This is a genomic window from Myxococcales bacterium (assembly GCA_016703425.1).
Taxonomy (GTDB): Bacteria; Myxococcota_A; Polyangia; order Polyangiales; family Polyangiaceae; genus JADJCA01.
The window spans coordinates 1-57,671 of record JADJCA010000007.1 but is presented as its reverse complement, the minus strand read 5'-3'; the positions used below and the strand labels follow the sequence as shown (position 1 = coordinate 57,671).

The window sequence follows — 57,671 nt, the reverse complement described above, 5'->3', positions numbered from 1 at the left end:
GCCGATGCCGGCGAAGGTGGCGGCGACGTACGCTTCATCGAAGTGCTGCGTGAGATCGGAGCCGTAGTGGCTCCTGAACCAGGCTTCGTTGTAGCCCAGGACAAATGGAGCGCCGCCGTCGGCCGCTGCGCGACTCGCTGCTGGGCTCTCGAGCGGCGCGGGGGCCATCGCCGCCGGTGCGGTCGGTGGCCAAACGCCTGCGTGCGCCGGAGTGGGGGCTTCGCGCGCGCAGGCAGCGGCCGCCAGCGCCGTCATCGCGACGATGCGCGGCGTCGCCGCGTGTCGGCGGGCGTCGCGGCTCACGGCGCCGTCGCACCGGCGGGGATGAGAGCGCGCGCCTCTTCTGAACGCGCGATGGGCAGGAGCCGCGCCAACGCCACCTCTGCGTCGTGCGACGAGAGCCCCTTCGAGGCGGCCTCCTCGGCCGCGAGCGAGCCCAGCGCCAGGCCGAAGAACAGATCCTTCGAACGGCCCGCGTCGGCGACGAGAACCTGCCAATCGTGCGGAGATGCGTCGACGGCGTAAGCCAAGAGCAGGTCTTGGAGGACATCGACGGCGATGGCCACAGCACGAAAGGCCTCACCGAGGAGGAGCAAACGCGTCGCGCGCCCGACGGCCCGGAGGACCGCGTCGGTGCGCTGCGCCCGCAGGCTGCGGACCACGAGGCGCCGGCCGAACTCCGTCGACGCGAGGCCGAGCGATTCGCGCGACCACTTGAAGTCCGGCGCCCCTCGCGTGAGGGTCGCGAGGTCGGTGAGCGGCGACGACCGCAACATCTGCTCCAGGAGCTCGAGCCAGCGCTCCTTGTCGACGTGTCCGCCGTGCTCAGGCAGCGCCGCGAGCTCGCGCTCGAAGGTCTCGCTCGTGACGCGCCGCACCGACGGCCAGGCGAGCAGACGCTCCGGCGGCTTCGTGCCGAGAAACACGCGCGAGCCAGCCCAGAAGGAGACGCGCACGTCCTTCCGGTGCAGCTCAAAGAGCCGCGACAGGTAGGTGTGGCGCGAGAGCGCCGCGAGGACGTCTTTGGGGGGCGCCACGAGCGCGAGCGCCGCAGCCATCATCTCGAGGAGCCGCTCCGCGGGGCGCCTCGGATAGAGCGTGGTGAGCTCGGGGCTCGCGGCGGCGAGCCAATCGTGAACGCAGCCGAAGAGGCTCCAATCACCGGCCGACGCCTCCGGGAGCAGGTCGATGGGCACGAGCGAGCGCGCCACCTGGACTCGGCCGAGGTCGGTTCTCGATCGCAGGTCGGCGTCGACGGCGTCAGCCTGCAAAAAGAGCCGCGCGATGGCGTCGCCGCCGAGAGGACGGCCGGGACGAACGACGCCGCCGAGAACCAACGGAGAGACGATGTCGCGGTAGACGCGCGCGGCGACCGGCGCGCTCACTCGTCCTCGGCCGCGCCTGCGCGCTCGGGGAGCGCCGGCGGCGCGCTCGCGACCGGCTTGGTGCCGCGGAGCGGCAGCGCCCCGATGGGATCGATGGCGAGCTCAATGGCCGAGAGCTCGAGGGTGCGGGCGACGGCGTTGGCCGTCAGCGGCTCGAAGCCAGCCCCGTCGAGGAGCGTATCTTCAAGCGGTCCGAAGGCTTCGATGGGCACACCCAACGCGTTGCCGTCGCCAGTGAGCAAGACGCGGGTGCCCGGCGGCACGCCCATGGCGCGGACAAGCACTTCGGGCGCGACCTGCGGGACAACGTCGAACCCCGCGGCGACGAAGAGGTTCGGGTGAAGCTCCGAGAAGAAGGTACCGACGGGAATGTTCTCCACGCCGCCCTCGGTGTGAAGGAACGCGCCCTTGTTCGTGTGCGCGATGCGCGTCGCCGCGACGACGCTTCGCGGCAGCGCGTAGGCCACGCGCCGCAAGAGCGCCATGTCGGCGGGCGCGACCCAGGTCACCGTGACGCGCCGCCAGGGCGCCAGCGAGGGCAACACACGCAGCGGAACCCGGACCACGTCGGGCGTCGTGCTGCGCTCCGCCATTTGAGCGAGCGCGCCGTCGTTCGCGTCGCGCAGCGTGATGCGCGCGAAGGCGCGGAGGTCGCCCATGACGGGGACGCGCGGAAGGGCCCACGGCTCTTCGCCGCGGCCCCGCATCAAGACGAGCCCCCCGGCGTCGAAGACGGGGCAGGCGCGAAGCTCGATGGGATGGCGAAAGCCCGCTTCCACAAAGACGCCCGGCGCCGCGGGCAGGAACGTGGACAGGCCCGGCGTGTGACCGAGCAAGGGCAACATGCGCGGCGGCAGGTCTGGCACGCGCACGACGATGCGGCGGGTGGGGCCATCATCAAACGCCGACGCCGGGGGCCACTCGCAGGCGGCGACCTCGCCTTCGACACGTGAACGGACCAAGTAGTGGATGAGCGCGGCGCTCAAGCCGTGCTCGGCGACGATGATGCGGAGGCCCGGTTGTGCGAGCGAGGGGGGATCGCGTTCGAGATGGAGCCGCATGAGCAGCGCCTTGAGATCGAGATCGCGCTCGACCTCGTACTCCTGCGTGAAACGGTCGTGGTAGAGGACGAGCGGCATGTTCGACGCCATGAGCTCGTGCGCGTCGTAGCCAAAGGGCGCGGCCGCGTCGCGGTACTGGACGAAGTGGCGACTCGTGCCGGTGAACGCGAAGCCTTGGACCAAGCGAGCCGCCTCGGCGACGCGATCCATGCGGTCGCTCGATTCGGCGGCCATCTCGAGGACGATCTCGCGGGTGCCGAGCTTCGAGCGAACAACGCGCAGCGCGACCGACGGGAGGATCGCCTCCAGCGACTGTTCGCGCGTGTAGATGGCCAGGAGCGCGACGAGTCGGTCCACCGTCGGCAGGAGCACGAGACCTTTGGTGCCGAGCGCCACGCCGCGCGCGTCCACGCCGAGGCCCGGCGCGCGGAGGCGAGTCTGGTGAAGCGCGATGCGCTCGAGCACGGAGACGGAGCCTACCACACGGCGCCAAGGCGAATGCGGCGCCACATCGCCGCGAGCTCTCCCGGCGTCGTGATTCAGTCTCGCGCGAGCACGCGAACGGCGCCCAAGATGGCTGCCGCGACGGTCTCCGTTCGCAAGACGAAGGGACCAATCGCGCGCCTTTGGAAGCCGTGTTGCTCGAAGAGCTGGAGCTCGCCCTCGTCGAGGCCGCCTTCGGGCCCGGCGGCGAGGGCGATGCCGCTGTCGGGCGCGCCCTCTGACAGGATGCGCGAGAGGTCGCCGCCGAGGCGGCGCGGGGCGGCCGGATCGAGCACGAAGCGCGCGCTGCCCTCGGTCAAGGCCTCGAGCGCGTCGCCGAGGCCCCCGTGCAACTCGACGCGCGGTGCGTCGCCGCGGGTCGCTTGGCGAGCCGCCTCGATGGCGATCCGCCGCCACCGGTCGAGGCGCGCCTTGCTGCGGGCGTCATCGGGCTTCGCGACGCTGCGCGCGGTGACGACGAAGCGAACTTCGCTCGCGCCAAGTTCCGCCGCGTCTCGCACGATGGCGTCGCACTTATCGCCCTTGGCGAGGCCCTGCACGAGCACCAGCGGCACTCGCCCTCGGACGGCGGCGGGCCGAAGCGCGCCCACCACGAGCCAGGCCTCTCGCCCGTCGGCTGCGAGCGTGGCGTCGGCCTCGACGGCGCGCGCAGGATCGAAGACCGTGAACACGGCCTCCGGTCTCGTCCGGTGCACGTCCTTGACGTAGCGCAGCAGCTCCGGCGTCGGTCGCGAACGCCCCTCGGCGAGGCCGACGACGGGGACGCGCAGGGTCATTTCTTTCGAAACGCGAGGGCCGTCCACTCGCCCTTGACCGGGCCCTCTTCGAGCGTGAGCGACGGGAACGCCGCGCGCACACGGTCGGCTTGCGGAACGAGGATGCCCGACAAGACGAGCAGACCACCGCTCGCCGTCACGCGCAGCAGCGCCGGCGCGAGGCGAATGAGCACGTCGGCTTCGATGTTGGCGACGACCACGGGGTAAAGTTCATGAATGGCTTCGACGGACGTCGTGTCGGCGGTGAGCTTGTCGGAGAGGCCGTTGCGCTCAGCGTTCTCTTTCGCCACGGGGATCACGTCGGGATCGTTGTCGATGGCCCTCGCGCTCTTGGCGCCAAAGACGAGCCCCACGATGGCGAGGATTCCGCTACCGCACCCGACGTCGAGGAGCGGGTGGCCGGAGACCTCGGCGCGCCGCTTGGCGAGGATCGTGGCCACGAGCGACGTCGTCTCGTGAAGGCCGGTGCCGAAGGCGCGGCCCGGCTCGAGCTCAAGGACGTGCGGGACGTGCGGACCCTCGTAAGCCTCCCACGGCGGCCTGACCACCACGTCGTCACACAGCGCGAACGGCTTGAAGTGCTTCTTCCACTCGTCGCGCCACTCGTCGCCAACGATCTCCTCGATGCGTGGGTTCAGCGACTCGTCGATGGCGGCCAACGCGAGGTCGGCGGCCGCGCGGTCGCCGAAGCTTGCGACGAGCGTCGTCGTGTCCGCCGCGGCGCCCTTGACGAGCGTCGAAGCGTCGCGCTCTTCGACGCCGAGCGCACCGAGCTCGAAGAGCAGCGCGCTCGCCTCGTCGGCGGCGGCGGCGTCGACGTCGATGTGAAGGAAGGGGAAGACGGGGCGGGCGCTCGGGCCGGTCATGGGTTACTCGCGGATGGTGACGCTCACGACAGCGTCGCGGGAGGGAGGCGAGGGCGCGCCGAACGGCGACTTTTTGAAGACGCCCGCGAGAGCGAGCCCGCCGAAGAGAGCGCCGATGGCCAAGACGCCGCCGCCGATGGCGACCGGGAGGACCCACCCCTTGCTGGCCTCGGGGACGACGACGCGCAGCGGACCCGTCTCGTCGCCGCGTGTCGCCACCGGTTTGCCTTCGGCGTCGAGGGCCGTGACGAAGTAGTCGAGCGACGGCGGCTGCACGGCGGGGCCCGGGACGAGCGCCCGCGCGGTCTTGCCGCGGAGCTCGGCCGTGAGCTCTTGAAAGCCTCCCGTGGCGCCGGTCCGGTAGTAGACGCGGACCTCCTTGACGCGTTCGCCGTCGTCTTCGATGCGAATGGTCACTGGCAAGAGCGTGCCCGCCTCGACCTCGGAGCGCGGCGTGTGGTGCAAGCTGATGGGCGTTGGCGTCGGCGCGTCGGTTGGGAGGCCGGGCCGGCCCTCCGCTTCCCATGCCGCGCGAACGGCGGTGAAGACGTCACGAAAGCGCGGCGACTCCTTCTTGGGGAGCGCGTAGGTGGGGTCGACGACCAGGAGGCCGCGAATGGCGCTCTCCGCCTCGTCTTTGCGGCCGAGGGTGATGTAGTTGAACGCGAGCAGGCGATGGATCTCAATCTGCGTGTCGCGGTCGTTGCCGGGTCGCACCAACGCGCCCGACAGCACCTGAATCGACTCTTCGTACTTCTGATCGTCGAAGAGCGTGCGTCCGCGAGTGACCAGATCGCCCGAGGCTGCGGGGGCGGCCGCAGCGCCCGCCTTCTGCGGCGCCGCCAAGGCGACGTTCGGCAGAAGGAGGCCCGGCGACGTGCCCACGAGGACCGCGAAGGTGATGACGCGAAGGGAGCGCACGAAGGAGCCGGAGCTTATCACGACAGGTGCGTCACGTCGTCGTAGCGGACGAGCCGGAGGCCCCCGCCTTCGCGGCGCTCAAGCACGGTGATCGAGGCGTTTTGCGGCCGAAAGCTGCGCGCCGTCTCGAGCGTTCCGTGAATCAACTGCGCGAGCAGCAGGGACGAAATGGCGCCGTGGGAGACGACGACGACGCTCGCGCCTTCCACCGACTCCTGGGTCAGCGTCGCGGCCACCGGTTCAACGCGCGCCCAGGCGTCGGCGAGCGACTCGCCGCCCGGTGGCCGTACCAACGACGCCGCCACGCCGCGGTCTCTTGCTTCGGCGTCGAGCCTTCGGCGCAGCTCGGCCAAGGGCTGCCCCTCCCAGTCGCCGAAACAACGTTCGCGCAGCGCCGGAAAGACGCGGAGCGGGAGCGAGCCGCTGCGAGCCACGGCCGATGCCGTCGCGTGGCTGCGCGAAAGATCGCTGCTCCAAACCGACGTGGCACCGGCGGTGCCGAGCGCCTCCGCCACGCGTTCGGCTTGCCTCGTGCCCGTCTCGTCGAGCGGGATGTCGGTGTGACCCTGCGCGCGGCCCTCGGCGTTCCAGGAGGTCTGGCCGTGGCGAACGAGGTAGATGCGCGACGGAGCTCGGCTCAACCCAAGAGGTCCCGGAACTGGAGCGGCATCGCCACGTTCTTCACGGAGGCCGACTGCACGTCGCCGAAGGCGAACTCGCCGCCAGGCTTCGCTGCGTCGCCGAGCCGCGCGACGGCGTCGTTCATGACCAGGATCTGATCGCGCTTCGCGCAGCCTTGGAGCCGCGCGGTGTTGTTCATCCCGCTGGAGAAGCCCGTGAAGTTGGCGTTGGGACCAAAGGCGCCGACGAAGAGCGGCGCGAGGTTCACGCCCGTCGACACCGCCACGCCTTGCTCCTTGAGGTGCGCGAAGGCGGGGCGATCGGGGAGCTTCTGCGTCATGGCGCGGATGTCTTTGGCGCAGCGAAGCGCCGCCGCCAACCGCTCCTCAGGGGTCGCGTCATAGAACGGCGGCCCAAAGAGCGCGAGCACGCAGTCGCCGATCATCTTGTCGAAGACGCCGCCGTGGGCCCACACCAGCTCGACGGCGTCGCGGCTCCAGACCTCGACGAGCTCAGCCACCGCGGCCGGGGTCTTGAGCGTCTCTTCCGACAGCTTCGTGAAGCCCGCGATGTCGACGTAGAGAATGGCGACCTCGGCCTCCCGCGGCGAGAGGTAGCGCTGCTCGTAGTCGTCGGTGCCGATGAGGCGGGAGACGTCGTCAGGACGGAAGGCGGCGGCGAGGCGTCGCCACTCCTTGTTGAAGTCGACGACGCGCTGACGGATGAAGCCGGCGAAGCCACCAAGGATCTCGCGATCGTAGGTGTTGAAGGCCCCGCGTCCCGACGCGACGACCACCTTGCCCACGATGACGCTCTTCGTCACGCCGTTGATGAGGACCTCTTCTTGGGCGTCCTTCATGCCGAAGCGAGCGAGGATGTCGCGGTTGCCTTCGCGCAAGAAGCTGAGGCCCAGGCGCCGCAGCTCGTGCACGTCGCCGCGCGCCGTCGTCTCGTCCATCGTGTCGAGGATGCGCTTGTCGCCTTCGTAGACCTGAACGTGAAGCATCGAGCTCGCCTGCTCCTCGGCCAAGAACACGAGGAGCGTGCGGTCGAGCGGCGTGGCTCGGTGGAGGATCGATATGGCGAGCGCAAGCCCCTCTCCGAGCACGCGGTGCCGGAGCGCCTGCGCGAGATCCATCATGATGTTGTGCCGCTCGCGCGCCGCGCGGATCGTGTAGAGAAAATTGTCGAGGACCTCGGCGAGCGCGTTGAGCAGGCCGAAGGCGTGGTCCAGGTCGCTGGCGATGGGGCTGCCTTTCGCGAAGACGAAGCCGGCGGAGCCGAACCATGTGCCGGCGACGTCGAGGTGTTGCGCGACGACGACCTGCGTGTCGCTGTCACCATGGGCGCGCTCGCGCCGCTCTTCGCGCGTTCGAGCGAAGACCTCGGCGCGCTCTGGAATCACGAGCCCCACGGGCCACTCGAAGACGTGAGGCTCCAGGTCTTCGCCGTAGCTCTCCACGAAGGCACCGACGGCGCCGGCCTTCGCGCAGACCGCGGGCAACATGCGCGACAGAACCTCGCCGAGGCTCTCGCGCCGCGTCATGCCCTCTTCGATGGCGACGTCGATGGCTTCGCGAAGCTCGAGAAGAAGGACGAGCTTCCGCGTCTCGGTCGGCAGCACAGAGGTGGCTTCGTAGGTCCGGACGGGCATCGGCCGATGATGCCAGAAATCGAGGGTCTTTGCCGGTTCGCGCTGCCCCGCGTAGGGCGGTCGCTCCGCAATCTACCGGCCTGCCTTCCCAAGGGCGCGCGCCACGGAGAAAAGCGCGATGCCGCACGCGACCGACGCGTTGAGCGAGTCGAGCGTCCGCTGCATGGGAATGCGAACACCCTTCGCGCGCCGAAGGACCGATGGCGACAGCCCCGGCCCCTCAGCGCCGATGAGCAGCGCCACGCGCCGCGCCCCGGCGAGCTCGTCGATGTCCGAGGCCCCGTCGGCCGACAGCGCCAAAAGCTCGAAGCCGCGTTCGGCGAAGGCATCGAGGAGCGCGTCTTCTGACGCCGCCCGGGCGAAGGGAACGACGAGGCTCCCGCCCACGGACACGCGCACGGCCTTGCGGTAGAGCGGATCGCAGGTGACGGGGTCGAGGAGCACGGCTCTCGCGCCGAAGGCGGCGGCGCTGCGAAAGATGCCGCCGACGTTGTCGTGGTTGACGACGCCGAGGAGTCCAACGGCCAGGGCGTTTTCACCGCCGTCGACCGGCAGCGCGTCGGCGACGGTCGCGACTCTGCGGTCGGCCAACGCCAAGACGCCTCGGTGGATGGGGAACCCCACGAGGCCGTCCATCAGCGATTGGGGCGCGACGTAGACGGGGACGTCGTCGGGGAGTCGCGCGAGCGCGTCCTCGAGCTTCTCGGCGCGTCGCTCCTCCAAGAACAGCGAGCGAACTCGGAAGCGGCTCGCAGGCGAGAGGAGCATGCGGACGACGACCTCCCCTTCCACGATGAATTGGTCGTGGTCGGCGCGGAGATCGCGGTCGCGGATTCCCGCGTAGCCCGAGACGCGCGGGTCGTCGGCGCGGGCGATGGGCACGAGCGGCACGCGCCGCAGCATAGCCGAGCGCGTCCCGCTCCGAGCAAGGCGTGGTACCAATGCCGTCATGGCCTCGCGCAGACCCGCAGCGAAGGTGGCTGCCCGGCGCCCCGCCGTCGCCGCGCCGACCTCGGGCCCGCTGCGCAGCGTCCGCGTTCGAATGCTCGCCGACGCGGAGCACTACACCCACCTCGTCACCGAGCTCGTCGCGAAGGCTGAACACTCGCTTTGGATCGCGACGGCCAACGTCAAAGAGATGCGCGTCGAAGCCCCCGTCGGGACCCGTGCGCGCGCCCGCGGAAGCTACGTCTCCATGCTCGACACCCTCGCGGGGCTCGTTCGGCGTGGCGTAGAGCTTCGGTTCCTGCACGGCGCGCCGCCGTCGAGGCCCTTTCGCGCGGAGCTCGCGCGGCAATCGACGCTCCTTCGCAGGAAGAGCGACTGGATGCGCATGTGCCCGCGCGTCCACCTGAAGCTCGTGGCCATCGACGGGCGACACCTCTACTTGGGCAGCGCGAACTTCACGGGCGCCGGCCTGGGCGCAAAAGGTGACGGCCGTCGCAACTTCGAGATGGGCATCGTCACCGACGATGACGTACTGCTCGATCGCGCGCAGGCGCGGTTTGACGCCATTTGGAGCGGCCGCGAGTGCAAAGGGTGCCGCCTCCGCGGCGTCTGTCCCAGGCCCATCGATACGCTCGGCAGGCAGGGAAAGTAGCCGCGAGCGACGCGCCCTATTCGTCCAGGAGCATGTCGTCGCCGTCGGTCTCGCTTGCGCCCGCGTCGTCGTCCTCGTCGGCCGTGGGAACGGCGCCCATGGGAATGCGCACGCGCTCCGCATGCACCCGGTCGCCAAGCTCGACGCGCCAGAACGAAGGCCCGTCGCCGCTCAAGCACCCGAGCGTGAGGGAAGGGGAGGCGAGGATGCGGAAGTTCGACTTCGCCGGCATGCGCTCCTCGCTGATGTGACGGTGGCCATGCATCACGAGCGTGACGCCGCACGCGTCGAAGACCTCTGCGGCCTCCTTCGCGTCGTCGAGGCGCATGCCGAGCTCGAGCGGTGAGCGGCGTCCCACGCCCATGGGCAGCGAGACGACGTGGTGATGAATGGCCACCAGTCGATGCCTCGCTCGTCGCCAAGCGTCGGTCTTGGCGAGTTCGCGGAGGAAGCCGAGCTGCGTCGGGCCCACGGCCCCGTTGTGTCGAAAGAAGCGCCGCTGCGGCCTCGCGCACGAGTCGAGGCCCACGAGGACGGCGTCCCCTTCGGGAATGTGACGCACCCAGGCGCCGCTCGTCGACACGTCTAGGCGGAGGCCCTCGGCGAACTCGTTCCAGCGCGCCCGCTTCGATGCGTGCGTCGGTTTCGGGCGCGCCGTGCCGGAAAAGGGCATGAGGTAGAGATCGTGGTTCCCGGGGATCGCGGCGAAGCGACCCGCCTCGAGGAAGCGTCGAAAGACCGCCTCCACGAGCTCGTAGCCGTCGCCGTCTTCCGTGAGATCGCCCGTGGCGAGGACCATGTCGACGTCGGATTGGTCGACCAAGGTCGCTGCGCGAATAAGCCTCAGGTTGGTGTTGGTGGGCGTCGCCTCGAGGAGAACGTCGAGGGCTCCCGGCGTTGGTAGCGCCGCGGCGAGAGTCACCGCGCGGCGCCCTTCCAGTCGGCAGGCGCGCGCCGCGGCTCGCTCGACAGGGTCGATGGAGGCGCCGGCGCCCTCGGCCCGCTCTGTTGGGATCGGGTGGGCGTAGCCTTCTGGGTCGACGAGGGCGAGGCGGCCGGGGCGCGCGCCGCGGGCGTGGAGCACGCGCCAACCCGCCTCAGACCAGACGGTCTCCCATCGGGCGTCGCTGACGTCGGCCTGCCGCGCGCTCCGTCTTCGTCGCCCGAGCCGATCGTGCACCGTGTCGCCAAACGTCGAAACGTGAAAGTCCGAGACGTGGGCGAACGTGAAGGGGCGAGCCATAGGCTAGGAGTCTGCGAGCCTGCGAGTCTGGGAGGAGAGGCCTGATAAAGGTACTCTCGTTCGTCGAAAGTGGCGACGCTCGCTTCGTCCCCCGACCAGGTTCCCCCGCCATGTTCAGCTCGCTCGAGCCCATCGACCGCTACCAGCCGCTTGAGGTCCTCGGCACCGGCGGCTTCGGAAGCGTCTATCGAGCGCGTCACATGCATACCGGCGAGATCGTGGCGCTCAAGGTCTTGCACACGCCGGCCGGCGCGCTGACGGAGCGCACCTTGCGCGAGGCGCGCGCCCTCGCGGGCTTCGTTCACCCGAACGTCGTGCGGGTCCTCGACTGCGGCCTCGGGCCTGGCGGCCAGGTCTTCGTCGCCATGGAGCTCGCGGCCGGCGCGCCGCTCGGCCACCTGATGGGGCCCCCGATGCCGCCGGCGCGCGCCGTGAACATCGCGCAGCAGGTCCTCGCGGGCCTCGCGGCGGTGCATGCGCGCGGCATCGTGCATCGCGACATCAAGCCCTCGAACATCGTCGTGGACGCGTGGTCGACCAACGCCCATGAGCCGGGGCGGCCCACCGATCGGGCACGGCTCATCGACTTCGGCATCAGCCGCGCGACCGACGCGACGCTGGCGTCTTCGGATCACGCGGACCGAACGCGCACCGGCATGGCGCTCGGCACGCCCGGCTACATGGCGCCCGAGCAGCTCGGCGCGGCCCACGAGGCCGACGGGCGGGCCGACCTCTACTCCGTCGCCGTCGTGCTGTATCAGATGCTCAGCGGGGCGATGCCGCACGCCGCGCGCACCTACGAGGACTACGTGGTGTCAGTCAGAACGAGCGCCCCGCCCTCGCTCCGCACCGTGGCGCCGCACCTCTGGCCGTCGCTCGAGGCGGTCATCATGCACGGGCTCGCGACGGAGCCGTCGCGGCGTTTCGCCAGCGCCGACGAGTTCAGCCGCGCGCTCACCCACGCGATGGAGGACCCGGCGGCGCTCTCCTTCGCACCCACGGGACGCTCGCTTCCGCACGCCGCAGGGGCCCACGCGAGCGCTCCGCCCACGGGCCACGCGGCTTTCGGCGCGCCTTCGCATGCCGCCCCTTCGACGTGGGGGCCCACGCCGGCGCCGATGGTTCAAAGCGTACGCCGATCGCCCTCGGCCGTTTCCGCGCGCCTCGTCGCGAGCGTGGCGTTGGGCATCGGCTTGGTGCTGGCTCTCGGCGGAGGCCTCGTCGCCGTGTTCTTCTTTGGCGGACCGCGGAGCGCGGCAGCGCCCGAGGCCGCCGTCCCGGCAGCGCCCTCATCAGTGGCTCCGCCAACGCTGCAGGTGTCGCCGGCGTCGACGGTGGCGGCGGTCCCGACGGCGCCCGCGGCGGGGCGCGTCCAGGGGCCACGCGTGAGTCCCGTCGCGGCGCCCGCGCCGACGCCGACGCCGAGCGCAAAGGAAGCGTTGAGCGCGCCCCACGGGACAGCGCCGTGCGGGCACCCCGGCGCGTTGCCCCTGGCCATCGCGTCCTCGCCGGGGGTGAAGGTTGGTGCAGCAAAGATCATCGGCCAAGCCGACCTCCGTTGGACCGAAGACGTCGCGCGCGCCGCGGCGCCCCGACTCGGCGCGTGCCGCCCGGGGTGCGGCCAGGAGCTTGTCGTCGTGAACCTCTTTCTTCAGCCGACGGGCAAGATCTCTCTCGCGGCGCCTTCGGCGGACAACGCCGGGGATGCGGCGGTGGCCCGCTGCGTGGGCGAACGTCTCCGAGCCTCGGCGCCCACCCACGACCCAAACTTCCCGGCAAGCGCCACCGGCGCGCCCCATGGAATCGTTGCCTTTCCCGTGCTCCTCGAGCCGAAGTAGCCAACGCTGTCTCCGTCGAGAGACGAAAAAGGCCGCGCATCGAGACCCGACGGAGGCCTGGGCATCGAAAAAAGACGGTGTACGTGAAGGTCGCTTCCGGAACTGCACCCATGAAAAAACACGCCCCGACCCTCCTTCGCGCCCTCGCCACGTTCGCCGCCACGGGCCTCTTCATGGCGGCCTGCGGCTCCGAGGGTCGCGACCCGCTCGCTGCCAACGGTGCCGACGGCGGAGCCAACGCATCGATTTGCGGGTCGTGCACGCCGGCGGGCTACTCCGTTTGCGACGCGAGCGGCCAACCGCGAACGGAGACGTGCATGGAGGGGACGGTCTGCGTCCCCAACAAGGGCTGCCTCGCGTGCGCTCCCGGCGGCACGGTCTGCGTGGGCAACGACATTCACGCGTGCACCAACGACGGCAAGCCCGGCGACAAGACCTCGAGCTGCGATCCGTCAAAGGGCCAAGTCTGCCAGGGCGGCCTTTGCACCGACGCGTGCACCGCGGCCGCCCAGATGCAGTCCAACCTCGGGTGTGAGTTCTGGGCCGTCGACCTCGACATCACCGACATCACCACGGCGGCCATGTCGCCTTGGGGCGTGGTGCTCTCGAGCGCCAGCGAGATCCCCGCCGAGGTCACCATCGAACAGAACGACGCGCCCTACGGTGCGCCCCCGAACCCGCGCATCCTGCTCAAGACGACGCTTCAGCCGGGCCAGCTCATCACGCACAAGTTGCCGCCGCGCGCCGTCGACTGCGGCAAGGGCGAGGACGATCACAACGCGCCGGGCACGTGCCTGTCGTCGAACGCCTTCCGCATCACAGCGTCGGCGCCCATCGTCGCCTACCAATTCAACAACTTCGTGCACCACTTCGCCACCGACGCGTCGTTGCTCCTGCCGACGTCGGTGCTCGGGACGAAGTATCGCAACATCGGCTGGGGCGCCGGCACGCCCTACGCGAACCCCATCGCGTGGACGACGCGCTCCTATGTCACCGTCATCGGCACGAAGCCCGGCACGACGGTCACCGTGAACCCGTCGTGGCGCATCAAGGGCAACGGTCCCATCAAGACCACAAACAAGGGCGAGCCGATTCAGGTCACCCTTGGGCCCTTCGATGTCTTGAACCTCGAGAGCGACGACGCGAAGCCGGAGGAGTGCTTCAACAAGAAGGTCGGCGATCGCTGCACCGACCTCACGAGCACCGTCATTCAATCGAGCGCGCCGGTCGCTGTCTTCAGCGGCGTCGAGAGCTCTGGCGTCGGCCTGCCGGAAGGGGCGCCCGAGCCGCCGAGCTGGAAGAACCTGAGCGAAGGCCAGAGCAAGGGTTGCTGCAAGCAACACCTCGAAGAGCAACTCCCCCCGCTCGAGGCCGTCGGTCGCAAGTTCGTCATTACGCGGAGCCCCATCCGCTCCGACTCGGACTACACCAACTGGGTCGAGCCCGACGTGCTTCGCTTCGTCGGCGCCGCGGTGCCCTCCAACGTTCGCACCAACCTCCCCAAGCCCTACGACTACTTCACCATCTTGCCGGGACAGATCGTGGAGACCTGGACCGACAAGGACGTCATCGTCGACGCCACCGAGCCGATCTTGGTGGGGCAGTTCCTCATCGCGCAGGACTACGTGGAGCCAAACCCGAAGGGCGATCCGTCGTTCACGATCTTCCCGCCCGTCGAGCAGGCTCGGAACGAATACCTCTTCCTGTCGCCCGGCGACTGGAAGGAAAACTGGATCGTCGTCTCGACGGAGGCGAAGACCAACATCACCATCGACGGGCAGCCGCTAGCCAACTGCACCGTGGCCCCGGCCGGCGACCTCGACGGCAAGACCTACGAGGCGCGGCGCTGCAAGGTGGCCGGCGGCGTGCATCGCATGAGCGGCACCGGGCCCTTCGGCATCATGGCTTACGGCTACGACGACGCCGACGTCTACGCGTTCCCCGGCGGCGCCTTCGTGAAGAAGATCTACGAGCCCCCGCCGATCAAGTGAGGCGTGCCGCGCGATTGCGCCGGATTCGCAGCGTGACGGTGGCGCCGCTCCTGGCCACCGGCATCGACTCCAGCGTCGTTCCTTCGCACGGCCCCGACACGCAACGCCCATCGGTCAGCTCGTAGAGCGCTCCGTGCGAGTCGCACAAGAGGTGCGCCTTGTCTTCGCTCATGACGCCGAGTGAAGTGCCCCCGCGGGCGTCCAACGGGATCGCTTGGTGCCGACACTGGTTGGCGTAGGCCCGGTAGCCTTGGCGGGTCTTGCCGACGAGGACCGTCTGGTAGGGCGCGCCGGAAGCGGACACGAGCGGCCGCGGCAGGTCGAGCCTGACAAAGAGCCCTTGGTCGAGTCGCGCTTCGTCGTCGGCGCCGACGAGGAGGACGACGACGTCGTCGCTCTCCGAGAGCTCGCTCATGGGATGGGACGGCGTGCCGCCGGATCGTAGTAGACGCGTGCCGCCGGTTGGGACACGAGCCGCTTTCTGCGCTCCGCGACGTCCACGGGGATCGGCTCGCCGTCGCGGAGGACGAGCGCCGTCAGCGCGCGACCGTAGACGCACCCGGTGTCGAGACCGGTGGCGTTCGGGTGCAGCTGCAACCCTTCCACGGCGTTGTGACCGAAGACGACGTGCGGCGGTCCTTCGTAGACGCTGCCCCAAAGGACGCGACCGTCGGCCTTGGTGTCGACGAGGCGCAGGTGAATCAAGTGGTCGGGCTTCTGCTTTTCGATGGGCGTGCCGGGCACCACGCCGGCGTGCACCACGCGGGCACCGTGCTCCGGCAGATCGACGAAGAAGGGCGACGTCTCGAGGAGCGTCCAGTCGATGGGGCGCATGTCTCGGGCGACGGCGAGGTGCGTCTCCGCCAGCGAGCTTCGTCCGTCGCCGACGTGCCAGTCGAGGAGCTTTTGTTCGTGGTTGCCGCGCACGATGATGGCGCCGGTGCGTCGGGCTACGTCGAGCACGCCGATGGAGTCGGGGCCGCGTGCCACGAGATCGCCCACGAAGACCAGCTTGTCGCCGGTACCGAAGCTGACGCGAGCGAGGAGTGCTTCAAGCTCCGCGCTGCAGCCGTGGACGTCGCCCACGATGATCGTTCGTCCGCTCATCAGACCTTCGCGCGCTTGGGGATCACCACGATGCCGCCGTCGACGACGAAGCGCTTCTTGTCCTCTTCGAGGTTGAAGCCGATCTCCATCCCCGCGGGGATCACCACGTCCTTGTCGACGATGGCGCGCCGGATGCGCGCCCGCCGGCCCACGACGACGTTCTCGAAGAGCACCGACTCTTCAACCTCGCTGAAGGAGTTGATGCGGCAGCCGACGCTCAAGACGCTCTTGTGGATGCGCCCGCCGGAGATGATCGAGCCGTGCGAGACCATGCTGTCGGTGGCGATGCCGACGCGCGCCTGCGCTTCGTCGCGGAAGACGAACTTCGCCGGCGGGTCGTTGGTCACACCGGTGCGAATGGGCCACCGCTGGTTGTACAGGTTGAACTGCGGATGGATCTCGATGAGGTCCATCTGCGCACGCCAGTAGGCCTCGATGGTCCCGATGTCCCGCCAATAGCCAGTGTTGTAGGCGTCTTCGCCGGGAACGCGGTTGGTGGCGAAGTCGTAGGCGAAGACCGGCCTCCCCGACGCGACCATGTTCGGCAAGATGTCGTTGCCGAAGTCGTGTTTGCCGTCCTCCTTCTTGGCGTCGGCCTCGATCTCGCGGAGGAGGCCCTCGGTGCGAAAGATGTAGTTGCCCATGGAGGCGAGGCACATCTCCGCGTTGCCCGGCATCGTCGGCGGAGCCGCGACCTTCTCGTGAAAGGCGAGGATCTTCCCCTCCGCGTTCACCTCGACGACGCCGAACGACGACGCCTGAGCCTTGGGGATCGGGATCACAGCGACGGTGGCTTCGGCGACCTTCTTCGCGTGGTACGCGAGCATCTGGCGCACATCCATCTTGTAGACGTGGTCGCCGCCGAAGATGCACACGTGCTCCGGCTTGGCGTCGTGGATGACGTGCTCGCATTGGTACACGGCGTCGGCGGAGCCGCGGTACCAGGTCTTGCCGGTGCGCTGCTGCGCGGGGATCGCCTCGATGTAGTGATCGAGGATCGGCGAGAGGTGCCACACGCGCGCGATGTGCTCCTCCATCGACGCGCTCTTGTATTGCGTGAGTACCTTGATGCGGAAGAGCCCCGAGTTGACGAAGTTCGACAGCACGATGTCGATGATGCGGTAGCGGCCCCCGAACGGCACGGCGGGCTTGGCGCGCTCCGCCGTGAGCGGGTGAAGCCGCTTGCCTTCACCACCGGCGAGGATCATCACGAGGACGAGGCTCGGGTCGACGGGCGCGAGCGGGAGATCCATAAGGGCGAGTCTATCCTCGGACTTCGGTCCGCTGAACGTGAACTTCTCGTCACGCGTCGGCCCGGCTTCGAGGGCCTCGGCTGCCGCGACGTTGACCTGCCGGTCTGCCGCACGCATCCTGGGATGCCATGATGCGCGAGGCCAGGGTGCGCGACGTCGGTGCGGTCATTTTGGCCGCTGGGCTTGGCGAGCGGATGGGAGGGCCAAAGGTCCGCCTCCTGACGCCAGAAGGTCCGCTTCTCCTTCGTCATGTCACCCGGCTACTGGCCGTTGGCATCGTTCGCCCGACGTTGGTCGCGAGGCCCGAGCAAGCGGACTTCTTGCGGTCCTTGCGCGTCGACGGCACGCCCCTCGAGGACCGCGCGCAACTCGTCCTGGGCGAGCCGAGCGAGCCGGCGGAGTCGCTTCGACTCGGCCTTTCCGTGGCCTCGCCGTGCGCCGCCTGGTTCGTCCTTCCCGTCGACTCGGTGCCAGCGGCGGAGGCCACGTACCACGCGCTCCGAGCGGCCTTCGGTCCCGGCGTCCGCGCTGCCACGCCGGAGCACGGCGGGCGGGGAGGGCATCCGGTGCTCTCCGCCTACGACGTCCTCGCACGCGCTCCGTCCACGCCGCTTCGCGATCGCCTCGCGCGGCTAGGCGCGGCGCGCGTTCGTGTTCCCGTCGTCGACGAGGCCGTCTTGTCCCGCCTCGATAGGCCCGCGGACTTCGAGCGGTGGTTCGGCGCGCCGCCAGCCTTCGCCTGACGTTCACGACGTCGCGACGCGACGACGACGTTTTCCTAGGGCAGCCTCGCGCAACGGAAGCCGACCTTGTCCGACCGCGCCGTCACGAACGTGTCGAACGAGGCAGTGACGTGTTGGTAGTAGTCATCCCACGAGCCGCCGTGCGCCACGCGGTTGGTCTGTGACCTCATGTCGGCGCAGTTGTCGCACGGCGTCGGCGGCGAATACGTGGCGGAGGGCGGGCGGTCCGCCGAGAGCTCGGCGACGTTGCCCGCGAGGTCCCACTGCGTCCACTTTCCTGGGCTCGAGGGGGTGTAGCCGACGGCCTGGACGCCCGCGGAGGGGCAGGCGCCCGCGCCGCCGTTGATGCAGGAGTTCGCACAAGACGAACCACAGTTGTAGCTGCCCCAGGGGAAGGTCCGTTGCTCGCTGCCGGCGGCCGCCGCGTAGTTCCACTCGGCGGCGCTCGGCAAGAAGCCGCCGTCCCAGATGCAGAACGCGAACGCTTCCCACCATGACACGCAGTTCATCGCGAGGTCGCCGGCGCCGCCCCACGCGGCCTTGGAGCCGCACGCGAGGAACGAGTCGAAGTCGCTGCTCGTGATGGCCATGAGCGAGTCGGTCACCCACGCGGTGTCCCAGCCGGCTTCCGCTCCGTTGAGGCCCCCACCGGCCAAGTGTCGGTGCTTTCCGGCGCCGGCGGCGGGCCGCCAGCCTTGGGTGACCCAGGCGTATTTGAACGCCTGATACCGCTTCACGGTCACTTCGTAGCGGTCCAGGCGAAACGACGAGATCGTCGCGTCGAAGCCGTTATGCCGGAGGAAGGTCCCGCCCGGCACGAGGGTGTTCCGGCAGCAGCCTTCGCTGCTCGAGCCGCAGGTGGCTTGCCCAGGGCCGAGCCCGAGGCAGCTTGGCGGCGCGATGCAGGTGTTGTTGTCGCCGCACGTCTCGAGGTTCGAGCACTTGCTCGGACACCAAACGGTCTGCCCGCAGTTGTTGGTGGCGGGGCCGCATGCTTTCGCCGCGCAAGTCGTGGCGAGGGGCTCGGCGGTGCAGCCGCACTGGTACTGGACGCTCGCGCCGCCGCACGTCTCAGGAAGCGTGCAGTTTCCACACGAAATGAGCGTGCCGCAGTTGTTGGTCACGGAGCCACACTGCTTGCCGATGCAGGGCGTCACGTTGTCGGGGACGCAGGTGCACGCCGTTGGCGGTCCACCGCCGCAAATCTCGCTCCCGGTGCAGCTGACGCAGCTCGCGGCGGCCTCGCAGCCGTTGTTGCGGTCCGTCGGCACGCACTTGTTGCCGCACTTCTTCGTGGCCGCACCGCAGGTTCCGATGACGCACGCGTTGCCTTGGCAGACGAGCGTCGCGGAGCCGCCGTCGAGCACGGGGCAAGCGTTGCTGTCGCAGGCCGTGGGGCCGCAGCCGTAGGTGGGGTCATTGGTGGCGACGCACTTGCCGCCGCAGACCTTGTATCCAGCCTGGCACCCCGTGAGCTGGCACGCGCCAACCCCGCACGCGTAGATGGCGTTGCTGTCGACGGAGCAGGGGGCACACGTCGCGATGTTGCATCCGAAGGCCGGGTCGTCGCGGCCGACGCACTTCGGCCCGCAGAGCTTCTGGTCGGCCGTGCATCCGCCCGGGCCAACGGGGGAGCCGTCGGGCCCCGCGTCGGGCGGCCCGCTGACCGTCGCGTCACCGACGCCGGCCTCGTTCTCGACGCCTTCCGCGTAGGTTGGAAGCGTCGCGCCGTCGACGCGCGCCGAGACGCACGCGCCGCTGGCGGGGCTGCAGGTCTCGCCGTCGATGCAGCGGGACTTCGCCTCGCTGCCTTCCGCGAAGACCTGCGCCGTGCAGCGAGCGCTCAACACGAGCGTCAACGCGGCGATTCGATCGACGGGCACCTGCTCCACGATGGCGTCCCGTCGATCGATCGGTGCACCGCCTCGGAATCCGCTCACCGACACGCGGACCGTCGCCGCCGGGTCGCCGTTCGACGCGATGCCAAGGGTCGTGGGGAGCGTCGCTTCGTCGGGCAGGCGAAGGTCGGACGCCTTGAGTGTCGTGGCGCCGGCGCTGATCTCCACGCGCAGTCGGTCAAGACCGAGGGGGCCGTCTTCGGTGACGATGACCATGAGGCCGCCCCGGTCGGGCGCCTTGTCTGTGGAGCAGGCGCTCACGCCGAGGCTCAGGAGCGCCGCAAGGAGAGCGACGAACGCGACGGCGAGCGCAGACGGTCGCCTCACGGTCCGTCCTCCACCATGGCGCGCATCACGGACCTCACCATGCATGGGGTGCGCCAGATGACGCGGGGGCCTGTTTCGAGGAAAAAGACCGTCCGGGGACCGGTACGGCTCAACGTTGGCTGGTAACGGCTTGCCGCAAGGGGCGACGCAAGACGGCTCAAGACGCTCATTCTAGGGAACGAACCTGGGGCAAGGCCAGCGCGCTAACGTGTGGGCGCGGGTCGCTGTCCGTCGCTATGCGTGGCCCTACGCGCTAACGCGCCCGCAACATGACCACGTGAAGCGTCACGGCGAGCGCGATCGTCACGGCGGTGATGCCGTGAAAACGTCTCTTTTTTGGCCGGTCACGGAGGTCGGGCCGCCGCAGCTGCAGGCCCACGCCGCTGTGCGCCATGAGCACAAAGAAGGCGAGCGCCCCCGGCGCGAAGGAGAGCGCGCCGCCCGAGACGGCCCCAGGTGCGCCCAGGTCGCCGAGCATCGACACCGTGTGCACGAAGGCCGCGATCGACGTCGCTGCGCCCAAGGCGACGTGCGCGCGTATCGCCGTTGAGCCGGGTGCGGCCCGTCGCTTCGCTCGGAGCCGGTACGTGAGCGGAACGAGCGCGGCGAGCGCGATGAACGCGAGGGCGAACCAACCGGTCAACGTGGCCACGAAGTCACCTGCTTATGTTTGCGTATACCGCAATTCGAGCTGACCGAATCGTGTCGTCACCTTTACTCTCACGGGGTTCGTCACTAATTGATCGCCATGGTTGCACCCGGCGAGCTGGCGCCTGACTTTCACGTGACGACGACGGAGGGGGCGTCCTTTCGCCTCTCGGAGCACCGGGGCAAGTCGAACGTGGTCTTGTTCTTCTATCCCGGGGACTTCACGCCTGTGTACCAAGGAGGCCTGCGGCTTTCGAGACATGTTTTCGGAGCTTCAGCCGAAAGACACGCTCATCCTCGGCGTCTCCGACGACTCCGACGCGTCGCACGCAAAGTTCGCCGCGGCGTACAAGATCGAATACCCGCTCGTTTCCGATCCCGAACACTCGCTCGCCAAGCAGTACGGCGCCACGGGGTTTCTCAGCAGGGTGCTGGGACGCATCAGCCGTACGACCGTCGTCATCGACAAGAGCGGAAGGGTCGCGGCGGTGGTCAAGGGCGAGCTGTCCGCGAACGCGCACCTCTCGGGCGTCCAAGAAGCGCTCGACGCGCTCTGAGCGTGCCGCGCGATCCGCTCTTCATCAGCCTTCATCAGCGGCTCCCTTTCAGGTAGCGTCTGCTGATGACCGCCACCGGCGCGCGTGAGGGTTTCTCCGGGACCGTCGGCGAGACGCCGCTCATTCGCATCAAGAGTCTCTCCGAGCAAACAGGCTGCACGATCCTCGCCAAAGCGGAGCACTTGAATCCCGGCGGGAGCATCAAGGACCGGGCCGCCCTCGCGATCATCGACGCCGCTGAGAAGTCGGGGGCGCTCCCCGCCGGCGGCGGCGGGCTCATCGTCGAGGGCACCGCGGGGAACACCGGCATCGGCCTGACGCTCGTGGCGGCGGCCCGTGGGCACCGCTGCTCCATCGTCATGCCGAGCAACCAGTCGGAGGAGAAGATCTCCCTGCTGCGGACGCTCGGCGCCGACGTCGAGCTGGTGCCGCCGGCGCCGTTCAAGGATCCCAAGAACTACTACCATGTGGCTCGGGCGAAGGCCGAGGCCACGCCCAACGCGTTCTGGGCGAACCAGTTCGAGAATCCCGCCAACGCGGAAGCCCACTACACGACGACGGGACCCGAGCTGTGGCGCCAGACAGGCGGGAAGATCGACGGCGTGATCATGTCTTCAGGAACCGGCGGAACCATCGGCGGCGTCACCGCGTACCTGAAGGAGCTTCGCTCAACCATTCGCACGGCGCTCATCGACCCTCCCGGCTCGGGGCTCTACTCATGGGTCAAGAAGGGCGTCTTCGAGACGAGCGGGAGCTCCATCACGGAAGGCATCGGCATCATGCGCGAGACGGCGAACTTTCGCCGCGCTCGCCTCGACGACGCGTTCTTCGGCTCCGATCGAGAGACCGTCGAGATGGCCCACTACCTTCTCAAACACGATGGGCTCTTCGTCGGTAGCTCGGCCGCGCTCAACTGCGTCGGCGCCGTCAAGCTCGCGCGCGCCATGGGCCCCGGCAAGGTCATCGTTACGATGTTGTGCGACGGAGGCGGCCGCTACCAGAGTCGCCTCTTTGGTGCCGCGTGGCTCGCCGACAAAGGACTCACCCCAAAGGCTGTCGGGCTCGAATTCGTCGAGTCGCCATGAGCGCCATGACCAGCAGCGACGGTTTCTCCGCGGAGTATTCATGATGGAAGGGCACGCAAGGGGTCTCATGACGCCGCACGCCACGACGGTGCGCTCGAGCGCGACGCTGCGCGAGATCGCGCAGATCCTCGTCGAGGGTGGCTTCAGCGGCGTCCCCGTGGTCGGCGGCGACGATCGGCTCGTGGGTTTCCTCAGTGAGCTCGACATCGCGCACGCCATGCTGAGCGAGGGGCTCGATCGACCCGTCGCCGATGTCATGACCGAGAAGGTCGTGACGGTCGACGAGTTCGCCACCACCGACGAGGTCGTGCGGCTCTTGCGGCAGCACCGCATTCATCACCTGCCCGTGGTTCGGGCCGGCATCGTCGTCGGCATCGTGACGCCGATGGATGTCATTCGGCACTTCGTCGGACGCGGCGGGGACGCGGCCTGACTTGCGCGACGAGCTCGCTCAGCTGAGGGACGCGCTCGTGGCGCGGAGCGCCGCCGAGAACGGCATCGACTTCGACGCCTTCGGCGACGCCGTCACGGCCGTCTTTGTAACGGCCGCGGAGATTGAGGAGCTCATCGTCTCCTTCGAGGAGCGCGGCGGTGCGTTGCGCATGCCGCCCGTCGGCGGCGGCATGGACCGGCTTAGGCAGGTGCTCGTGGCGGCGAGGGGTCTCCGCCAGTCGTTGGGACGCCGCCCCTCCATCGAAGAGCTCGCCAAGGAGACGGGCCTCGCCTTTGGCGTCGTGCGCGCCGCTCTGTCGCTCGGCAGCGTCATGGGCCGTTGAGGCGCGCGGCTGACTCAATCGAGGAACGTCACGGCGACGTTGTCGATGAACACCCTCGCGGTGCCGAAATCGCTGATCGCCGCGCCAGCGATGAGGGCCGCGCTCGTCAGCCAGCTCCTGCTGACCAACTCCTCACGCAGCGCCGCGCAGCGCGTGCCGAGGGCGCCGAGCCTAATGACGAACTTCATGTCGTCGGGCCCCGCGTCGACGCCGGCGTCGTCGGCGCCGGCATCCGGCAGCGCGCACGGTATCGCGAGCTCCTGGAGGAGCGCCGGTGTGCCCACGATCACCTCCAGGGTGAGCCAGTTTCGCGTGAAGTCGGTCGCCTTCGCCGTCACCGCACTCAGCAGATCGATCTGCCCTCCGCCGCCGCCGAGGGCGCGCTGCTGGAGCACGATGCGCAGATCGCCGGACGCGTCGTCGTCGACGAGAAGGACGCCGACGCCGCGGTTTGCCGCCTGGCTGCCGACGGCCAAAAAGGAGAGCGTCTTGCGCGTCGTGCCGCCGTCTTGGGTCCATGCCACGACCGGTGGATGAGCGTCGAGGACCACGCGCAGGCCGCGCGGCTTGCGGCCGGTCACGGCCTTGTCGAGTCCCGTAAGCAACACCGCCGAGGCGCTCTGATCGCTCGACGAAGTGACCTCCGCCAGCAGCGACTGAGTGCCGCTCCCGGTGGTGTCGGTGGCGAGGCTCATCTTCCCGTCGCCGGAGATGATCGGATTCTGCACGCCGAAGATCGGCACCCACTTGGCGCCCAGGCGCGACCCTTCGAAGTCGTCGCAGAAGTCCGCCGGGGGGCAGAGCTGCTCGCAGAAGTTTGGGCCGCGCGGTGCGCATGCGCCGTCGGAAGCGTCCGCCAGGGGCGCCGTGTCGCGCGACGCATCGGACGGCACGAGCGGCAGCTCCTTGAGATCAAGGAGGCTGGCGCAGGCAGCGAGCGGCAGGCCGAGCGCGACCAAGACAAGCAACGCGGCGCGCGGAAGGCGCCGAAGACCGCGGACCATCAGAAGCGACCCTGCAGCGACAGGCCGGTCCCTCGGCGCGCGGCGCCCAACCACAAGGCACTCGCGGCGGCGCTCGGCGGCGGCGCGCCACCGACGGGGGGCGGCGCGCTGGGGCCGCGCTTGGGCGCCGTCGCTACCAAGACAACCCCGGCCGCCGTCGTGACGCCGCCGGCGATGAAGAGAACCGTCGACACGTTCGCGAGGCCCAGCGCCGAATCGTTCTTGTCTTTGGCCTCGAGCGTCGAGCAGGCGACGTCGTCGCAGCCGAGTTGTTGCGCTTCCGAGCGCTGGCTCATGGCGACGAGACCGAGGACCCCGCCCGCCGCGACGGTCGCGATGCCGGCGCCGGCAACGACGAAGCCGATGGTGCGTTGGGGGCCGGGAGGGGGAGCGACGGCGGGCTCTGGGAGCCTCTCGAGCGCCGGAACCAGGAGCTCCTGCTTCGCGCCCTCCGCCAGGCCAAAGCGCGAGGACCAGGGGGCGTGGCCCGGCGCCTCGGCGCGCAGCTCGTGTTCTCCAGCGTCGATGGGGATCGACAGGCCGTATTGCGCCGGGTCGACGAGTTGGCCGTCGCGCGACAGCTTGAGCCCGGGCCGCAGGTTCGCCGCGGGCACGCGCAACGTGACGCGACTGAGGCGGGCCTCGACGCGGGCCGCGAGGACCGCGGCGTCCTTCTCACGTTGCCGCTGGTCGGTGCGGTTCGCTTCGGCGATGGCTTCCCGGTAGGTGGCCCAGGCGCTCGCCATCTTGCCGTTCTTCTCGTAGCAATCGCCGAGGTTCATCAGTGTCCCGATGCCGGGGTCGAGCCGCTGACTCTCGGCGAATTTCGGGCACGCGGCCGCGTACTCCTTCTTCTCCACGAGCGCTCGCGCCTCTTGGAAGAGCGCCTCCGCTGCCGCCGCTTGATCGGCCGACACTTCGACTCTGGCGGACGGCGGCGTCTTGGTTTGCCCTTGGCCTCGCGCGGGCGCGGGCCACAGCAACGCGCACAAGGAGAAGAGCGCGCCGCGGAGAACGGCTCGATCGACGCGATGGGTGAGCAGCATGGCGAGCTCTAGCGCTACCCGCCCGGAGGGGCGAGGCGAGCCCGACCATTCTACACGTGGTCGCTGCCCGGTGTAGGATTGTGGCGTGGCCGTACCCGCCGTCGCCTCCACGACCCAGTCGACGACCCAGAGCCGCATCCCGCGGCGCATCGGTCGCTACGACCTCCATGAGGAGATCGCGTCGGGTGGCATGGCGACGGTCTATCTCGCCCGGCAAATCGGCGCCACCGGCTTCACGCGTCCTGTCGCCGTCAAGCGGCTCCACGACAACCTCGCGACGGACCCGCAGTTCGTCTCGATGCTCCTCGATGAGGCTCGCGTCGCGGCTCGCGTGCGCCATCCCAACGTGGTGGCGACGCTCGACGTCGTCGAGGAGGAGCGCGAGGTCGTCGTCGTCATGGAGTACGTCCACGGCGAGAGCCTGGCGACGCTCCGCAAGATCACCGCCGATCGGGGCGAGCGCATTCCGGCGCGCCTCGCCGCGACCATCGTGGCGGGGGCGCTCCACGGCCTGCACGCCGCGCACGAGGCCACCGACGAGCTCGGCGCGCCGCTTCACATCGTGCACCGCGACGTCTCGCCGCAAAATATCTTGGTCGGCGTCGATGGCGTGCCGCGCGTGCTCGACTTCGGGATCGCCAAGGCCGCGGGTCGCATGCAGACCACGCAGGACGGGGCCCTCAAAGGCAAGTTCGGTTACATGGCGCCGGAGCAGCTCAAGCACGGTGAGGTGACGGGCCGCGCCGACGTCTACGCGGCGGCCGTCGTGCTCTGGGAAGCGCTTGCGGGGCAACGCCTCTACCCAGAGGACGCGGACGCCGCGACGATTTTGACGAAGATCCTCTTCGAGGAAGTGCGAAAGCTCAGCAGCGTCGTTCCCGATCTCCCAGAAGGCGCCGATGACGTCATCGCGCGCGGGCTCGCCAAAGAGCCGGAGGCGCGTTATGCGACGGCGCTCGAAATGGCGACCGACGTAGAACGCGTCTTCGGTCTCGCGTCGCCGGTCGAGGTGTCGAGCTATGTGAAAGAGGTCGCCAAGGAGGCGATCCGCAGGAAGAGCGAGTCCCTCGCTATCGTCGAGCGCGCCGACACCGAGGGAGGGCAGAAGCGCCGCCGTAAGATGGTCGCGCGCGTTGCAGCGGGCGGCCCCGAAGGCGCGGGTCGTCAGCGCCGGACCTTGTGGTTCGCCGTCGCCGGCGCCACCATCGTCACCGGTCTCGCGGTGGGTTTTCTCATGCGCAGGGATCAGACGGCGATCCCTGGGCCCGAGCTGCGACCGCTCGTGACGCCGTCGGCCGTGGCGGTTTTCCCCAGCGCGAGCACCCGAGCGACCGACGCGCCGCCGGCAGTCGCCGTGGACGCCGCGATACCGGCTTTGAGCGCGTCCGCACCTTCCGCCAGCGCGTCCGTTGAATCCGGCGCTTTGAAGCCTGCGGTCAGGAAACCGAAGCGACCCGACAAGGTCGAGACCGTCGCGTCGACGGGCTCGGCCCACGTCCAGGTCCCTCTCCCGGCGACGCCGCCTACCGCGAGCGAAGAGGCCGGTCGCGACCTCATCCCGAAATTTCGCAAGTAGCGTCGTTGGTCGTATCCGGGGACGGCCCCCGCGCCCCTTCCCAACGTCCGCGAGTCCGTGGATCCTGCCATGCGTCGTGAGCCCAGGAGGGCTCCGCGCGAGGTGTCCATGCGACCGTCCATTGTCGTCCCTGGGATCGCTCACGAGCTTCTGCAACAACTCGATCGCTACGAGGGCCGCGAGGTGCTCGCGCGCCTCGACGACCCCCGTGACGGTGGCGCGCTGCCGGTCGCGACGGCTGGGGTCCTTCGTGCCCGCGCCCTCGCGTCGCTCGAGCGATTTCGGCAAGCCTACGACGTCCTCCGCGAGGTCAAGGATGGCCGCGACCTCGGCGAGCGGGAGCGCATCGAGACGCAAGTGCTCATGGCACGCTTGCTTCGCGTCGCCTCGCCGCTCGTGGACTACGCGCTCGACCTCGCGCTCGCGGCCGCCGACGCGGCGACGCGGGCGGGAGCCGGCTTCGAGTCCTTCGTCGTTGATGCGCGCGTCGAGGCGGCGCTGCTCTTCGGCCGCAAGCGTTGCCGCAAGCTCGCGGAGCGACAACTCGACAGCGCCGAAGCCGTGGGAGCCCTCCGCGAGCGCGTCCTCGTGGCTCGCGGTGAGCTCGCGCTGACCTTCGACGAGCGGCCCGCGGCGAAGGCCGCCTTCGCGGCCGCCGTGCCGCTCTCCGAAGAGGGTCGCCGTCGCGGCCTCCTCGGCGCGTGCCGCGTCGCGACGGTGCTCGGTGAGTTTGACGTCGCCGACAAGGCGCTCGGAGAGCTCGGTGAACGTCCCGCCGGCGACGTCGCCGCGAAGCGTGTACGCCATCGCTTGCTCGCGTCGCAGGGAAAGTGGCGTGAGGTCGCCGACGCGCTCTCGGCGATGCTCGCGGTGGTTCCCGACGCCGACGGCGCCAAGGGCATGCGCCTGGAACGCGCCACAGCGCTCTACAAGGCCGGCGACCTCACCGCGGCGCGCGCCGCCTGGACCGAGCTCGCGAACGGCGGTGACGATTGGGCCGCGCGCTCCGCGTCACGCACGCTGGCCAAGCTCGCCAACGAAGAGGCGAAGCGCGCGCGGCTCGTGGCCTTTCCCTCGGTGGCGCAGCTCAAGAACCATTGTGGTCCTGCGTCCGTGGAGCTGTGCATGCGCTTCTTCGGTGTCTCCGCCGACCAGGTCGAAGTGGCGCGCGAGATCAAGCACCCCGATGGCGGCACGCCGGTCCATCGCATGCGCGCGTTCATGGAGAACGCGGGCTTCGTGGCGCGCCGTATCGAGGCCGACTTGCCGAAGCTCAAGGCCATCCTCGACGCGCAAATACCCGTGATCATCGAGGAGGACTACTCGACGACGCGGCACGTGGCCGTCGCCGTTGGGTACGACGATCGGCGTGAGGTGCTCGAGATCCAAGATCCGATGACCCACGAGGTCCGTGAGACGCCCTACGAAGAGGTGAAGAAGCTCCGCGAGTTCGCCAACGACGGCGCCCTCGTGGCGGTGCCCAAAGATCGAGCCGACCTCCTTCAAAAGCTCGACGCCGCAGGAGCCGTGGAGTGCGAGTACATCACGAAGACCGATCTCGCCTGGGCCGCCCACGACAAAGACGAGCACGAGACCGCGGACCGGCTCGCGACGGAGGCCATCGCCCTTCACGAGGCCTACGAGCTCGCCTGGGTGTACCGCTTCGTGCGGGCGCGAGCGCAATACGACGAGGACCGCACCCACGAGCGCATGAACGCCCTCGGAGCGTGCGTGAATCGCATCCTCGAGCTGTGGCCCGACGACGAGTGGCCGCAGCAGTTCTTGGGCCGCGTCTATTCGCTCGGCGAACGTTGGGACGAGGCCCTCACGGCCTTTGAGAAGGCGCGCGATCGCGACCCGGACGACGCGAACAACCACTGCTCCATCGGCGACTGCTTGCTCGAGCTGGGGCGCAAGGACGACGCTCGGAAGGCCTTTGAGGCGGCCCTCGAGCGCGATCCGGGCCACACGCGCGCCAACGAAAACCTCGCCAACGCCTCCTTCGATGCGGGTGACATCTCGCTCGCGTCGATGCTGAACGAGTGCGCCCTCGAGCTCGCACCGGAGAACCCGTTCAATCACCACGTCCGCGGGCGCGTGCTGGGGCGCCGCGGCGATGCGAAGGGCGCGGCCGTTGCCTACGGCGAAGCGCTCCGCCTCGCGCCGACGTCCCAGTTCTACGTCGTCGAGCGCGCGCGCTTCTTGGCGAAGAGCGGCGCCGTGGACGAGGCGCTGGCGTCGCTCGGGGCCCTCGCGGAGAAGTCGGAGGACAACTACGCCATCGTGCAGCTCGCCGACCTGGCCTACGAATACGATCGGTTGGACGAGTGCCTTCGCGCCTGCGACGCGCTCGCGGCGCGCGATCCGAAAACCCCGACGGCGAAGGCCATCGCCGCCGCGGCACGGGCAAAACGCGGTGAGCTCGACGGGGCCGTCGCCCTCTTCAAAGAGGCGCTCGTGATGCGTCCGACGTACGCGTGGGCGTACCGCGAGATGGGCCGCGCGCTGACGCGTGGGGGCCGCGCGGCGGAAGGCGTCACCGCGGCCGCTGCCGCCGTCGGACTCGCGTCTTCGCCGCTCTCGACGTTCCTCCTCGGTGACGCGCTCTTCTCAAGCGGCCATGGGGACGAAGCGCTCTCGTACCTGCGAAGCGCCGCGTCGTCGGGCGAGCTCGACGAGGCCTCGCTCGACCGGACCGCGGCGATCGTCCTTGAGACCGAGGGGGCCGGGTCGGCGCATCGCCTCTTCGGCGAGCTCGGAGAGAAACACCCGCGCGACGCGGCCATCAAGCGGGCCCACGCCAAGCTGCTCCTCGAGCGCTTGTGGTATCCGGGGCCTGCGGGACCGGTGCTCTCGCGGCTGTCGGAGCTGTCGCCCGACGAACCCTTCGTCGTCGCCAAGGCCGGCGACGATCTCATGGACGCCTCCATCGACGACGAGGCGCGCGGCGAAGAGCTCCTCAGGAAGGCCATCGAGATGGCGCCGTCGCTCGTGTCGTCGCGCCGCCTGCTCGCACGGCAGTGGAACGCGCGTGGCCGCTTCGCTGACGCGCTCGCCGTGCTCGAACCCTGCGCCGCGAGCCTCGAGACGATGGAGGACCGGGTGCACGCGCTCCTCGGCCTCGGTCGTGAGGCTGACGCGCAGGCCGCCATTCGTGACTACGCCGGCGGCGACGACGACGACGCGAAGAAGCGGCGGCGACCGCTCGACTTCTTGATCGCCAAGGCGGGGCGTCGCTTCGAGGAGGCGCTCGCGCTCACGGAGGCCCTCGCCGCGGACGAAGGTGAGCTCGAGGACGATGGCGAGCTCGGCCGGTGGGAGAAGGAGCGCTTCGAGTGCCTCGTCGCCCTCGGCCGTGGCAAAGAGGCCTTCGAGTTCGGTGCGGCGCAATGCGCCGACGCCGACGATCGCGGCAGCCTCGCCTACGAAGCGCTCGCCTACGACGACCTCGCATCGGCCAAGCGCCTCGCCGAGGAGGCGCTCGCCGAAGACGCCGACAAGGTGCACGCGCTCCATGTCATGGCGCGCATGACGGAGCTCGAAGGCGACCTCACCGGCGCGACGGGCATTTGGGAACGGATACGCGAGGTATCGCCATGGCACGTGCACGTCGAAAACTTGGATCGACTCGCCCTCGCCGCCGGCGACCTCGCCCACGCGAAGGTTCTCTTGGAGGAGTCCGTCGCCACGGGGCACGTGTGCCCCGTGTCGCTCAGCTTGCGAGCCGAGCTGCGGGTCCTCGTGGGCGACCGGGCCGGCGCGCTCTCCGACGCGACCCGGGCCCGCGGTTGCCTCCAGCTCGAGCTCCGCACCGTCTCGGAGCACATCGACGGCCTCGTGGCCGCGCTCGACGGACGCGCTCCGGAGGCGCGCGTGGCCTACGACCGCTACCTCAAGCGGGAGAAGCTCTCCGCAGCGGACCGGGCACGATTCGGCAAGGTCCGCGAAGCGCTCGGCGTGTGAATCGCCGGGCGTGATTTCGAATCACGCACTGTCACCTGACTGCAATTTTCTCGCGGCGGCGTCTTTCAAGCGCGCGTGCTATGCCGGAGCCCATGCAAGCTTGGGTACGCGCGGGGCTCGTGGCGATGGCGGTTGCGGTCGGTTGCGGTGAGGACGAGGCCGAATCGGCGCCCGGCCCCACCGGGGGCACGCTCCCTGACGGCGCTCCCGTCGGCACCGGCACCGGCCTCGACGGCGGCGCCGCGGCAACCGACGGAAGCGTCACGACCGGCGACGGCGGCTTCATCACGCTGCCCGACGGTGCGGTGATCCCCAAGCCCAAAGACGGAGGCGTCGTGAACGACGACGCCGGTCCGCCGAAGCCGCCGGTGACGGGGCTCACGCAGTTCACCGAGGTGACAAGCCAAGCCGGCATCGGCACGCTCGAGTCAGGGATGAACTGGGCCTTCGACTGCGCCATCGAAGACTTCGACAACGACGACAAGCTCGACGTCTTCCTTGGCGATCACGACAGCGCCAACAACCAGAACCGGCTCGGCAAGAACTCCGGCACCGGCACCTTCACGGCCGTGGCGACAGCGGCCATCAAGAACGCCTCGAGCGGCGGCGTGTGGTCGCTCTCGCTCGCCGACTTCAACAACGACGGCTTCATGGATGCCATCCCCAACTGGGACGCCTCCAATACGTCCACGTTCCTGAACAACGGCGCCGGCAGCTTCACCAACCTCGCCATGTCGTCGATGGACCACCAGGCCAACGGCATGGTCTGGGGCGATTACGACGGCGACGGGCTCTTGGACTTCGCGGTGTCGAACTTCAACGGCACGAACCGCTTGTGGCACCGCAAGACCGCCGGAACGGCCTCCTCCGATTGGGAGCAGAAGGCCGGCGTGATGGCGACGGGCAACGCCTCCACGTCGCTCTACATGGCCGACCTCAACGGCGATCACTTCCCCGACATCGTGATGCAGACGCTGACCGGCAACGTGTTCCAGTCGACGACCGGCTGCTCCACGAAGGTCCTCTTCAACAAAGGCGTGAAGGGTGCCAGCGCAGGCTTCAACGCGCCGGTGACGGCGGGCCTCGACAACGCGCCCTGTTTTGGCATCGCCATGGGCGACTACGACAACGACGGAGACCTCGACCTCATCGGCGTGGGCTCCGCCGCGGCCGGCAGCGCACCGCTCACCGGCACCAACATCAAGCTTGGCATGGCCCTCTTGCGCAACGACGGCACCGGCAACTTCAGCGACGTCACGGGCGCGGCGCTCCTGCCCACGACGACGAGCAACGTCGACGTCTACGCGCACATCTACGATCAAGCCGTCTTCACCGATCTCGATCAGGACGGGTACCTCGACCTCATCGTGTCCTTGGGCAAAAACAGCGTGTACCGCAACCTCGGCAACCGCACGTTTCAGGACGTGACGACCACGTGGAAGCTCTCGGTGACCGGCGGCCGTCCTGCTCGCGTCTTCGTGGGCGACATCGACGCCGACGGCGACGTCGACCTCCTCACGCAAACGGGCCAGGCCGCGACCATCGGCTATCGCCTTTGGCGCAACGACCTCGGCAGCGCCCGGTGGCTCACCGTTCGCGCTGCCGGCACGAAGATCAAGAGCGCTCTCGGCTCCAAGATCTCGCTCTACGAGGCCGGCCACGCGGGCGATGCCGCATTCTTGCGCGGCTATCGCGAGGTCATCACCAGCACCAGCCACCGCTCGCCGCTCGAGCAATATTTCGGCACCGAGACCGGCAAGAACTACGACGTGCAGGTTCGCTTCTGGCCCGACGGCACCGTCGTCACGATCCCGAACCAGACGGCCGGCAAGCGCCTGCGCATCAACGAGAACGGCACCTCGGCCGTCTACTGAAGCGGGCCGCGCCGCCGGCGAAGGCTGGCGGACTGCGTCGCGGCGTCAGTTTGTGGTCTTCGGCACCGGCAGCGAGCTCACGCTCTGCGCCGCCGTCAGCGTGACCTTCACCAGCAACGGGTGCTTCGCCTGAACGCGCTGGAGGAGCGAGCGGCCGTCGGCGCTCGCCTCGAATTGCGCGCGTTCGGCGGCGAGCCGCTCGCGTCGCTGGACCTCCTCGGTGGCTTCGCGGACGGTGCGGCCGTAGCGGAAGGAGAGCACCACGAGGGCCGCAGCGACGGCCAAGGCGACCGTCGCCCCAACGCCGGCGCCCATGGGGCCAATGAACCCGATGAGAGCCACCGCGGCCGGGGCTGCCATGGCGGCAAGCGTGGCGCAGCCGCGGAGGAGGAGGACGCGACGACGGGCGTCGCGCGCGGCGGTCCGTGCCGAGGCCAGCGCGCTCGACACGTCGCGGCCCGCGGCGAGCAAGACATCGGTGGCGCGAGCCGCCAAGTACGCTCTCCCCTCCACCTCGAAGTCGGCGAGGAGCGCGGCGCGGTCGGCGATGGCCTGGAGGCGGGCGAAGGCTGTGACCCACTCGTCGGTGTGCCCCGACTGCTCAAGCGGAGTCATGTTTCCGGTGCGCGCGCGCGCCAGGTACTCGTGCGCCAAGAGGCCTGCCGCAAAGAGGTCCGTCTCCCGCACCACCTCGACGCGCCGGGCCATGCGCTCGGCGTCTGCGAGCGCTTCGTCGAACCGCGCGGCGCGGCCCTTGGGAGAGATCGAGCCAGCGCCGCCACGCGTCGACGCTGGCGGTAGCGGGCTCTTCGAGCCTCCGCGGGAGCTCGGAGGCCCGCCGCTGCTCGGTGATGAACGCCCACGGCTCGGCATCGGTTGATCCTCCGGGCATTGCACCGAGAGTGCAAGCGTCACTTGATCTGGATCGCATTGATGTGCGGTCCCTACCTCGCCCTTCCCGAGAGTTCCCTCCCCAAGCGGGCCCCTGGCAGCCGCGCCGGGCCGGCAGAAAACTAGGCCGCCTCGCCGCGGTGATGACGTACCCTCTCGCGATGGCATCGCTCCTCGGGCAAAACGTCCCGCGCGTCGACGGTCCCGCCAAAGTCACGGGCCGCGCGCTCTACATCGACGACTACGTCGTGCCGGGCGCGCTCCACGGGGCCACGTTGCGCAGCCACGTCGCCCGCGGACGCATTCGAGGGATCGTGAAGGACCCTGCCTTCGACTGGACCGGCATCACCGTCGTCACGGCCGACCAGATCCCCGGCGACAACGTCGTCGCGCTCATCGAAGACGACCAGCCGCTCTTGGCGAAAGACGTGGTTCGTCACATGTACGAGCCGGTGGCGCTCGTGTGCGGCGACGATCCGGTGCGCGTCGCTCGGGCGCTCAAGGCGCTCACCCTCGACATCGAACCGCTCTCCCCCGTCCTCACGTTTGACGACGCGCTCGCAGCGCGCGACGTGATCTGGGGCCGCGACAACGTGATGAAGCGGTACCTCATCGAGCATCGCCTCGAGCGCCCCATCGACGCGCTCCTGGCCGAATGCGAGATCGTCGTCGAGGGGCGGTACGCCGTCCATCATCAGGAGCAGCTCTACATCGAGCCGCAGGGCATGATCGCGTGGTGGGACGACGCGGGCGTTCACGTCACCGGTTCGCTTCAGTGCCCGTACTACGTGCACAAGGCCATGAAGCGCGCCTTCGCCCTCGAGGGCGAGCGCGTTCACGTCACGCAAGCCGTCACCGGCGGCGGCTTCGGTGGCAAGGAAGAGTACCCGAGCATCATCGCGGCCCACGCGGCGCTGCTCTCCAAGGTGTCCGGCAGGCCGGTGCGCATGGTCTATGGGCGCGCCGAAGACATCGAGGCGACGACGAAGCGGCACCCGGCCCGCGTCGACATCAAGACCGGCTGCACGAAGGCCGGAGAGCTCGTCGCGTTGTCGTTTGATTGCGTCATGGACGGCGGGGCCTACATGACGCTGACGCCCGTCGTTCTCTCGCGCGGCATCCTTCACGCGCAGGGGGCCTACGCGTGGCGACACGCGCGCGTGGCCGGATGCGCCGTTGCGACCAGCACGCCGCCCAACGGCGCCTTCCGCGGCTTCGGTGCGCCGCAAACCATCTGGGCCATCGAGCGCCACCTCGACCGCGTCGCCGAGAAGCTCGGCATGGACCCGATGGCGCTGCGCAAGAAGAACCTCCTCGGCATCGGCAAGACGACGGTGACCGGGCAGGTGCTCAAAGAGAGCGTCGGCGTCCACGAATGTGTCGAGAAGGCGGAGGCGGCGAGCGGCTACGAAGCCAAGCGAAGGGCCTACGCGGCGACGGGCGAGGTTCGTTTGCCGGGCGGGGCTCGCGTTCGCCGCGGCATCGGCGCTTGCGTCTTCATGCACGGTGCGGGGTTTACCGGCTCTGGTGAGCGACGCCTCAAGGGCAAGGTGCAGGTCGACCTCGAGGCCGGGGGGCGCCTTCGCGTGCGCACGGCCTCCACGGACATCGGGCAGGGGACCGAGACGGTCTTTCGTCAGATCGTCGCCGACGCCGCCGGCGTTCCCTTTTCCGAGGTCGACTTCGAGCAGCCCTCGACGACGCACGTGCCCGACTCGGGGCCCACGGTCGCCTCGCGCACCATCATGGTCGTGGGCACCATCGTCGGGCAAGCGGCGAGCGACGTCGCGAAGCGCGTGAACGCCGCGCGCCAGGCGGGCGAGTCTTTTGCCGCCGCGGGTGACCGCCTGCTCGCCTCCGGCCCCGTCCACTCGCTCGTTCAGTACGAGCCGCCGGTCGCCGCCGAGTGGAACGACGACACGTACCAGGGCGACGCGTACCCCACGTATTCTTGGGGCTGCGACATCGCCGAGGTCGAGGTCGACCTCGACACCTTTGAGACCAAGGTGCTGGGCTTTTGGGCGGCGCAAGACGTCGGCAAGGCGCTTCATCCGGTCCTCTGCGCGGGACAAGTCGAAGGTGGCACGCTCCAAGCCATCGGCTGGGCTCTGTATGAAGCCGTCGTGTGGAAGGAAGGCCGCATCATGAACCCGCGCATGACCAACTACGTCATTCCCACGAGCAAGGACGCGCCGCCCTTCTCGACGATCCTCGTGGAGCACCCGTTCTCCGGCAGCTTCACTGGCGCCAAAGGTGTCGGTGAGCTGCCGATGGACGGCGGCGCTCCGGCCATCGCCGCCGCCGTGGAGCAAGCGCTCGGCGTAACCCTCGACGACCTTCCGCTCCTTCCGGAGCAGCTCTACGCCGCCGTGGCGAAAGCCGCTCGCTGAGGCGCACTACGTTTTTTGTTGGCCACGTTCTCTGGAGAGTCTCCTTCCATGATTCGAATGATCGTGAACGGCAAGCCGGTAAGCGTTGACGCTCCGCCGATGGCGCGTCTGCTCGATGTGCTGCGCGGTCCCTTGGGCCTCACGGGAACCAAGGAGGGCTGCGGAGAAGGCGAGTGTGGCGCCTGTTCGGTGCTCCTCGGCGGTGTCGCGGTCAACGCGTGCCTCGTCGCCGCCGGGCAATGCGACGGAGAAGAGGTCGTGACCGTCGAGGGCCTCGCGCTCGGCGACGCGCTCACCTCGCTTCAACGATGCTTCATCGAAGACGGCGGCGCGCAGTGCGGCATCTGCACGCCGGGCATGCTCGTGGCGGCGGAGGCTCTCTTGAAGTCGAACCGCTCGCCGAGCGAGGCCGACGTTCGTGACGCCATCGCGGGCAACTTGTGTCGTTGCACGGGCTATCAGCGCATCGTCGACGCGATCCTTCACGCCGCCGCCGACCTCCGTAAGCAAGCGGGTGCGTCGTGAGTCAGGTCGCGCACGCCGCGGCGGGCCTCGAGCGTTGTCGGCTCCTTCGTCCGCGAAGGCTCGAAGACGCCGCCGCGATGCTCGCTGAGAGCCTCGGCAAAGGAGAGCGTGCCATGGCCCTCGCCGGCGGCACCGACGTCATCGTCGACCGACACCTGTTGCCCGTCGACCGCGCCACCGCCATCGACTGCGTGATCGACCTCACGGGCATCGCCGACTTCCACGCCATCGAGCGGCGTCAGGTCGACGGTCGCTCGGTGCTGCGCTTCGCCGGCGGCGTGACGTACTGGGATCTCCGCCAGAGCCGGGATGTCGGCGCTCACCTCCCGATGCTCGCCGACATGGCGCGCGACGTTGGAGCCGTGCAGATCCAAACGCGCGGCACTTTGGCCGGAAACGTGGCCAGCGCTTCGCCGGCGGCTGACGGCGTCGCGGCGCTCTTGGCTCTCGGGGCCACGCTCGAGCTCGTGAGCGCGAAAGGCGCCCGGCGCGTCGCCCTCAAAGACGCGCTGCTCGGATACCGGAAGACGGCGCTCGCTCCCGGCGAGCTCATCGGCGCCATCGAGGTCGTCGTGCCGTCGGCAGGGGCGAAGGTCTTCTGGCGCAAGGTCGGCACGCGCCTCGCCCAGGCCATCTCGAAGGTCGCCCTCGCGAGCGTCGTCGAGCTCGACGGCGACGTCGTCCGCTCCGCGGCCTTCGGCGTGGCGTCGGTGGCGGCGACGACGCACGCGCTCGGCGGCGTGTCGCTGGCTGTCGCTGGTGCATCGCTCGCGTCGCTCGATCACGCTGCCGTGGACGCGGCCGTCGCGAATGACATTCGACCCATCGACGACGTCCGCTCGACGGGACCCTATCGCCTTCACGTCACCAAGGCGCTCGTGCGGCAGGCTCTCTTCTTGTGACGAGTCGGTCGTGACGTTGGCGAGCTCGCCCTGGGCGGCGCTCTTTCGGGAGGCCGACGCGAACGCGGAGGCGCGGCCTCGACTCCTTCCGCGCCTCGAGCGGCGTGCGCCAGCGCACGTCGTCTACGGCGGCGCGCATCTGTACGCCGAAGGCACCGTCGAGAAGGTGGGCGCCTTGGCGCGCCGCGCCTTCGACACCTACGGGCGCGACGCAAGCACCTTCGCCGCGGCGTTAGGTCTGCCGGCGGGCACCGAGGACCGTACGTTCGAACGGGTTCGCGCCAAGCTCCTGCGCGAGCCCGTCGAGGACTACCGCATCGACTTCGAGGACGGCTACGGTGTCCGCTCCGACGCGGAAGAAGACGAGCACGCGGCGCGAGCGGGGCGAGCTCTCGCGCGCGCGGCGCGCGAAGGTCGCGGAGCACCCTTGAGCGGCGTGCGCGTGAAGTCCCTCGCCGTGGCCACGCGCCTTCGCGCAGCGCGCACCTTCGACACGTTCATGACGGCGCTCTTGGACGAAGGCGGTGGCGCCTTGCCGCCGGGGTTCGTGGTCACGCTCCCCAAGGTCGAAGGCCCGGCTGAGGTGCGCGTTCTCTCGTCGCGCCTCGATGACCTCGAACGGGCGAGCGGTCTCTCGTCCGGCGCCATCGGCCTCGAGCTCATGGTGGAGACGCCGGCCATCGTCCTGGGCCCGGATGGCAGGAGCCCGCTCGGTGAGGTTGTGCGCGCGGGCGCTGGCCGCGTCACAGGCGTGCACATCGGGAGCTACGATTTGACAGCGAGCCTCGGCATCGTCGGCTCGGCGCAGCGCCTCGAGCACCCGGCCTGCGACTTCGCGAAGCACATCGTCCGGTTCGTCCTCGCGGGTCAAGGCCTCGCGCTCTCCGACGGCGCGACCACGGTCCTTCCTATCGAGCCGCACCGGGGCGAGCCGCACCGGGGCGAGCCGCTCACGGCCGAGGCGCGTGCCGTCAACGAGCGTGCCGTGCATCACGCGTGGCGCCTCCACGCCAACGCTGTCCGACACGGCCTGATCGGCGGGTTTTTCCAAGGTTGGGACCTACACCCTGCGCAGGTTCCGGCGCGCTTCGGCGCCCTCTTCGCGTTCTTCGCCGAGACGCTGCCGGAGATGCGGGCGCGCTTGGGCCGATTTCGGGCTCAAAAGGAGCAGGCGACGCGCGTCGGGCAAGCGTTCGACGACGCGGCGACGGCGGAAGGCCTCGCGAACTTCTTTCGTTTCGGCGAGCTCGTCGGTGCGCTCGACCCGCACGAGAGCGCCGCGTAGCGCCGTGTTTCCCCGCGACGGTGCTCGCGCTGCCGTGCGCGGGCGCGTAGCCTAGGAGGACCTTGCCCCATCACGTCCGCGGCATCCTCTTCGTCGACTACGTCCGCATCCTGCGAACCATGAAGCACATCGACTGGTCCAAGCACCTGTCGACGGACGACGTGGCCTACCTTGCTGCGCGGGTCGACCCGGTCGCTTGGTACCCGATGGACACCTTCGAACGCATGGGCCTGGCGATCCTCGCCGAGATCACGCTGGGCGCGCTGGAGCCGGTCCGCGTCTGGGGCAGCGCCTCGATCGACTCCATTTGTGTCGCCCATCCGTCGCTTCTCGTGCCCGGCAATCCTCGCGAGACGCTGTCTCGCTTCTCCACCATGCGCAAAAACTTCTTCGACTACCCGGTCATCGAGCTAGGCACGCTCGAAGATGGGCGCGCGACGTTTCGCATCGCCTTCGGAATGTCGACCCGCGCGGAAGAAGCGGCGACGTGGCAAGCGATGGGATTTTTTGATCGCCTGCTGGTGCTCTCAGGGGCCCGCTTGCCGCAGGTGTCGCTCGTGGCCAAGAGCTTCGCCGGCGACCCCCATACGGAAATCGCGCTGTCGTGGACGCCTCGCGGCTGAACGGCCCGCGCGTGTGTCGAACGGGAACGCGTCACTCTGAGAGCGTCGAGAAGCGAATCTGAATCGCCTTGGCGGCGACGCGCGCAGGGATCGCGAAGTCCCTCCGAGCGTCGGACGACGCGAGCGCCTTCTCCGGCTTCACGACGAAGTGCGCCACCTGGCCCTTCAGCACTTCGATCTCTTTCGTGGCCGATCCGTCGGGGCCAAACTGCCCGAAGTCGCTCGGCAAGTAGAGCGCTCCGTCGCAGCGATTCTCCACGACCAACGTCGGATCGATGCACGTCTCCACGCGCCCGACGACGCACGGTGTATCGGGCGTCACCGTGACCGGCGTCGCGGAAGGGTAGGGGCAGAGGCCCTTGCTGTCGCAGCCGAACAACGTCGCGGGCACGAGGAAGGCGAATCGCGGGACCCATCCCGCGCACGCGCCGCGTCGGAGTGTCCAGCGCTTCACGGCGAGCCCGCTTCGCACTGATCGACCCTGGCGCCCTGCGCGATCCAAGCCCTGAGCCTGGCGAGCTCGGCCACCGTAAGGTTGGCCGCGAAGCCCGGGTACGGCATCGGCATGCCTTGCACCGCGTCCCGTAGGCGTTCGCGCTCGTCGTCCCCAAGGGGCTGCGCGGCGAGGTGCGTGGGCATCGTCTGCGGCTCGCTCGCCGGCGCGCCGCCGGGCGCAGTGGTTGGCGGAGCCGGTTCCCGTGGCGCGGCGAGCATCAGCTTGTAGAGCATGAAGCTCGCGGCCGGGTTGCCCGGCTCAACGACCGCCATGTCGACACCGAAGACGCGCGACGGCGGCGCCGCGGCGGGAAGGTTGCCGGTGTTCGTCGCGCGGGCCACGCGGCCGACGGCCGTGTTGAGCACGCCGAGCGGCGTCTCCAGGAGCAAGCCCGTCGCGGGACGCGACGCGGCGCCGCCCACCACGGCGGAAGCGCCGTGGCAGGTGCCCCGCCGCACGTGTTGACGAAGACCGGGAGGACATCGCGGCAAAACTCAACGCGCGGATCAAAGCCGCGAAGCTCGAGGCTTCGTTCCGCGCCGGTGGCGACTTCGTCTCCGGCGAAGAACGAGAGTCGCTGGGAGCGTTCGAGCGTCGCGCCGTCGAAGGCGCGGACGCCTCCGGGGCTGTTCTCCTCTTCGGGGTGCGTGAGCACCAGCAGGTAGGGTTGTTTCGGCGTCAACCATCGCGCGCCCTGCTCGTTGGGGCTCGCCAGCGAGAGCACGCGTGCCACCGGGTCGTAGGAGACGATGGGGTTGCCAACGGGGCGTCCGCTCGCCTCGAGCACCAGGGCTGCTTGCCGGTTCACCGATGCGGGGTGCAGCACGCGATCGAAGGCGACGTGAATGGAGCCGTTGGCCGGCACCGTCTTGCCGCCCTCGAAGCTCGTGGCCACCACGTGGACCGCTGGGCCGCGAACGGGAAGGTCGTCTTGTTTGCCCTGATCGCACGCGAGCGCAGGCCCGAGCGCGAGGCACGACCACGCCAGCGAGCGGCCCACACGGGTTCGCGCGCAACGCGCGCGAGCGGCACAGTCGAGAAGCGAACGATCCCCGAGAGGGGAGCTCACGCTCAGCTTTCCGAATAGAGCTGCAGCTGCTCTTTGACGACCTGGTCGTTCACGCCCGACGCCAGGTGGTCCTTGAGCACGTCCGCGAGCGTGATGAGCAGCTCGTTGACGCCCTTGTCTTCGATGAGCTTCGCCAAGAGCTGCTTCGATTCGCGCGTGTCGTCCTCGCGAAGAAACTGACGAACCTTCTCCAACGTGATGTCGCCCTGGAAGTCCAAGTACATGTTCTGCAAGAGGTACCGAGCGAGTTCTTTCACGTAGGCTCTCCCTTCCCGAGCCGAAACGGGCTCATGGATTGGCACTGCAAATCAAGCGACCGCGTCCGCGTGAGGGGGCCGCTACCGGCGCCGGGGCGGGGGAGCGGTCTCGCTTTGGACAGTCTCGCGTAATACGCGGCCAGGGCCGGCCAAAGCAAGGGGAAAATCGCCAAGATTTCGAAAGCTTCGGCGGAATCGCTGTTCTTTTTTCCCGGTGCCCGGGACGACGCGTCCACCGGCACGGGCACGTTCACGTTTACGGGGAAAGGGCGGGAGAGGGGAGAGGCCTACCGGCACATCGCGAGGGCCGTCGCGTTGGGCTCGTGGCAAACGAAACACGGCCGCGCGTTGCGGCGCATCTGCGACGCGCACTGGGCCGCGAAGCCGGGGCCGTGCGGGTTGTAGCGCCCGGCTCCGATGCCCGCCCCGCCGTGGCAGCTCGCGCAGTCGCGCTCCGTGTGGCAGCTCACGCACGCGTTGAGGTTCCGCTCTGCCTCTTGCGCGTGGTGGCCGGGCTTTCGCGGTGCGTCGCTCCACTGCGCCTTCGGCGGATGGAACCGTCCTGATTCGCGCACCGCCGTGGGGCCGCCCATGGAAACGCCGACTCGCTGGTGACACGAGAGGCAGAAGCTCTGCTCGCGGTGACAGCTCGTGCAGCGTTGCGACGCCATGCGCGCCTCGATGGCGTGCATGTTCAAGTAGTCGCTCGGGTGAACGCTGCGCGGGCGGACGCGTCCGTCGTGGCAGTCGACGCACATCTCTTCCTTGTGGCAATTGGCGCAGAACGCGGAGTCGCTCCCGGCCACTTTGCGGTGACGCTCGAGCCAGTCGGGCGTGTGTTGGGAGCCCCGAAGCCACCGGGGCGGCGTGAGCGCGCCCTGTGCGAAGACGACCTTCAAGCGGCCCGACTTCGGATCGCCGGGCCTCGCCGTGATGTGGCACGTCGTGCAGTCGCTCTTGGCCGAGCCTCGCGCCGAGGCTTCGGGGAAGACGTGGCAATTGAAGCAGCCGCGCATGCGCGGCATCTGATCGCGCGTCGCCAGCTCCAGCTCTTGCACGGCCCCATGGCATTGGGCGCAACCGATGTTTCGCGCAGCGTGCTTCTGGTGATTGAAGACCAGGTTCGGCGGCGGCAGGTGCAGCGGCGCGACCTTGTTGCCGTCGCCTTCCCGGTAGCCCACGTGGCAGAAGGCGCACTTGCCCTCCGCGTCGGGGCCTTCCGTCACGGCGCCGAGGTTCGTGTGATCGCTCAAGTGGCAGTTGTCGCACTTCGTTGGCGGCGGCAGCAGGCGGTCGCCGGCGTTGGCGCTCGTCAGCGCGCCCGGGTGGCAAGTCGCGCAGGTCGTGCCCTGAATCTTGGTGAGGTGCAGCTTGTGGTTGAAGCGGACGGTGAGCTTCTGTGGCGGGAAGATGATGTCGCTTGGTCCCGTGTCATCGCGAAAACTCCCGGGCGGCAAGAACGCCTGCGGAATCGCCTGTCCGCCAGGCATCGGCGACACCCCCGTCGTCCATCCCGCGCCCGCGCCCGCGCCCGCGCCCGCGCGCGCTCGAGGTCGAGGTCGAGGTCGAGGTCGAGGTCGCGGTCGCGCTCGAGGTGACCAAGGTCCTAGCGGCGGACTCCGTCCCTCCGGGACTCTGTCCAGGAATGTTCGAGGTCGGCCCCGCCGTTTCCCCGTCTCCGTAGGCCGTCGCCGCCGCCGCGACGAGTGCGAGCGCCGCGAAGAGCGACACGTGCGCCTTCACCGAGGTGCTCATCGCGCCGCCACCGTGAACCAAAGCACCATTCGGCCACGGACGCCCACGAGGCGATTGGTGTCGAGTTGAAACTCGAGCTGCGTCCTGGCGCGCTCCGACATTCGGTATCCCACGCCCGCCACCAGCCCGACGCTCTCGGTCGCACGCGCGGGCCTTAGCCGGTCCTCCCAGCTGTAGAGCGAGGCGCGCCCCATGAGGACCGTGCGAGCCCAGACGGTGTGCTCGGCAAAGAGCTCACCTCCCGCCCGGTGCCCCTCGTGGCCCGCGAGGGCGTTCACCCGGAGCCCCTGCGTGTTCAATCCCTTGCGTCGGCGCGCCGAGAACGAGCCGTTGCCGTCGAAGGTCGTGCGATTCGACGGGTAGTCGCCCGCCGGCAACAGCGACGCGTTGGATGGGCCCGTCTCGGCTTGGAAGAGGCGCGCGCCGCCGCCGCCGGCGAGCGAGATGGTGTCCGTCGCCTCGAACGAGGCGCGCAGCCCCAGGTCGTTCATCGGGTTCGAGACGAAGAAGTTGAAGATGCTGTCGGCGTCGTAGGTCGGCGCGAAGTAGTCGTAGTCGGCGCTCAGCGTGAGCCGCTTGGTGACGAAGGCGTCGGCCGACGCGTAGAGCGACGTGAAGCGCGCGGCGTAGAGATCGTAGGCCAAACCCGCCTTGCCGCCGCCGACCGTCGGCGCCGAGCCATCGATGGCGTAGCCGATCCGCTCTTGCGAGATGCGCGTTCGGTCGAAGGTCGCCGGCTCTGTCAGGCGCGGTTCGAAGAGCGAGACGTTGGAGCTGCCGGTGTTCAGGACGCGTCGATACGCGAGGCGCGAGTGCACCCACGGGAGCCCTGTCGATTCCAGAGCGGCGCCGAAGGCAGGAGCGACCTCGTTCGGTTGAAAAGCGAGCGCCGCCGCGCGATCGAAGCCGCTGCGATCGCCGCGCCAGACGCCGTCGCGCTCGAAGCGCGGCGACGAGAGCGGCATGCCGCCGCGCACTTCGAGGCCGCCGAGCACCTCGGCCGCCACGTAGAGGGGCGTCGTGACCCTCGCCATGGCGCCGTCGAAAGACCACCAGCCGAGCGCGTCGGTCGTGTACTGGCGGCCGAGGCGAAAGCCGAAAGCGCCGCCGAGCATGCGCCGCCCTTCGACGTAGCCGTACATGAGATCGATGGGCGAGCGCGAAAAGCCCGGGACGTTGCGATCGAAATCGAGCGGGTTCGCCTCGCCGGGGTTCGCGCCGTAGTCGGCGTCGTAGCGGAGGCGTGCCCGGAACAGGAGCTCGCCTTGGCCGCGGGCCGCGGCGTCGGGCACGATCCACGGCCTCGCCCCCATGAGGTCATACGCCGCGACGCCGAGCGTCGACGTGAGGCGGCGGCGCGGCACGATGGTCTCGCCGGTCGGGCTCCGCACGTCGTAACACTGGGCGCTCGTCTCCGCGGTGATTTCTGGTTCGAGCGCGCGCGCGCCCGACGGCCCTGCCGCTACCAGCGTGAGCGTCAGGAAGGAGGCGACGCGGCGAGGCGTGCGGCCTACGGGGCGCCGGGCTCGCCTTTCCAGCAAAGGGCGCACGTCGTGATCAGGCTTTGCCGGAAGCTCGTTCGCCGCCGAACTCGCGTACGAGCCGATCGTCGAAGGTGTCGGCGACGGCGCTCGTGCGGCGAATCAGGTGCGTCGCTTCGCTCTCGTCGAGGCCACGCGCGGGCCTTTCACTGAGCGCCACCACTCGGCCGCCGGCCAGCGCAAAGGCAGCCCCGCCCATCACGGCGCCGGCGTTGAGCTCGAGGAGGCGCTCGAAGAGGTGGGGGCGCTTGTCTTCCGGCGGGAGCGTCATGACGGGGCAGGCGACGCGCAAGAGGACGTCCTCTTCGTGTTTGCGAAGGCTCACGAGCGTGAGCGCGCTGCCGCGCATCAAGCTGTAGGTGAGCTGTCCGTCGCTCTCCGAGCGAATGGTGTCCGCCTTGATTCCAAGGCCGCCAATGGCTTGCTCCACGGTGGCCTGCGCGCTCTTCCAGAGGTCGTCCATTTCGCTCACTCCGCTCTCACACTCGCTCGCAGACGGGGCGTCGCGCCCCGTGAGGAGCGCGCAGAATCGGTGCTTTCTTTGACTCCGTCAACGAGCGGACGACGCGCTGAGCCGGAAAGCGTGCCTCACTCGACGACGCGGATATGCAGATCGCCCAATTGGGCCGGCGACACGGGCGTCGGTGCCTCGGTCATGATGTCCGAGCCCTTCTGCGTCTTCGGGAAGGGAATGACGTCTCGCAAGCTGTCGGTGCCCGAGAGCAACATGGCAAGCCGGTCAACGCCGAGGGCGATGCCGCCGTGGGGCGGCGCGCCGTAGCGGAGCGCGTCGAGCAAGAACCCGAACTTCGCGCGCGCGTCTTCGTCGTCGATGCCGAGCGTCCGGAAGACCTTCGCTTGAACGTCGGGGTCGTGGAGACGGATAGACCCGCCGCCGACCTCGAAGCCGTTGAGCACCAAGTCGTAGCGGTAGCAGAGGACCTTGCCCGGGTCCTTGTCGATGAGGTCGAGGCACGCGTCGTGGGGCCGCGTAAAGGCGTGGTGGGCCGCGGCCCAACGCTTGGTGTCATCGTCGTACTCGAAGAGCGGCGGCGTGACGACCCAGAGGAAGTTCCACTTACCGCCGTGGCCGACCTCGGGGATGAAGCCGAGCTTCTTGCCGAGGTGCGTCCGGAGGTTCGCCATGACCGTGTGGACCGTGGACTCCTTGCCCGACTGGAAGAACAGGTAGTCGCCATCGACGGCGCCGGTCTTCGCGTTGACGGCCTTCCGGAACTCCGGCGTCACGCTCTTGGCGAGCGGCGATTGCAGCCAGTTGCCTTCGGCGTCGATCTTCGCGCGCGCGAGGCCCTTGGCGCCCATGCCCTTGACGAAGTCCTCGAGCTTGTCGATCTCGGTGCGCGACAGTTGCACGCTGCCGACCTGCGAGGGTACGCGGATGACCTTGACGATCTCCGTCGGCAGATCACGACGGTAGGCGCCGCTCTTGAACTTCTCGGCGATCGGTTGCCAGAAAGGAACGCCGCCTCCGCCGTGCTCGATGACCAGATCGGTGATGTCGCTGTGCGGCATCTGGAAGCGGAGGTCGGGCTTGTCGTTGCCGTAGTCACGCATCGAGTCTTCGAAGGGCAACTGCGGAAAGCGGCCCGACGGGTAGAGCTCCGTGAGGTCAATGCCGAGCGTGTCCTTCCAGATGCGGAAGATGAGGCCCTCGATGACCTTGAAGATGTCGTCCTGATTGACGAACGACATCTCGACGTCGATCTGCGTGAACTCCGGCTGGCGGTCGACGCGGAGGTCTTCGTCGCGGAAGCATTTGACGATTTGGAAGTACTTGTCGAAGCCGGCCACCATGAAGAGCTGCTTGAAGAGCTGGGGGCTCTCGGCGAGCGCGAAGAACTTTCCCGGGTAGGCGCGCGAGGGGACGAGGAAGTTGCGCGCGCCGCCGGGCGTGTACTTCACGATGAACGGCGTCTCGAGCTCGAGGAAGCCGCTCTCGTCGAAGTAGCGGCGCGTCGACTGGTTGAGCCGGTGGCGAAGGCGCAGCGTCTTTTGCAACGGACCGCGGCGCAGATCGAGGTAGCGGTACTGGAGGCGCTTCTCCTCACCGGTGTCGATCGTCGTCTGCGATCTCGAACGGCGGCGTGTCGGCCTTGTTGAAGACGCCGAGCTCGATGGCATGGACCTCGATCTCGCCGGTCGAAAGGCGCGGGTTCTTGTTGTTGCCGCGGCCGACGACGCGGCCGCGGACGGCGATGACCCACTCGGTCCGGAGCGCCTGCGCGCTTTGGTGGGCCGCCGTGGGCGCGTCGCCGAAACCTTTGAGGTCGGGGTCGAAGACCACCTGCGTGATGCCTTCGCGATCGCGGAGGTCGACGAAGACGCAGCCACCGTGATCGCGGTAGCTCGCCACCCAGCCGAAGAGGACGACTTCCTTGCCCTCGTCGCTCGCGCGGAGCTCGCCGTTGTGGTGCGTTCGTTTCAGCTCGTCGATGAACCTGGCCACGATTACCTCGTTCGCGTAGCAGGCACCCAAGACGTGCCCGCGGGGGGCCGACGAGAGTAAAGGTTTTCACGGCAACACGACGCCGAAATCAGGCTGGTCGCCGATGCCCCACGGACTCAGGTTCCGCCGCAGAAGGCCTTGCCCATGGCCACCGCCGCGGCTTCGTCGCCCAAGCCGTCGGCCTCGACGATGGGCCGAAGGAGCGCTTCCGCCGGGTGTTTTGCGCAGGTGGCAACGGCCGCGTCGCCGGTGGCCTTGCACCCGGCGCTGACCGCCTTCGTGTAACAAGACTCCTTCCGCGAGGCTCCGGCGCAGGTGCACGCCGCGTCGAGGCAGCTTCGGTAGTCTTCGATGGCGTTGGCGCAAGCCTCCGGCGCGCCGGCGCGCAGCGCGTAGCCGCGCACGTTGAGGCGGCCGTTGGGGGCCTCGGGCGTGAAGACCCGGTAGCCGAACGTCGCGTCCGTGTGGCGCGCGAAGAGGCACGAGAGGCACGGCTGAGTCTTGGCGGCGAAGTTGCCGCACACGCCCACGCCCACCTCGCAAGGCCCGAGGATCTCGGTGACTTGGCCCGCGGCGCACGCTGAGAGCTGCCGCGGCGGCTTGCGAGGCAAATAGGTGCCCGTCGTGAAGGTGACCTGGCTTGGAGGGCACACCGTCGTCGGCCCGGCGTCGGTCGTTGTTGCCGGCGTGTCGACCCAGCTCGCGTCGGGAGCGACGGCCTCGGTGGCCGTGGTCGTCGTCGTCGTGTCGCCGGCGGTCGATTGACCGCCGCAAGCCGCGGCGCCCATCAACGCGGCTCCGAGCCCAAGGGCGACCTTCACGCGGACCTCCGTCGTCGCCGTCGCAACGCCGCGGCCAAGGCCAGCAGAACGGGCAGCGTGGTCGCCCCGGGCCTCGGGCCTACCGCGCATCCTTCCGGCTCGGCCGCGGGCTGCTGAATGATCCGCGAGCGCGTCGTCAACGGGACGCACACGTCGCCGCCTTCCACGGTGACGCAGGTTTCACCTTGCGCGCACGTGCGGCCGTCGCCGCACACGTCGACGCAGACTGCGTCGCGTCCCTCGACGGCCACGCACGCCGTCGAATCGCACTCGGCGGAACGTGTGCAAGATGCACCCTTCTCGCCCGCTGCCGGTTCCACCGCTCCGTCGGGCAAGGTGACGCGCGCGTCGGCGCGACCGGCGTCGACGGGCGGAGCCGGCACCGTCGGCCCGCTCGCCCACGCGGGGAGCGCATAACCGCCGAGCTGCGCCGCGGCCGTCGCTCCCTGCACGAGGAAGTCTTTCCACCGGTCGGTGCGCGTGTAGATGCCCTCCAGGCAAACGCCGCTGTCGTTCCCGGAGCGACTGAGGACCCCCATCGCGAGCGGCTTGCCGGCGCGGAACTGCGTCTCCTCGAGCGCCGCGCTGCCCGAGTCGCCGGAGCAGACGCCCCAGGCCACCTGGAAGTTCGCTTTGTCGTCGAGGCTGTCTTCCGAGCCGCCGTCGGGGAGCGGGCCGACGCCGCCGCCTTTGCAAAAGGGGTCGGCGAAGAGCGGATCGCCGACGATGCACTGGATGGGCACGCTCCTCAGGATGCGGCGCGTACCAAAGGTGCCCGGTTTGTCGGCGCCGGCGAGGCCGTAGCCGATCATCGACACCTCCGTCGCGTAGCGGCTGTGGTCGGTCATCGGGCCAAAGGCGAGGACGTCGGCCGGGGTCGCCTCGGCGGAGGGCACGTTGGCCGACAGAACGAGGAGCGCGATGTCGGAGGCGCAACCGTCGCTCTCCGTCGGCGTGCGGATCTCGGAGACGGCGCGCCATCCGCCCTGCGCGAGGGTCGGCTTGGTCGTCACGAAGGTCTGTGCCGGCGGCGACGAGCGCGTCGTGAACGAATCGACGCCGCAGCGGATGTGGCCCGCCACGCCGGTGTCGTTGTCGACGCAGTGGCGGGCCGTGAGGATCAGGTTCGGGGCGACGAGCGTGCCTGAACAAATGCGGGGGCAGGCGCCGGCTGACGCGGCGCCCAAACAAATGGCGACCGCGAAGGGATGCGCCGTCGTGTCGGTGCCTTGATTCGCTTGGGTGATTTGCCCCAGCGCGGCGCCGCGAGGCGCCTCGGTGCATCCGGGGGCGAGGGCGACCAGCGTCGCGGCACCGACGAACAACGCGAGCCCCGCGCGAAAAGCCATCCCATGGACCATAGCAAACGCGCGCGTGGCGCGGTGGCCCGTCCTCTGCGATCCTGCGGACGTGCACCTCCGCGCCCTCGCCATCCCGACTCGCCTGCCGTCTCGCGTCGCGGCGCTGGCGATTGCGCTGGCCGGGGCGGGCTTGGCGGCCTGCGGGCAAGGTGCCCGTTCGTTGCCAGCCACGAACGTCGACGCGCCGGTCGCGCTGCCGTCATCTAGCGCGACGGCAGGGCGCGCCCTCCGAGCGCGGCCGGGCCTCATGGCGACGGTCATCGGACCAAGGCTCGCTCCGTACCAAGCGAGCGCTGGCGGCCTCGGCGGGTATCACGCGCTCGTTCGCCTCACCAACGCGTCAGCGGCGCCAGCGAACGTGGAGCGCTTCCGCGTGGAGTTCGCGGCGACGCGCGAAGGCGTCGCGTTTCCTTGCCGTGAACACCGCGGCGGCGAGGCGCGGGTGCGCGAACCGAAGAGCCTCGGCCCCGGCGAGTCGTTCCTCTACGAACGCGACATCGACTGCGGGACAACGCTGCTCGGTCGCTACGACGTCGTCGCGCAAGTGTCGTTCGGCGATCAGCCGGCCGAGTTCGGCGGCGCCTTCTCCCTCGAGATCGTCGGCTCCGGCGCTTCGACGCCGCGGCCGTATCCAGGTCGGCCCGCGCTTCACGTCGCCCTCGTCGGTGACATGCTCGTTCGCGGAACCACGACCGCCGCGTGGCTCAAGGGGGCCGTCTCGCCGGTCGTTGTGCTCACGAACGCGGGCGGCAGTCCGCTCTTGCTCGGTGCGGTTCGCGTGGTGCTCGGGCTGCGGAACAACGCCGGCGTCTCAATCCCCTGCGAGGGCGAGGGCAAGGGAGCCGAGCACCTCCCGGGGCCCGCGTCGTATGCGCTCGACCTCTGGGCCGGAGCTCCGTTTTCCCTCCAACCGGGCCGCTCGCATCACATCTCGGTGCCCCTCAAGTGCGGTCCGGCGCCCGACGGTGACTATCGCGTTGAAGGGTACGTGGTCCTTGGCGACGGTGCCATCGCGGACGGTTGCCCCGTTGGCCCCTTGCCCCTCAAGGTGAGCCGCGACCCAGCCCTCGTGGCCCCGGTGGCCCCGTAGTGGGGCGAATCGAAGACTTCGCCAGCACTTCGAGACGGCCTTCTGCCGCGCTTGACCCCTTCGGCGCTCGGGTGGCACGCTACGGGACTCCCGTGCTGGTTTTGGACCACCAAGCTCTCGCCCCTCTCAACCCTCCCGGGGGCCGGCGCGTCTTCTGCCGCGGAGGAGCCTGACGGCCATGTCCGACTCGCAGCAAAGGTACCGCGTCGTCGAGAAGCTCGAGTCGGGCGGTATGGCGGAGGTGTTCCGCGCCGAGAGCGAGGGGCTCCAGGGCTTCCGCAAGCAAGTCGCCATCAAGCGCGTCTTGCCGCACCTCTCCGAGAAGAAGAAGTTCATCTCGATGTTCTTGGACGAGGCGCGCCTCTCGGCGCACCTCTCGCACTCGAACTGCGTTCAGGTCTTCGACATCGGCGTCGGCGACGCCGCGTACTTCATCGTCATGGAGTTCGTCGACGGCGCGAACTTGAAGGCGATCATCGAGTACCTGAAGAAGCAGGGGAAAGAGTTCCCCGTGCCGATGGCGGTCTACATCGCCCTCGAGATTTGCAAGGGCCTCGCCTACGCGCACGAGCTCCGCGATCCCCAGGGGCGCGATCTGCACATCGTGCACCGCGACATGTCGCCACCGAACGTGCTCATCACGAAGTTCGGCGAGGTGAAGATCGTGGACTTCGGTCTCGCCAAGGCCAACTCGCAGCTCGAGAAGTCCGAGCCCGGCATCATCAAGGGCAAGTTCAGCTACCTGAGCCCCGAGGCGGCGCTCGGCCAAGAGGTCGACCACCGGGCCGACATCTTCGCCGTCGGCATCATTCTCTGGGAGCTGCTCACGGGGCAGCGTTTGTTCCTCGGCGAGAGCGACTTCCAGACCGTCAAGAAGGTGCAGCAGTCGGTCATCCCGTCGGTGCGCCAATACAACTCGCGCGTCTCGGCGGAGCTCGAGTCGCTGGTCATGCGCTCGCTCGCGAAGGAGCCGGCGCAGCGCTACAACACGGCCCGCGACTTCGGCAAAGACCTCGTCCGCTTCCTCTTCGCGCAGGGGCAGTCGGTCAGCACCTTCGACATCGAGCTCTTGGTGCAGGGCGCCATGCGCGATCGTCAGCGCGCGCGCCCGCAGCAGCACTCCATCATCGACAAGCTCATCGAAGAGGCGCTCCTCGAGTTCACCTCGCTCAAGGAGGAGCAGGCGGCCGCCGCCGCGAGCCAGCGCAAGGGCGGTGGCTCGGGTCCGGCCCCGCTCAACATGGGCGACTTCTCCGATCCGTCGCATTGGATCAACGAGCTGGCCGCTGGCGGCGATCGGCTCCAGATCGGCGTCGCCAGCGATCCCTTGCGCGCGTCGTTGCCGCCGGAGCTCTTCACGCCGGGCAACCTCTCGGCGCTCGAGGAGGGAACGCTCGCGCGGCCCGCCACGCCGGCGCCCATCGCGTCGTCGCACATGGCCGCGCCGGCGCCGGTGATGGTGCCGCCCGGTGCTCCGGCCGCGCTCGCCGGCGCGCACGCCCAGCCGGTCCGCATTCAGGAGATGTCGAGCGGCGGGCCGAGCCGCGCCATGATCGGCGTCCTGATCTTCCTCGCCGCGGTCTTCGCGGCGGTCGTTGCATGGTACACGCGGATCATTCCGCACCCGTGACCGGCGAGGTCGACGCGCGCGCGCCTATCGCCTTTGTGCCCATCGGCGTCGCGCGGACGGCGCTCTCGGAGCGCGCCTCGGCGGCGCGGCAGCCGGCCGCCGCTGGCGGCGCCGAGGGGCGGATCGAGCTCTACGACGGCCGCGGCTTCGAAGACGCGCTGTTCGGGCTCGAGGGCTTCAGTCACCTGTGGCTCCTTTATGTCTTCGATCGCAATGTGAGCGCCGGCTTTCGTCCGAAGGTGCTGCCACCGCGGAGCAAGGTCGGGCGCGTCGGCGTCTTCGCGACGCGCTCGCCGCATCGCCCCAACGCCATCGGCATGAGCGTCGTCGAGCTTGTGCGCGTCGAGGGCCTCGTCGTCTTCGTCAAGGGCGTCGACCTCCTCGATGGCACGCCCATCTTGGACATCAAGCCCTACGTGGCCTACGCCGACGCCGTCGCCGAGGCCTCGACCGGTTGGCTCGCGGCCGATCCGGAGCCGCCATGGGGCGTGCGCTTCAGCGCGCTCGCCGAGGAGCAGCTCGCGCACCTCGAGGGGGGGGGCCTCTCGCTCGCGGCCGACATCACCTCGCGCCTCGCGCTCGGCCCGCAGCCCCACGCGTACCGGCGCATCAAGCTGGAGCCGCCGGCTGAAGGCGGCGGGGTGCGCGGGACCTTGGCGCTGAAGGACTGGCGCGTTCGCTTCGAGGCCGCTGCGGCCGCGCGCGAGCTCGTCGTCGTGTCGCTTCACACCGGCTACCGGCCGAGCCAACTCGCCGAGGGCGGCAGCGCGCCGCCGCTCCATCGGGCGTTTGCGGCGCGCTTTTCGTAGCGAGGAGCTGTCGCGGCGATCAGAACTCTTGGCAGGTGGCGAAATACCCGAGCGCCGTCCCGTTGCCCTTGATGACCGTGCAGACGTCCTTGCAGTAGTTCGACGTCGACTTGCCTTTGCAGCAGATGTTGACGGCGTCGATGAGCGGGAAGGCTCCGGCGATGCCCTGCGCGCACTCGGTCTTCTGCGAGGTCTTCATGCAGTCGAGGACCTCCGCGTCGACGGGGGCTGTGGCCTTCTCTTCGCAGCGTTTGATGCAGCCGCCGCAGTTGGTGCCGGCGATGCCGAGGGCCGCGAGCTCCTTCTTGAGCACGCCGGCGACGCTCGCGTTCTCCGCGCCGCAATCGGCGAAGAGCTGGCAAGCGTTCTGGCAATTCGCCGTCGTGCTCGCGCCGCAGCTAATGGTGATGCTCGCCGTCGCGGTGAAGGGCTCGGTGGTGCAGGTCGCGCGGCCCGTGGCGGGCACCGGCGCGAGCTCGAGGGCGCCGGCGCCGGGGAAGCCCTTCGGGTGTGCGAGCAAGAGGTCGATCATCCAGTCGTTGATCGGTGAGAGCCAAGCGTGGCCCAGGTTCTTGCCCTTGCAGTTGGCCTGACCCACGTTCTTCTGGTTGTTGTAGAACTTGGTCGCCGACGACGCCTCGGGCACGAAGCTGAAGTCCGTCACGTCGCGGTCGCCGGCCTTCCCGGTGTACTTGTCGTTGTCGCCGCCCCAGGTGACCAAGACGAGCATCTTGTCCATCACCGGCTCGGGCGTGGGGCTCGTCTGCGTGAAGACGCCCGACGCGACGATGGCGCCGGCGAAGAGCTCGCTCTTTCGCTGGATGATGTGGTTCGTGAAGATGCCGCCCGCGGAGTGCCCGCCGGTGTAGACGCGGTTCTTGTCGAGGGGGCGGTGCGCGGCGGCGCACTTCAAAAGGGTCTCGACGAACTCCACGTCCTTGTTGGGCTTGTTCTCGTCGCCCTCGGCTCGCATCGAATCCCAGATGGGCCAAATCGCGCCGTTGCCGACCGAGGAGGGGGCGAGCACGACGAAGCCGCGCTTCGCGAAGGCGGCGAGATCGGCCCGCTCGGCGAAGGCCTGGCCGTTCTCGCTCGTGCCGTTGTAGGCCATGAACACGGGCGCCGGCGTGGTCGAGTCACCCTCGGGGAAGATGGCCCAGAAGTCGCGCTTCTGGCCCGCCACCTCGAAGCCGCGGTTCCAGCCGGGGGCGGGGGCTTTGCCCTGGTACGCTGCGGGGCAATCGTCGGTCGACGCCTGAATCGCAACCGCCGGAACATCCTCAGCTTTTTGCGGGTCGACGACGCCCGCATCGGCGCCGCCGGTGGGGGTCACCGCGGTGCTCTCGGAGGAGCTACAGGCGAAGGCGGAGAGGGCGAGGGCGAGAAAAGACGCGGCGAGTGATGCAGGACGAACCATGGCCTGCCGATTAGCACGGATTATGGGGATGCGCTTCCCCCACGTTGTGGCCCATGTGGCCGTGTTTTCGCGCCTCGAAAGCCCGGTGACGTCGTTTACCATCCGTCGATGGCTCAACTTCGCTCCGCTTCGATTCTGGGCGTCTTCGGTTCGGTCACAGCCCTTGGCTTCGTGCTCGCGGCCTGCTCTGGCGGCAGTGCCCTGCTCGCAACGCCCGGCGGTCTCGATGGCAGCGTCTCGCTCGATGCGTCGCTGCCCGACGGCGGCGGCGTCGGGCAGGGCGTCGGTCAACCGTGCACCGAGGTCGAAAAGTGCCGACCCGGGCTCGCCTGCACCGACGGCAAGTGCGCTCCCGGTCGCAGCTCCGCCGACGGCACCCCCTGCACGATCAGTGCAGAGTGCAAGGATGGGAGCTTCTGCGGGGTCGAGCGGACGTGCGCCCCGGCGGGGCCCGGCAAGGCCGGTGAGCCCTGCAACGGTGACAAAGACTGCGGCTCAGGCTTCCGCTGCAACCTCGCCGGCGTGAGCGCCGAGTGCCAGCCCGAGGGCTCCGTGGACGTCGGCGGCGCCTGCGCGCTCAGCGGCGACTGCTTCGGCGGGCTCGCCTGCGTGCAGAAGGCCTGCACGCCGCTGCCGCCGGGCCAAACGATCCCCCTGCCGTGGAGCGGCGTGAGCTGCGACGCCGAAGACACGGGCGCCACGAAGGTCTACTTCCGGGTGCCGCGCGGCACCGGTGACGGCGACTTCTTCCGGTTGCCCTTCCCGAACGACATCCGCAAGAAGGCCGGCAAGGTCGACCTCGCAGGCTTCCCGACGCCGGGGACGGCGCTCGTCGGGTTCGATGTGATGGACCGCTACCTGCGGAACCTGGAGGCGACGGCCGACGGCTGGAGCGGAGCGCCGACGGTGATCTTCCGCACGAGCGGCGGCATCAACTTCGACTCGCTGAAGACGAACGGCGCCATTCGCTACGTCGACATCACGCCGGCGGGCCCCGGCAACGATCTCGGCTACTCGTGGTTCGCGACCACGGGCCGCACGGCGTACGTGTGCCCGAACGGCCTCTACGTGCGGCCGCCGGCCGGCTCGCCGCTCAAGCCCGGCAACACCTACGCGGTGCTCCTCACGAACGCCGTGAAGAACGATCAGGGCCAGCCGCTCGTGCGCGCCGACGATCTCGGCGGCGTGCTCGGCGCGTCGGCGCCGGCCGATGCGGCCCTCGCCGCCGCGTACGCCGCGTACGCGCCGCTCCGCACGTGGGCTGCGTCGAAGAGCGTCAACCTCGACACCATCGTGGGCGCGGCCGTCTTCACGGTCGGCACCAACATCGCCAACGTCGCCAAGTTGCCGCAGGCCGTCACGGCCGCGCCGGCGCCGGCGGCGACCAACTGGGTGAAGTGCGGCGGCGCGACGCCATCGCCCTGTCCGCAAGCCACCGGCGATCGCGCCTGCGGCACCGGCAACGCGAACTTCGACGAGTACCACGCGCTCGTCTCGATGCCGCGCTTCCAGAAGGGCACGCCGCCGCACGTGAATCCCGACGACGGCGGTGACTTCGAGTGGGGCGCGGGCGGCGTGCCCGTGGTTCAAGGCTCCGACCAAGTGTGCCTCTCGCTCTCCGTGCCCAAGGCCACCAAGCCGGCCGGCGGATGGCCCGTCGTCATCTACGCGCACGGCACCGGCGGCAGCTTCCGCAGCCACATCACCGAGGGCGTCGCCGAGCGGCTCGCGCTCGCGAAGACGACGGCCAACGTGACGGTGCCCATGGCCGTGCTCGGCATCGACCAGGTCGCGCACGGCCCGCGCCGTGGCGCGTCGACGGAAGGCTCCGACAAGCTCTTTTACAACTTCACCAACCCGAAGGCCGCCCTCGGCAATCCTTTGCAAGGTGCAGCCGATCAGCTCGCGCTCGTTCGCTTCGCCAAGGGTCTCGACGTGGCCGCCGGCTCGTCGCCCACCGGTGAGCGGTTGCACTTCGGCTCCATCGGCTTCTGGGGCCACTCGCAAGGCGCGACGGAGGGCGGCATCTCCTTGCCCTACGCGCCGGACATCAAGGGCGTCGTCCTCTCCGGCGAAGGCGCGAGCCTCATCGACTCGCTGCTCGGCAAGCAGAAGCCGGTGAACATCGCCGGCGCGCTCCCCATCGTGCTCGGCGATCCGCAGGTCGGCGCGTCGCACCCAGCGCTGACGATCCTCCAGCACGCCATCGACCCCGCCGATCCGCTCTACCACGCGAAGGGCTTCTCGGTGGCGCCGCCCGTTGGCGTCGCGGCGCGCCACGTGTTCATGCCCTTCGGCAACGGTGACACGTACACGCCGATCGCGTCGCAGGTGGCCTTCGCGCTCGCCGGCGGCCTCGGGATGGCGGCGCACGCGCCCGGTGTCTCAGCGCCGACGACCATCGGCGGCTTGTCTCCCCAAGCGGTGCCCTTCAGCGGCAACGTGACGACGGCGAGCGTGACGGTGACGGCCGCGCTCCGCCAATACACGCCGAGCGGTTACGACGGACACTTCGTGTCGTTCCGCGACGCCACGGGCAAGGCCGACGTCGATCGCTTCCTCGCCGAGATGATGAGCGGCGCGGTGCCGAAGGTCGGTCCGTGAGGTAGCGCCGGCCTTGAGGGTCGAGGGCGTCCGGGCGACCGCTACCCCATCGCTTCGCGAAGCAACCGGTTCGACGCTTTCAACAGCGAATCGTCGCCGGTCTTGCCGAGCAAGTTGGAGATGTGACGCTCGAGCGTAGCGTTGGTGCAGCCGAGTCCTGCCCGAATCTCTTCGTGGGATGCGCCTCGGACGCTTTGCTCGAGGATGAGCCGCTCCGTCGGCGTCAGCCGGTAACGCGCCGCCCACGCGTCGAGCGTGTGCGCCCAGGGCTGGCCGGTTTCGGCCGCCCACATGAGGAGCCGCTTGTGGAGGCTGAGATCGGCGTTTGGCTTCGGCAAAAAGACCGCGTCGTGCTCGGCGATGGCCAAAACCGTAGCGGGGTCGCTTCCGCGCTGTAGCACGGCGACATGGAGGTTCGGCCGTCGCTCGCGCGCGTACCGGATGAAAGTGAAGCCGCTCACCATTGGCAAGACCTATATCCACCACGGCGGCGAAGACGTGCCCTTTGGTCGAAGTGCTCAGCGCCGCGGCGAGGTTCTCGGCGTGAACACCTCAAGCGGCGGCCGCAGCGAGCGAATCAGGCGCGCGCAAGCGGTTTGTCGTCTTCAAGGAAAAGGACCGGAATGCTTTTTGCAATCGACGTTTTTTTTGAGCGTTCAACGACTTAGCTCCCCCGGTGACGCGGCGTCTACAGGCTAGCCTGTATGGCGCATCGATCGCGGCCGTGATGGCGTGCCGCGCATGACGCCCTCGCGCACCGCGACGTTCGCACTGATCTCGGCCGTGACGTTGTTCATGGGACTCAGGCTCGGCACGGGCTGCGCAGCGCCCGGAGAGAAGCAACGAGAAAACCCGGCGGAAGGCCAACGAGGCGTCGTCAAGAGCGCGCTCAAAGCTTCTGACTCGGGCGCGCCGGTGACGCAAGCCGCGGAGAGCGCTGTGCGCGCGATGTACGGGTGTGAGGTGAACACCGTCGTGGTGGCTCCGGACGCGGGGGCCGACGGTGGCCTGGACGCCGCGTTGTCCGACGTGATCGGCCTGTCGGCACCGACCGCGTCCGGTGACGGCGGAACCGTGCTCCTTCTCGGTGACGCCGCGGTGACGAAGGCGTTACCGTCGCGCGTAGGCGAGGCAACGACCTTCGAAGCGTCGGGCGACGACTATGCGCCGCGCTTCGCTGACACGGACTCGACGACGACCCGCGTCGACGTTCGGCTGCCGGCGGAGGCCAGCGGCAGCTTCACCGTGCGCGACCGCGCCGGCGACAAGTGACAAGCCGATGGCCATTCGGGCTGCGCTTTCGGGCGCGAAGCCCGCGCCGGCCGAGATGGGCGACGGGCACCTGGTCACCGCGGCGCCCACCCGTCGGGCGGCGACGTGATGCATCGCGCGTCGAGAGACGGCACCGAGGATTACGTGGC

48 protein-coding genes and 2 pseudogenes (1 of these 50 running past the window's edge) are annotated in these 57,671 nt (G+C 69.2%); 21 read left to right on the top strand and 29 right to left on the bottom strand.

Going from position 1 to position 57,671, the window contains the following annotated elements; all coding sequences use genetic code 11:
• The 9 genes from IPG50_12205 to IPG50_12165 all read right to left on the bottom strand — a co-directional run.
• Positions 1-303, bottom strand: partial view of a hypothetical protein gene (locus tag IPG50_12205; GenBank protein ID MBK6692944.1) — the beginning only. Its footprint begins 825 nt before the window's first position; the window shows 303 of its 1,128 coding nt (coding positions 1-303); the start codon lies at positions 301-303; the stop codon falls past the left edge of the window.
• Entirely contained in the window at positions 300-1,385 is a 1,086-nt protein-coding gene (locus IPG50_12200; protein MBK6692943.1) for a hypothetical protein, read from the bottom strand. Before IPG50_12200 ends, IPG50_12205 begins: the two co-directional genes overlap by 4 nt.
• Positions 1,382-2,911 carry a hypothetical protein gene (locus IPG50_12195; protein ID MBK6692942.1) on the bottom strand — a complete coding sequence of 510 codons (1,530 nt, stop codon included), beginning with the start codon at positions 2,909-2,911 and terminating at the stop codon, positions 1,382-1,384. The genes IPG50_12200 and IPG50_12195 overlap by 4 nt, the downstream gene beginning before the upstream one ends.
• A gap of 74 nt (positions 2,912-2,985) precedes the next feature.
• Entirely contained in the window at positions 2,986-3,726 is a 741-nt protein-coding gene (locus IPG50_12190) for a 16S rRNA (uracil(1498)-N(3))-methyltransferase (GenBank protein ID MBK6692941.1), read from the bottom strand.
• Complete coding sequence (locus IPG50_12185) at positions 3,723-4,592, bottom strand: 50S ribosomal protein L11 methyltransferase (GenBank protein MBK6692940.1); 870 nt, start codon at positions 4,590-4,592, stop codon at positions 3,723-3,725. Before IPG50_12185 ends, IPG50_12190 begins: the two co-directional genes overlap by 4 nt.
• A gap of 3 nt (positions 4,593-4,595) precedes the next feature.
• A complete protein-coding gene (locus IPG50_12180) occupies positions 4,596-5,513 on the bottom strand; it encodes a tetratricopeptide repeat protein (GenBank protein ID MBK6692939.1) in 918 nt (305 codons plus the stop codon).
• Positions 5,514-5,530: 17 nt separating this feature from the next.
• Entirely contained in the window at positions 5,531-6,154 is a 624-nt protein-coding gene (locus tag IPG50_12175; GenBank protein MBK6692938.1) for a histidine phosphatase family protein, read from the bottom strand.
• Entirely contained in the window at positions 6,151-7,788 is a 1,638-nt protein-coding gene (locus IPG50_12170) for an adenylate/guanylate cyclase domain-containing protein (protein MBK6692937.1), read from the bottom strand. The genes IPG50_12175 and IPG50_12170 overlap by 4 nt, the downstream gene beginning before the upstream one ends.
• 72 nt (positions 7,789-7,860) lie before the next feature.
• Positions 7,861-8,679 (bottom strand): RNA methyltransferase, encoded by an 819-nt coding sequence (locus tag IPG50_12165; GenBank protein ID MBK6692936.1) that lies wholly within the window; start codon positions 8,677-8,679, stop codon positions 7,861-7,863.
• Positions 8,680-8,737: 58 nt separating this feature from the next.
• Here IPG50_12165 and IPG50_12160 point away from each other — a divergent pair, with 58 nt between their 5' ends.
• Complete coding sequence (locus IPG50_12160; protein MBK6692935.1) at positions 8,738-9,388, top strand: phospholipase D family protein; 651 nt, start codon at positions 8,738-8,740, stop codon at positions 9,386-9,388.
• Between the two features lie 16 nt (positions 9,389-9,404).
• Here the strand turns inward: IPG50_12160 and IPG50_12155 are convergent, their stop codons facing one another.
• Positions 9,405-10,631, bottom strand: a complete 1,227-nt coding sequence (locus tag IPG50_12155) for a metallophosphoesterase (protein MBK6692934.1) — start codon at positions 10,629-10,631, stop codon at positions 9,405-9,407.
• 110 nt (positions 10,632-10,741) lie between these two features.
• On the opposite strand from IPG50_12155, the gene IPG50_12150 reads away from it, so the two are divergent.
• Complete coding sequence (locus IPG50_12150; GenBank protein MBK6692933.1) at positions 10,742-12,469, top strand: protein kinase; 1,728 nt, start codon at positions 10,742-10,744, stop codon at positions 12,467-12,469.
• A gap of 110 nt (positions 12,470-12,579) precedes the next feature.
• Positions 12,580-14,460, top strand: coding sequence for an IgGFc-binding protein (locus IPG50_12145; protein MBK6692932.1), 1,881 nt, complete (start codon positions 12,580-12,582; stop codon positions 14,458-14,460).
• Here the strand turns inward: IPG50_12145 and IPG50_12140 are convergent.
• The 3 genes from IPG50_12140 to glgC are packed head-to-tail and all read right to left on the bottom strand — an operon-like array spanning position 14,453 to position 16,775.
• Positions 14,453-14,875: a Rieske 2Fe-2S domain-containing protein gene (locus IPG50_12140; GenBank protein MBK6692931.1), complete on the bottom strand. Its 423-nt coding sequence runs from the start codon at positions 14,873-14,875 to the stop codon at positions 14,453-14,455. The two genes, IPG50_12145 and IPG50_12140, sit on opposite strands and share 8 nt — an antisense overlap.
• The gene (locus tag IPG50_12135; protein ID MBK6692930.1) at positions 14,872-15,567 is read right to left on the bottom strand and encodes a metallophosphoesterase; all 696 of its coding nucleotides are present in this window, start codon (positions 15,565-15,567) and stop codon (positions 14,872-14,874) included. The genes IPG50_12140 and IPG50_12135 overlap by 4 nt, the downstream gene beginning before the upstream one ends.
• On the bottom strand, positions 15,567-16,775 hold the full coding sequence (gene glgC, locus IPG50_12130) for a glucose-1-phosphate adenylyltransferase (protein ID MBK6692929.1): 1,209 nt from the start codon (positions 16,773-16,775) through the stop codon (positions 15,567-15,569). Before glgC ends, IPG50_12135 begins: the two co-directional genes overlap by 1 nt.
• A 173-nt stretch (positions 16,776-16,948) precedes the next feature.
• Here glgC and IPG50_12125 point away from each other — a divergent pair, with 173 nt between their 5' ends.
• A complete protein-coding gene (locus IPG50_12125) occupies positions 16,949-17,563 on the top strand; it encodes an NTP transferase domain-containing protein (GenBank protein MBK6692928.1) in 615 nt (204 codons plus the stop codon).
• A 35-nt stretch (positions 17,564-17,598) separates the two neighbouring features.
• Here the strand turns inward: IPG50_12125 and IPG50_12120 are convergent, their stop codons facing one another.
• Together IPG50_12120 and IPG50_12115 are read right to left on the bottom strand one after the other, a co-directional pair.
• Positions 17,599-19,788 (bottom strand): SUMF1/EgtB/PvdO family nonheme iron enzyme, encoded by a 2,190-nt coding sequence (locus tag IPG50_12120; protein ID MBK6692927.1) that lies wholly within the window; start codon positions 19,786-19,788, stop codon positions 17,599-17,601.
• 253 nt (positions 19,789-20,041) lie between these two features.
• On the bottom strand, positions 20,042-20,440 hold the full coding sequence (locus IPG50_12115; protein ID MBK6692926.1) for a hypothetical protein: 399 nt from the start codon (positions 20,438-20,440) through the stop codon (positions 20,042-20,044).
• A 96-nt stretch (positions 20,441-20,536) separates the two neighbouring features.
• Between IPG50_12115 and IPG50_12110 the strand changes: the two are divergent.
• The 4 genes and pseudogenes from IPG50_12110 (at position 20,537) to IPG50_12095 (ending at position 22,854) form a co-directional block, all read left to right on the top strand.
• Positions 20,537-20,993 (top strand): annotated as a pseudogene (locus tag IPG50_12110) (peroxiredoxin).
• Positions 20,994-21,058: 65 nt separating this feature from the next.
• Entirely contained in the window at positions 21,059-22,078 is a 1,020-nt protein-coding gene (locus IPG50_12105) for a cysteine synthase A (protein ID MBK6692925.1), read from the top strand.
• Positions 22,079-22,145: 67 nt separating this feature from the next.
• Positions 22,146-22,511, top strand: a complete 366-nt coding sequence (locus IPG50_12100; protein MBK6692924.1) for a CBS domain-containing protein — start codon at positions 22,146-22,148, stop codon at positions 22,509-22,511.
• Position 22,512: 1 nt separating this feature from the next.
• A complete protein-coding gene (locus IPG50_12095) occupies positions 22,513-22,854 on the top strand; it encodes a hypothetical protein (protein MBK6692923.1) in 342 nt (113 codons plus the stop codon).
• A 14-nt stretch (positions 22,855-22,868) separates the two neighbouring features.
• Here the strand turns inward: IPG50_12095 and IPG50_12090 are convergent, their stop codons facing one another.
• Both IPG50_12090 and IPG50_12085 read right to left on the bottom strand, forming a co-directional pair.
• Positions 22,869-23,858 carry a hypothetical protein gene (locus tag IPG50_12090; GenBank protein MBK6692922.1) on the bottom strand — a complete coding sequence of 330 codons (990 nt, stop codon included), beginning with the start codon at positions 23,856-23,858 and terminating at the stop codon, positions 22,869-22,871.
• A complete protein-coding gene (locus IPG50_12085; GenBank protein ID MBK6692921.1) occupies positions 23,858-24,904 on the bottom strand; it encodes a hypothetical protein in 1,047 nt (348 codons plus the stop codon). The genes IPG50_12090 and IPG50_12085 overlap by 1 nt, the downstream gene beginning before the upstream one ends.
• 85 nt (positions 24,905-24,989) lie before the next feature.
• Here IPG50_12085 and IPG50_12080 point away from each other — a divergent pair, with 85 nt between their 5' ends.
• From IPG50_12080 to IPG50_12070, 3 genes are all read left to right on the top strand, one after another.
• Positions 24,990-26,480, top strand: coding sequence for a serine/threonine protein kinase (locus tag IPG50_12080; protein MBK6692920.1), 1,491 nt, complete (start codon positions 24,990-24,992; stop codon positions 26,478-26,480).
• 108 nt (positions 26,481-26,588) lie between these two features.
• The gene (locus tag IPG50_12075) at positions 26,589-30,443 is read left to right on the top strand and encodes a tetratricopeptide repeat protein (GenBank protein MBK6692919.1); all 3,855 of its coding nucleotides are present in this window, start codon (positions 26,589-26,591) and stop codon (positions 30,441-30,443) included.
• A 92-nt stretch (positions 30,444-30,535) separates the two neighbouring features.
• Positions 30,536-32,317, top strand: a complete 1,782-nt coding sequence (locus IPG50_12070; protein MBK6692918.1) for a VCBS repeat-containing protein — start codon at positions 30,536-30,538, stop codon at positions 32,315-32,317.
• A 45-nt stretch (positions 32,318-32,362) separates the two neighbouring features.
• Here IPG50_12070 and IPG50_12065 read toward each other — a convergent pair whose 3' ends face one another.
• Positions 32,363-33,190, bottom strand: coding sequence for a hypothetical protein (locus tag IPG50_12065; GenBank protein MBK6692917.1), 828 nt, complete (start codon positions 33,188-33,190; stop codon positions 32,363-32,365).
• 158 nt (positions 33,191-33,348) lie between these two features.
• On the opposite strand from IPG50_12065, the gene IPG50_12060 reads away from it, so the two are divergent.
• From IPG50_12060 to IPG50_12040, 5 genes are all read left to right on the top strand, one after another.
• Positions 33,349-35,598, top strand: a complete 2,250-nt coding sequence (locus IPG50_12060; GenBank protein ID MBK6692916.1) for a xanthine dehydrogenase family protein — start codon at positions 33,349-33,351, stop codon at positions 35,596-35,598.
• A gap of 48 nt (positions 35,599-35,646) precedes the next feature.
• The gene (locus tag IPG50_12055; GenBank protein MBK6692915.1) at positions 35,647-36,123 is read left to right on the top strand and encodes a (2Fe-2S)-binding protein; all 477 of its coding nucleotides are present in this window, start codon (positions 35,647-35,649) and stop codon (positions 36,121-36,123) included.
• A complete protein-coding gene (locus IPG50_12050) occupies positions 36,120-37,025 on the top strand; it encodes an FAD binding domain-containing protein (GenBank protein MBK6692914.1) in 906 nt (301 codons plus the stop codon). Before IPG50_12055 ends, IPG50_12050 begins: the two co-directional genes overlap by 4 nt.
• Before the next feature lie 10 nt (positions 37,026-37,035).
• Entirely contained in the window at positions 37,036-38,310 is a 1,275-nt protein-coding gene (locus tag IPG50_12045) for a phosphoenolpyruvate kinase (protein ID MBK6692913.1), read from the top strand.
• A gap of 62 nt (positions 38,311-38,372) precedes the next feature.
• Positions 38,373-38,933: a hypothetical protein gene (locus tag IPG50_12040; GenBank protein MBK6692912.1), complete on the top strand. Its 561-nt coding sequence runs from the start codon at positions 38,373-38,375 to the stop codon at positions 38,931-38,933.
• A 31-nt stretch (positions 38,934-38,964) separates the two neighbouring features.
• Here IPG50_12040 and IPG50_12035 read toward each other — a convergent pair whose 3' ends face one another.
• The 9 genes and pseudogenes from IPG50_12035 to IPG50_11995 form a co-directional block, all read right to left on the bottom strand.
• Complete coding sequence (locus IPG50_12035; protein ID MBK6692911.1) at positions 38,965-39,387, bottom strand: hypothetical protein; 423 nt, start codon at positions 39,385-39,387, stop codon at positions 38,965-38,967.
• The gene (locus IPG50_12030; GenBank protein MBK6692910.1) at positions 39,384-39,887 is read right to left on the bottom strand and encodes a hypothetical protein; all 504 of its coding nucleotides are present in this window, start codon (positions 39,885-39,887) and stop codon (positions 39,384-39,386) included. The genes IPG50_12035 and IPG50_12030 overlap by 4 nt, the downstream gene beginning before the upstream one ends.
• A 613-nt stretch (positions 39,888-40,500) precedes the next feature.
• On the bottom strand, positions 40,501-40,755 hold the full coding sequence (locus IPG50_12025) for a hypothetical protein (GenBank protein MBK6692909.1): 255 nt from the start codon (positions 40,753-40,755) through the stop codon (positions 40,501-40,503).
• A gap of 287 nt (positions 40,756-41,042) precedes the next feature.
• Complete coding sequence (locus IPG50_12020) at positions 41,043-42,245, bottom strand: cytochrome c family protein (GenBank protein ID MBK6692908.1); 1,203 nt, start codon at positions 42,243-42,245, stop codon at positions 41,043-41,045.
• Positions 42,246-42,506: 261 nt separating this feature from the next.
• Positions 42,507-44,060, bottom strand: a complete 1,554-nt coding sequence (locus IPG50_12015) for a hypothetical protein (protein MBK6692907.1) — start codon at positions 44,058-44,060, stop codon at positions 42,507-42,509.
• A gap of 7 nt (positions 44,061-44,067) precedes the next feature.
• Positions 44,068-44,514, bottom strand: coding sequence for a YbjN domain-containing protein (locus IPG50_12010; GenBank protein MBK6692906.1), 447 nt, complete (start codon positions 44,512-44,514; stop codon positions 44,068-44,070).
• A 125-nt stretch (positions 44,515-44,639) separates the two neighbouring features.
• Positions 44,640-46,518 (bottom strand): annotated as a pseudogene (gene aspS / locus IPG50_12005) (aspartate--tRNA ligase).
• A 116-nt stretch (positions 46,519-46,634) separates the two neighbouring features.
• On the bottom strand, positions 46,635-47,339 hold the full coding sequence (locus IPG50_12000; protein ID MBK6692905.1) for a hypothetical protein: 705 nt from the start codon (positions 47,337-47,339) through the stop codon (positions 46,635-46,637).
• Positions 47,336-48,688 carry a trypsin-like serine protease gene (locus IPG50_11995; protein ID MBK6692904.1) on the bottom strand — a complete coding sequence of 451 codons (1,353 nt, stop codon included), beginning with the start codon at positions 48,686-48,688 and terminating at the stop codon, positions 47,336-47,338. Before IPG50_11995 ends, IPG50_12000 begins: the two co-directional genes overlap by 4 nt.
• Positions 48,689-48,713: 25 nt before the next feature.
• Between IPG50_11995 and IPG50_11990 the strand changes: the two genes are divergently transcribed.
• The 3 genes from IPG50_11990 to tsaA all read left to right on the top strand — a co-directional run bounded on the left by IPG50_11990 (position 48,714) and on the right by tsaA (position 52,229).
• Positions 48,714-49,790: a hypothetical protein gene (locus tag IPG50_11990; GenBank protein ID MBK6692903.1), complete on the top strand. Its 1,077-nt coding sequence runs from the start codon at positions 48,714-48,716 to the stop codon at positions 49,788-49,790.
• Between the two features lie 178 nt (positions 49,791-49,968).
• Positions 49,969-51,420: a serine/threonine protein kinase gene (locus IPG50_11985; GenBank protein ID MBK6692902.1), complete on the top strand. Its 1,452-nt coding sequence runs from the start codon at positions 49,969-49,971 to the stop codon at positions 51,418-51,420.
• On the top strand, positions 51,390-52,229 hold the full coding sequence (tsaA, locus tag IPG50_11980) for a tRNA (N6-threonylcarbamoyladenosine(37)-N6)-methyltransferase TrmO (GenBank protein ID MBK6692901.1): 840 nt from the start codon (positions 51,390-51,392) through the stop codon (positions 52,227-52,229). Before IPG50_11985 ends, tsaA begins: the two co-directional genes overlap by 31 nt.
• A 19-nt stretch (positions 52,230-52,248) precedes the next feature.
• On the opposite strand, the gene IPG50_11975 is transcribed toward tsaA, so the two are convergent.
• Positions 52,249-53,646 (bottom strand): prolyl oligopeptidase family serine peptidase, encoded by a 1,398-nt coding sequence (locus IPG50_11975; protein ID MBK6692900.1) that lies wholly within the window; start codon positions 53,644-53,646, stop codon positions 52,249-52,251.
• 108 nt (positions 53,647-53,754) lie between these two features.
• Here IPG50_11975 and IPG50_11970 point away from each other — a divergent pair, with 108 nt between their 5' ends.
• Complete coding sequence (locus IPG50_11970; GenBank protein ID MBK6692899.1) at positions 53,755-56,250, top strand: hypothetical protein; 2,496 nt, start codon at positions 53,755-53,757, stop codon at positions 56,248-56,250.
• A 41-nt stretch (positions 56,251-56,291) separates the two neighbouring features.
• Here IPG50_11970 and IPG50_11965 read toward each other — a convergent pair whose 3' ends face one another.
• On the bottom strand, positions 56,292-56,714 hold the full coding sequence (locus tag IPG50_11965; GenBank protein MBK6692898.1) for a hypothetical protein: 423 nt from the start codon (positions 56,712-56,714) through the stop codon (positions 56,292-56,294).
• 277 nt (positions 56,715-56,991) lie between these two features.
• On the opposite strand from IPG50_11965, the gene IPG50_11960 reads away from it, so the two are divergent.
• Positions 56,992-57,522 carry a hypothetical protein gene (locus IPG50_11960; protein MBK6692897.1) on the top strand — a complete coding sequence of 177 codons (531 nt, stop codon included), beginning with the start codon at positions 56,992-56,994 and terminating at the stop codon, positions 57,520-57,522.
• Positions 57,523-57,671: the final 149 nt, after the last annotated feature.

Coding starts and splice junctions, on each gene's coding strand:
- IPG50_12190 (MBK6692941.1), bottom strand. CDS start 3,726: ATGACCCTGCGCGTCCCCGTCGTCGGCCTCGCCGAGGGGCGTTCGCGA.
- IPG50_12185 (MBK6692940.1), bottom strand. CDS start 4,592: ATGACCGGCCCGAGCGCCCGCCCCGTCTTCCCCTTCCTTCACATCGAC.
- IPG50_12170 (MBK6692937.1), bottom strand. CDS start 7,788: ATGCCCGTCCGGACCTACGAAGCCACCTCTGTGCTGCCGACCGAGACG.
- IPG50_12160 (MBK6692935.1), top strand. CDS start 8,738: ATGGCCTCGCGCAGACCCGCAGCGAAGGTGGCTGCCCGGCGCCCCGCC.
- IPG50_12155 (MBK6692934.1), bottom strand. CDS start 10,631: ATGGCTCGCCCCTTCACGTTCGCCCACGTCTCGGACTTTCACGTTTCG.
- IPG50_12150 (MBK6692933.1), top strand. CDS start 10,742: ATGTTCAGCTCGCTCGAGCCCATCGACCGCTACCAGCCGCTTGAGGTC.
- IPG50_12145 (MBK6692932.1), top strand. CDS start 12,580: ATGAAAAAACACGCCCCGACCCTCCTTCGCGCCCTCGCCACGTTCGCC.
- IPG50_12140 (MBK6692931.1), bottom strand. CDS start 14,875: ATGAGCGAGCTCTCGGAGAGCGACGACGTCGTCGTCCTCCTCGTCGGC.
- IPG50_12135 (MBK6692930.1), bottom strand. CDS start 15,567: ATGAGCGGACGAACGATCATCGTGGGCGACGTCCACGGCTGCAGCGCG.
- glgC (MBK6692929.1), bottom strand. CDS start 16,775: ATGATCCTCGCCGGTGGTGAAGGCAAGCGGCTTCACCCGCTCACGGCG.
- IPG50_12125 (MBK6692928.1), top strand. CDS start 16,949: ATGATGCGCGAGGCCAGGGTGCGCGACGTCGGTGCGGTCATTTTGGCC.
- IPG50_12105 (MBK6692925.1), top strand. CDS start 21,059: ATGACCGCCACCGGCGCGCGTGAGGGTTTCTCCGGGACCGTCGGCGAG.
- IPG50_12100 (MBK6692924.1), top strand. CDS start 22,146: ATGACGCCGCACGCCACGACGGTGCGCTCGAGCGCGACGCTGCGCGAG.
- IPG50_12090 (MBK6692922.1), bottom strand. CDS start 23,858: ATGGTCCGCGGTCTTCGGCGCCTTCCGCGCGCCGCGTTGCTTGTCTTG.
- IPG50_12085 (MBK6692921.1), bottom strand. CDS start 24,904: ATGCTGCTCACCCATCGCGTCGATCGAGCCGTTCTCCGCGGCGCGCTC.
- IPG50_12075 (MBK6692919.1), top strand. CDS start 26,589: ATGCGACCGTCCATTGTCGTCCCTGGGATCGCTCACGAGCTTCTGCAA.
- IPG50_12070 (MBK6692918.1), top strand. CDS start 30,536: ATGCAAGCTTGGGTACGCGCGGGGCTCGTGGCGATGGCGGTTGCGGTC.
- IPG50_12065 (MBK6692917.1), bottom strand. CDS start 33,190: ATGCCGAGCCGTGGGCGTTCATCACCGAGCAGCGGCGGGCCTCCGAGC.
- IPG50_12055 (MBK6692915.1), top strand. CDS start 35,647: ATGATTCGAATGATCGTGAACGGCAAGCCGGTAAGCGTTGACGCTCCG.
- IPG50_12020 (MBK6692908.1), bottom strand. CDS start 42,245: ATGCCTGGCGGACAGGCGATTCCGCAGGCGTTCTTGCCGCCCGGGAGT.
- IPG50_12010 (MBK6692906.1), bottom strand. CDS start 44,514: ATGGACGACCTCTGGAAGAGCGCGCAGGCCACCGTGGAGCAAGCCATT.
- IPG50_11995 (MBK6692904.1), bottom strand. CDS start 48,688: ATGGCTTTTCGCGCGGGGCTCGCGTTGTTCGTCGGTGCCGCGACGCTG.
- IPG50_11985 (MBK6692902.1), top strand. CDS start 49,969: ATGTCCGACTCGCAGCAAAGGTACCGCGTCGTCGAGAAGCTCGAGTCG.
- tsaA (MBK6692901.1), top strand. CDS start 51,390: ATGGTACACGCGGATCATTCCGCACCCGTGACCGGCGAGGTCGACGCG.
- IPG50_11975 (MBK6692900.1), bottom strand. CDS start 53,646: ATGGTTCGTCCTGCATCACTCGCCGCGTCTTTTCTCGCCCTCGCCCTC.
- IPG50_11970 (MBK6692899.1), top strand. CDS start 53,755: ATGGCTCAACTTCGCTCCGCTTCGATTCTGGGCGTCTTCGGTTCGGTC.
- IPG50_11965 (MBK6692898.1), bottom strand. CDS start 56,714: ATGGTGAGCGGCTTCACTTTCATCCGGTACGCGCGCGAGCGACGGCCG.
- IPG50_11960 (MBK6692897.1), top strand. CDS start 56,992: ATGACGCCCTCGCGCACCGCGACGTTCGCACTGATCTCGGCCGTGACG.